Annotated in this window: 51 protein-coding genes and 1 other RNA gene (1 of these 52 running past the window's edge); 14 read left to right on the top strand and 38 right to left on the bottom strand. The window is 52.6% G+C overall.

Features of this window, described 5'->3' with window-relative positions; translation table 11 throughout:
* From pgsB to ACTRXI_RS13720, 4 genes are all read right to left on the bottom strand, one after another.
* A protein-coding gene (gene pgsB, locus ACTRXI_RS13735; RefSeq protein WP_474263441.1) for a poly-gamma-glutamate synthase PgsB crosses the window boundary here: on the bottom strand, positions 1-199 show its beginning. Its footprint begins 1,001 nt before the window's first position; only the first 199 of its 1,200 coding nucleotides appear in the window; the start codon lies at positions 197-199; its stop codon lies beyond the left edge, outside the window.
* Between the two features lie 185 nt (positions 200-384).
* On the bottom strand, positions 385-555 hold the full coding sequence (locus ACTRXI_RS13730) for a hypothetical protein (RefSeq protein ID WP_474263439.1): 171 nt from the start codon (positions 553-555) through the stop codon (positions 385-387).
* Positions 556-568: 13 nt separating this feature from the next.
* Positions 569-2,317 carry a gamma-glutamyltransferase gene (locus tag ACTRXI_RS13725; RefSeq protein ID WP_474263437.1) on the bottom strand — a complete coding sequence of 583 codons (1,749 nt, stop codon included), beginning with the start codon at positions 2,315-2,317 and terminating at the stop codon, positions 569-571.
* A 157-nt stretch (positions 2,318-2,474) separates the two neighbouring features.
* A complete protein-coding gene (locus ACTRXI_RS13720; protein ID WP_474263435.1) occupies positions 2,475-2,792 on the bottom strand; it encodes a CHY zinc finger protein in 318 nt (105 codons plus the stop codon).
* A gap of 280 nt (positions 2,793-3,072) precedes the next feature.
* Between ACTRXI_RS13720 and ACTRXI_RS13715 the strand changes: the two genes are divergently transcribed.
* From ACTRXI_RS13715 to ACTRXI_RS13695, 5 genes are all read left to right on the top strand, one after another.
* Complete coding sequence (locus ACTRXI_RS13715) at positions 3,073-3,507, top strand: hypothetical protein (RefSeq protein ID WP_474263433.1); 435 nt, start codon at positions 3,073-3,075, stop codon at positions 3,505-3,507.
* Between the two features lie 136 nt (positions 3,508-3,643).
* The gene (locus ACTRXI_RS13710) at positions 3,644-4,696 is read left to right on the top strand and encodes a C45 family autoproteolytic acyltransferase/hydolase (RefSeq protein WP_474263431.1); all 1,053 of its coding nucleotides are present in this window, start codon (positions 3,644-3,646) and stop codon (positions 4,694-4,696) included.
* A gap of 171 nt (positions 4,697-4,867) precedes the next feature.
* Positions 4,868-5,296 (top strand): hypothetical protein, encoded by a 429-nt coding sequence (locus ACTRXI_RS13705; protein WP_091610979.1) that lies wholly within the window; start codon positions 4,868-4,870, stop codon positions 5,294-5,296.
* A gap of 237 nt (positions 5,297-5,533) precedes the next feature.
* Positions 5,534-6,742: a NupC/NupG family nucleoside CNT transporter gene (locus ACTRXI_RS13700; RefSeq protein WP_474263429.1), complete on the top strand. Its 1,209-nt coding sequence runs from the start codon at positions 5,534-5,536 to the stop codon at positions 6,740-6,742.
* Between the two features lie 116 nt (positions 6,743-6,858).
* Complete coding sequence (locus ACTRXI_RS13695) at positions 6,859-7,062, top strand: DUF6501 family protein (protein WP_322525057.1); 204 nt, start codon at positions 6,859-6,861, stop codon at positions 7,060-7,062.
* Between the two features lie 33 nt (positions 7,063-7,095).
* Here the strand turns inward: ACTRXI_RS13695 and ACTRXI_RS13690 are convergent, their stop codons facing one another.
* Positions 7,096-7,875: an alpha/beta hydrolase gene (locus ACTRXI_RS13690; protein WP_474263427.1), complete on the bottom strand. Its 780-nt coding sequence runs from the start codon at positions 7,873-7,875 to the stop codon at positions 7,096-7,098.
* A gap of 95 nt (positions 7,876-7,970) precedes the next feature.
* Here ACTRXI_RS13690 and ACTRXI_RS13685 point away from each other — a divergent pair, with 95 nt between their 5' ends.
* Complete coding sequence (locus ACTRXI_RS13685; protein ID WP_474263425.1) at positions 7,971-8,366, top strand: gamma-glutamylcyclotransferase family protein; 396 nt, start codon at positions 7,971-7,973, stop codon at positions 8,364-8,366.
* Between the two features lie 12 nt (positions 8,367-8,378).
* Here the strand turns inward: ACTRXI_RS13685 and ACTRXI_RS13680 are convergent, their stop codons facing one another.
* Positions 8,379-9,185, bottom strand: coding sequence for a YihY/virulence factor BrkB family protein (locus tag ACTRXI_RS13680; RefSeq protein WP_474263423.1), 807 nt, complete (start codon positions 9,183-9,185; stop codon positions 8,379-8,381).
* A gap of 86 nt (positions 9,186-9,271) precedes the next feature.
* Between ACTRXI_RS13680 and ACTRXI_RS13675 the strand changes: the two genes are divergently transcribed.
* Positions 9,272-10,042, top strand: coding sequence for a S1 family peptidase (locus ACTRXI_RS13675; protein WP_474263421.1), 771 nt, complete (start codon positions 9,272-9,274; stop codon positions 10,040-10,042).
* A gap of 181 nt (positions 10,043-10,223) precedes the next feature.
* Here ACTRXI_RS13675 and ACTRXI_RS13670 read toward each other — a convergent pair whose 3' ends face one another.
* Entirely contained in the window at positions 10,224-11,822 is a 1,599-nt protein-coding gene (locus tag ACTRXI_RS13670) for an ABC-F family ATP-binding cassette domain-containing protein (protein ID WP_474263419.1), read from the bottom strand.
* 174 nt (positions 11,823-11,996) lie between these two features.
* Between ACTRXI_RS13670 and ACTRXI_RS13665 the strand changes: the two genes are divergently transcribed.
* The 5 genes from ACTRXI_RS13665 to ACTRXI_RS13645 all read left to right on the top strand — a co-directional run bounded on the left by ACTRXI_RS13665 (position 11,997) and on the right by ACTRXI_RS13645 (position 17,149).
* Positions 11,997-12,812: a uroporphyrinogen-III synthase gene (locus tag ACTRXI_RS13665; protein ID WP_474263416.1), complete on the top strand. Its 816-nt coding sequence runs from the start codon at positions 11,997-11,999 to the stop codon at positions 12,810-12,812.
* Positions 12,813-12,816: 4 nt separating this feature from the next.
* Positions 12,817-13,686 carry a S1 RNA-binding domain-containing protein gene (locus ACTRXI_RS13660; RefSeq protein ID WP_474263414.1) on the top strand — a complete coding sequence of 290 codons (870 nt, stop codon included), beginning with the start codon at positions 12,817-12,819 and terminating at the stop codon, positions 13,684-13,686.
* A 239-nt stretch (positions 13,687-13,925) separates the two neighbouring features.
* Positions 13,926-14,522 (top strand): hypothetical protein, encoded by a 597-nt coding sequence (locus ACTRXI_RS13655; RefSeq protein WP_474263412.1) that lies wholly within the window; start codon positions 13,926-13,928, stop codon positions 14,520-14,522.
* 33 nt (positions 14,523-14,555) lie between these two features.
* Complete coding sequence (locus ACTRXI_RS13650; RefSeq protein ID WP_022792168.1) at positions 14,556-14,897, top strand: YflT domain-containing protein; 342 nt, start codon at positions 14,556-14,558, stop codon at positions 14,895-14,897.
* A gap of 551 nt (positions 14,898-15,448) precedes the next feature.
* Entirely contained in the window at positions 15,449-17,149 is a 1,701-nt protein-coding gene (locus ACTRXI_RS13645; protein ID WP_474263408.1) for a DNA-binding protein, read from the top strand.
* Between the two features lie 900 nt (positions 17,150-18,049).
* Here ACTRXI_RS13645 and ACTRXI_RS13640 read toward each other — a convergent pair.
* From ACTRXI_RS13640 to ACTRXI_RS13610, 7 genes are all read right to left on the bottom strand, one after another.
* Positions 18,050-18,565 (bottom strand): metal-dependent hydrolase, encoded by a 516-nt coding sequence (locus ACTRXI_RS13640; RefSeq protein WP_474263406.1) that lies wholly within the window; start codon positions 18,563-18,565, stop codon positions 18,050-18,052.
* A 40-nt stretch (positions 18,566-18,605) separates the two neighbouring features.
* Positions 18,606-21,032: a DNA topoisomerase IV subunit A gene (parC, locus tag ACTRXI_RS13635; protein ID WP_474263404.1), complete on the bottom strand. Its 2,427-nt coding sequence runs from the start codon at positions 21,030-21,032 to the stop codon at positions 18,606-18,608.
* The gene (parE, locus tag ACTRXI_RS13630; RefSeq protein ID WP_474263402.1) at positions 21,033-23,009 is read right to left on the bottom strand and encodes a DNA topoisomerase IV subunit B; all 1,977 of its coding nucleotides are present in this window, start codon (positions 23,007-23,009) and stop codon (positions 21,033-21,035) included. It abuts the gene before it with no gap.
* Positions 23,010-23,177: 168 nt separating this feature from the next.
* The gene (locus ACTRXI_RS13625; protein WP_322525042.1) at positions 23,178-23,582 is read right to left on the bottom strand and encodes a CoA-binding protein; all 405 of its coding nucleotides are present in this window, start codon (positions 23,580-23,582) and stop codon (positions 23,178-23,180) included.
* A gap of 36 nt (positions 23,583-23,618) precedes the next feature.
* Positions 23,619-25,157, bottom strand: coding sequence for an ABC transporter permease/substrate-binding protein (locus tag ACTRXI_RS13620; RefSeq protein ID WP_474263400.1), 1,539 nt, complete (start codon positions 25,155-25,157; stop codon positions 23,619-23,621).
* On the bottom strand, positions 25,154-26,230 hold the full coding sequence (locus ACTRXI_RS13615) for an ABC transporter ATP-binding protein (RefSeq protein ID WP_474263398.1): 1,077 nt from the start codon (positions 26,228-26,230) through the stop codon (positions 25,154-25,156). Before ACTRXI_RS13615 ends, ACTRXI_RS13620 begins: the two co-directional genes overlap by 4 nt.
* A gap of 125 nt (positions 26,231-26,355) precedes the next feature.
* A complete protein-coding gene (locus ACTRXI_RS13610; RefSeq protein WP_474263396.1) occupies positions 26,356-27,873 on the bottom strand; it encodes a carboxypeptidase M32 in 1,518 nt (505 codons plus the stop codon).
* A gap of 86 nt (positions 27,874-27,959) precedes the next feature.
* Here ACTRXI_RS13610 and ACTRXI_RS13605 point away from each other — a divergent pair, with 86 nt between their 5' ends.
* On the top strand, positions 27,960-28,265 hold the full coding sequence (locus ACTRXI_RS13605) for a HesB/YadR/YfhF family protein (protein WP_474263394.1): 306 nt from the start codon (positions 27,960-27,962) through the stop codon (positions 28,263-28,265).
* Here ACTRXI_RS13605 and ACTRXI_RS13600 read toward each other — a convergent pair.
* The 8 genes from ACTRXI_RS13600 to ACTRXI_RS13565 all read right to left on the bottom strand — a co-directional run bounded on the left by ACTRXI_RS13600 (position 28,262) and on the right by ACTRXI_RS13565 (position 36,305).
* The gene (locus ACTRXI_RS13600; RefSeq protein WP_474263392.1) at positions 28,262-29,407 is read right to left on the bottom strand and encodes a THUMP domain-containing class I SAM-dependent RNA methyltransferase; all 1,146 of its coding nucleotides are present in this window, start codon (positions 29,405-29,407) and stop codon (positions 28,262-28,264) included. The genes ACTRXI_RS13605 and ACTRXI_RS13600 overlap by 4 nt on opposite strands.
* A gap of 93 nt (positions 29,408-29,500) precedes the next feature.
* Positions 29,501-29,884: RNase P RNA component class B (gene rnpB, locus ACTRXI_RS13595), an RNA gene on the bottom strand.
* Between the two features lie 71 nt (positions 29,885-29,955).
* A complete protein-coding gene (locus ACTRXI_RS13590) occupies positions 29,956-30,363 on the bottom strand; it encodes a ribonuclease HI family protein (RefSeq protein ID WP_474263390.1) in 408 nt (135 codons plus the stop codon).
* Between the two features lie 18 nt (positions 30,364-30,381).
* The gene (gpsB, locus tag ACTRXI_RS13585) at positions 30,382-30,774 is read right to left on the bottom strand and encodes a cell division regulator GpsB (protein ID WP_474263388.1); all 393 of its coding nucleotides are present in this window, start codon (positions 30,772-30,774) and stop codon (positions 30,382-30,384) included.
* 125 nt (positions 30,775-30,899) lie between these two features.
* Positions 30,900-31,457 carry an SLOG family protein gene (locus tag ACTRXI_RS13580; RefSeq protein WP_474263386.1) on the bottom strand — a complete coding sequence of 186 codons (558 nt, stop codon included), beginning with the start codon at positions 31,455-31,457 and terminating at the stop codon, positions 30,900-30,902.
* Complete coding sequence (locus tag ACTRXI_RS13575) at positions 31,454-32,701, bottom strand: ribonuclease H-like domain-containing protein (protein ID WP_474263469.1); 1,248 nt, start codon at positions 32,699-32,701, stop codon at positions 31,454-31,456. Before ACTRXI_RS13575 ends, ACTRXI_RS13580 begins: the two co-directional genes overlap by 4 nt.
* A complete protein-coding gene (locus tag ACTRXI_RS13570) occupies positions 32,691-35,003 on the bottom strand; it encodes a DEAD/DEAH box helicase (protein ID WP_474263384.1) in 2,313 nt (770 codons plus the stop codon). Before ACTRXI_RS13570 ends, ACTRXI_RS13575 begins: the two co-directional genes overlap by 11 nt.
* Positions 35,004-35,387: 384 nt before the next feature.
* On the bottom strand, positions 35,388-36,305 hold the full coding sequence (locus ACTRXI_RS13565) for a chemotaxis protein (RefSeq protein WP_474263382.1): 918 nt from the start codon (positions 36,303-36,305) through the stop codon (positions 35,388-35,390).
* A gap of 139 nt (positions 36,306-36,444) precedes the next feature.
* On the opposite strand from ACTRXI_RS13565, the gene ACTRXI_RS13560 reads away from it, so the two are divergent.
* A complete protein-coding gene (locus ACTRXI_RS13560; RefSeq protein WP_474263380.1) occupies positions 36,445-37,428 on the top strand; it encodes a zinc-binding dehydrogenase in 984 nt (327 codons plus the stop codon).
* 139 nt (positions 37,429-37,567) lie between these two features.
* Here the strand turns inward: ACTRXI_RS13560 and ACTRXI_RS13555 are convergent, their stop codons facing one another.
* From ACTRXI_RS13555 to ACTRXI_RS13480, 16 genes are all read right to left on the bottom strand, one after another.
* On the bottom strand, positions 37,568-38,371 hold the full coding sequence (locus ACTRXI_RS13555) for an ABC transporter ATP-binding protein (RefSeq protein WP_474263378.1): 804 nt from the start codon (positions 38,369-38,371) through the stop codon (positions 37,568-37,570).
* A 12-nt stretch (positions 38,372-38,383) separates the two neighbouring features.
* Entirely contained in the window at positions 38,384-38,674 is a 291-nt protein-coding gene (locus tag ACTRXI_RS13550) for an iron-sulfur cluster assembly accessory protein (RefSeq protein ID WP_474263376.1), read from the bottom strand.
* Between the two features lie 80 nt (positions 38,675-38,754).
* Positions 38,755-39,090: a cyclic-phosphate processing receiver domain-containing protein gene (locus ACTRXI_RS13545; protein ID WP_079476470.1), complete on the bottom strand. Its 336-nt coding sequence runs from the start codon at positions 39,088-39,090 to the stop codon at positions 38,755-38,757.
* 43 nt (positions 39,091-39,133) lie between these two features.
* On the bottom strand, positions 39,134-42,835 hold the full coding sequence (locus ACTRXI_RS13540) for a dynamin family protein (RefSeq protein ID WP_474263374.1): 3,702 nt from the start codon (positions 42,833-42,835) through the stop codon (positions 39,134-39,136).
* Positions 42,836-42,898: 63 nt separating this feature from the next.
* A complete protein-coding gene (locus ACTRXI_RS13535; protein ID WP_474263467.1) occupies positions 42,899-44,125 on the bottom strand; it encodes an EAL domain-containing protein in 1,227 nt (408 codons plus the stop codon).
* 129 nt (positions 44,126-44,254) lie between these two features.
* Positions 44,255-45,163 carry a homoserine O-acetyltransferase MetA gene (gene metA / locus ACTRXI_RS13530; protein ID WP_474263372.1) on the bottom strand — a complete coding sequence of 303 codons (909 nt, stop codon included), beginning with the start codon at positions 45,161-45,163 and terminating at the stop codon, positions 44,255-44,257.
* 139 nt (positions 45,164-45,302) lie between these two features.
* Entirely contained in the window at positions 45,303-46,130 is an 828-nt protein-coding gene (gene nadE / locus ACTRXI_RS13525; RefSeq protein ID WP_474263370.1) for an ammonia-dependent NAD(+) synthetase, read from the bottom strand.
* A gap of 21 nt (positions 46,131-46,151) precedes the next feature.
* Complete coding sequence (locus tag ACTRXI_RS13520) at positions 46,152-46,472, bottom strand: hypothetical protein (RefSeq protein ID WP_474263368.1); 321 nt, start codon at positions 46,470-46,472, stop codon at positions 46,152-46,154.
* Positions 46,456-46,923: an acyl-CoA thioesterase gene (locus ACTRXI_RS13515; protein ID WP_474263366.1), complete on the bottom strand. Its 468-nt coding sequence runs from the start codon at positions 46,921-46,923 to the stop codon at positions 46,456-46,458. The genes ACTRXI_RS13520 and ACTRXI_RS13515 overlap by 17 nt, the downstream gene beginning before the upstream one ends.
* A complete protein-coding gene (locus ACTRXI_RS13510) occupies positions 46,898-49,261 on the bottom strand; it encodes an AAA family ATPase (RefSeq protein ID WP_474263364.1) in 2,364 nt (787 codons plus the stop codon). Before ACTRXI_RS13510 ends, ACTRXI_RS13515 begins: the two co-directional genes overlap by 26 nt.
* 195 nt (positions 49,262-49,456) lie before the next feature.
* The gene (gene acnA / locus ACTRXI_RS13505) at positions 49,457-52,195 is read right to left on the bottom strand and encodes an aconitate hydratase AcnA (RefSeq protein WP_474263362.1); all 2,739 of its coding nucleotides are present in this window, start codon (positions 52,193-52,195) and stop codon (positions 49,457-49,459) included.
* 214 nt (positions 52,196-52,409) lie between these two features.
* Entirely contained in the window at positions 52,410-52,847 is a 438-nt protein-coding gene (locus tag ACTRXI_RS13500; protein ID WP_474263360.1) for a DUF1694 domain-containing protein, read from the bottom strand.
* Between the two features lie 18 nt (positions 52,848-52,865).
* Entirely contained in the window at positions 52,866-53,378 is a 513-nt protein-coding gene (locus tag ACTRXI_RS13495; protein ID WP_462867003.1) for a CcdC family protein, read from the bottom strand.
* A 100-nt stretch (positions 53,379-53,478) separates the two neighbouring features.
* Positions 53,479-55,266 (bottom strand): ABC transporter ATP-binding protein, encoded by a 1,788-nt coding sequence (locus ACTRXI_RS13490; RefSeq protein WP_474263358.1) that lies wholly within the window; start codon positions 55,264-55,266, stop codon positions 53,479-53,481.
* Complete coding sequence (locus ACTRXI_RS13485) at positions 55,266-57,017, bottom strand: ABC transporter transmembrane domain-containing protein (RefSeq protein ID WP_474263356.1); 1,752 nt, start codon at positions 57,015-57,017, stop codon at positions 55,266-55,268. Before ACTRXI_RS13485 ends, ACTRXI_RS13490 begins: the two co-directional genes overlap by 1 nt.
* A gap of 60 nt (positions 57,018-57,077) precedes the next feature.
* Positions 57,078-57,302: a YneF family protein gene (locus ACTRXI_RS13480; protein ID WP_022792130.1), complete on the bottom strand. Its 225-nt coding sequence runs from the start codon at positions 57,300-57,302 to the stop codon at positions 57,078-57,080.
* Between the last annotated feature and the right edge of the window lie 369 nt (positions 57,303-57,671).

The following is a 57,671-nucleotide window of genomic DNA, read 5'->3' as shown; positions in this document are numbered from 1 at the left end:
GTGTTCCTGTCGTTTTTCCAACTACTTTGTAATCAGCCTCGCTCAGCATCCCCGTAATCAGGCGGGTTACTGTTGATTTGCCGCGAATGCCGTTCACATTAACGCGGAGCGGAATCTGCTCGACCCTTTTCTGGTGCCGGCGCAGTTCAAAAATGCCTACTGCCGCGATCGCTATACATGAACCGTATAATAATAACATCCGACGCTTTACCTCCTTGGTACTCTCTAATATTGTCTCCCTTTGAATGTCAAATAACACCAACAGTATTCCATACCCGCTTCTGTCCAGAGTAATCGTCTCATTGCAAGCGTAGAGTGTCTCTCGCGTTCAAGAGACACTCCTGCAAACAATGCCTTTACTAAGACGCTAATTTAAGAAAATAGTTACTGTGTATCTGAACTTTCCTGTAATTCTTCTTCTGGTGGGGTATTCAATGCATTGTTGATTTCAAGTTCTTCGGTCGTAGACAACTCAGCATCCACCTTAAAGAAATACATAAACAGTACTAAAGCAAACAAAAAGAGGTAAGGGCCGATTTTCTTTAAAATGTTCACATTCACTTCTCCTTTATTGAGTCTGAGCAGAGCCTCCACGGCGCTGGTCAATGATACCCTGCATCTCTTCATCGTCGTAATCTTTAATCAGTGCCGTGACGTTTCCGAAATAGGAAGGGCCTTTGTCCGGGGCTATAAAGTAGCGGTCCCCGTATTTGTTATTGATTTCTTCAATAAGCTCAGCATTTTCTGCCTGATCGCCATTTTCTACTGCCAGTGTTGCCTGACCTTCCACAACGTCCACAAAGGAACGGTTTGCTGCGAAAGCTTCTTCGTAGCTCTGGTCAAGGTATTCCATGCGGAAGATAACTTCTGCCATAACTACTGGGATTCGTGATCCGCCCGGGGACCCAACACCCATTACTGTACCTTCCTCAGGGTCCTGAATGATGGTCGGAGCAATAAAGCTTCTCGGACGCTTGCCAACTTCGATATTGTTCGGGGAAGCCTCAGTTTCGTTATAGTTGTTCAGCTGGTTGTTTAAAAACATACCGCCGGACGTCTGTCCGCTGCCAAAGAAATTACCAAGCGTGTTTGTAAGAGCTACTGTGTTTCCGTCTTCATCCATCACATTCACGTGGGTGGTACTGGAGTGGGTGATCGTATTTTGCCCGTCGGAAGACTCGTACCCTACCTCGGTTTCAAGTTCTTCGGTATCAAGGCGCTCTTCCCGGACATTTTGTGCCAGGTCGTCGATAGTACCCTCACTCACGTATTCCTCAGTGGAGATTTCGTTAAACGCCGGATCCCCTAAGTTTTCAAGGCGCTGATAATAAGCTTCCCGGGTAATGGCGCTCATCGTGTGAATATAATCCGCTTCATTTCCCTGCAGCGCTTCGCCGATATTCAGGCGTTCGCCCATGCCAAGCATTTGGATTAAAGTCACACCGGACAGAGGGGAAGGAGCGCTGTAAACGTTTTGCCCTTCAAATGTTCCCTGAGCCACATCCGGCGTCTGTACGTCATACTGCTCGAGGCTCTCCGGGGTTATGTGTGAATAATCCGTGGTCAGCTGCTGAGAAATAGCTCCATCTGCACTGTAAAAGCTCTCCGGTCCCTGCTCCTGAAGCGTACGGAGCGTCTGGGCGTATTCTTCCTGGACGAGTGTATCACCTTCAGTAAGAATATTTCCATTCTCATCGAAGAAGTCAGGAGAGTTTTGTTGATTTAACCTCGGTTGAGCATAATACATGCGGCTGGCAAGATAGCTATTAATCTCATAGCCATTCTCAGCATAATCAATAGCCGGTTCCATCAATTCAGCGAGCGTAAATTGACCGCTTCCCTGGTCTTCGTGCAGAGCAGCCATGCCTTTGACAAAGCCAGGTACTGCTGCGTTCAAAGCCCGGTTAGTGGTGGAAGCTTCCTCACGGTAATCATATACTGAAGGGTCGGCGTTCGGTCCATTCATCACAAGAGCTGAACCGCCGCCACCAATGCCGGAACCGTATGGTTCAGTTACCGTTAGGGCGAAGGAGGTGGCAACTGCAGCATCCGCTGCGTTTCCTCCCTGTTCAAGGATTTCCATGCCGGCATCTGTGGCGAGTTCGTTATCCGTACTGACTCCGTATCCTTCATAGTCGGATCCGGAGGCTATGTCACTCGAAGCGCCTGAGCTGGAGTTGGAATCGTTTTGAGCGCTTTCTTCTTCTGAACCGGAGCCGCTTTGGTCGCTTCCTCCAAAATTTGTTACTCCTACGTAAATGAGTAGTCCTGCAACGACTACCGCAGCAAGTATGTACGTTATTTTTTGTGCATTCACGGGTCGGGTCAAACTCCTTTCTGGATGATCTAAGTAGTTTTTGAACGTCATTTGACTCCGCCAGCGTCTCATCTATTGACGACTAATCTATAATAAAGGCATTTATACTGAAAAGAAAGGTTAGGAAGACCTAATGGTTTTCAAAAATTTCTCAGCCCTATGACAGCGAAAAATAGATGGAAGCATGGCGCTGGCATCCTGGGTTGAATGCCGCCTGACAATTCGGGCATCGATGATCAGCATGAAGATAAGCAGACACGCTCATAGTGTGCCGGCACCTTCCGCACAAAACTGCCTCTTCGGCAAACAATGAAGAGGGCCATGGTTTAATGGGGTGGCTCTCACTTTCTTCATGGCAGGCGTGGCAGCTGTACCAGCGGCCGCAGCAGTAAAACTTCATGGCAACAATATCGACAGATGTATGATAATGGGCGCATCTTGTTTCTTCATCTAAAGAAACGCCTCGAACTTTCACCTTTGAACAGCTCAAAAACTCATCTCCTTATATTAACACTCTCTATCGTATTCTAACAGTAAAAGTACGATTTTTACGAGATGTTTTAAAAGTATGAAAATAAGGTATAAATAAAAGCATTCTCATTGAATGCATTAAAGAACATTGTTTGAATTTTCTTTCATTTTATCGACAACCGCTTTCGATTATGATATATTTATTTACACACATGGACGAATGTATATCGTGGGGAGTGGTAGGCGAACCAAACGGTGAAACGAGATTCTAAGGAGGCTATAAAATGGAAGTACAGGAAAATCAAATGACATTCGTTCAGGAAAAGGCGAAAGAATTGTCAAATGCGATGGAATTAAGAGGATGGGCCAGTACAAAACTCGTCCCAACTCCTCCGTATGGATATACGTTAGTAAGTATGACCGGCTGCCGGGCCTGGTTCGGAAAACGCTGGGGCATGATTAATGATGATAGGGAAAACTTCCTGAAAGTGGTACTTGATATTCCTAAAGGAAGAACTTCCATTGAAGATGTAAGTAAACGCCTGGATCTCGATATTGTGCACGGTAACGAAGGGAAAACCGGCGTAGAAATGATTGACAACCGGGACCGCCATACAATTGTCATCTATCTGTTTAAAGAAACGCTAGAGCAGACTTCCTTCCGCGACAGCGAAACCCTTGAACTTATCAGTGACGTACGACGCTGGTCCTGCCTGTAAAATTTAAAAATTTCTTTTAAACGCCCGTATTTTGGGCGTTTTTTTATGCTGATGTGCATATGATTCGATAATTGGGTCTGTTTTTTCTATACTTAAAAGCGTACAGAAAAGCAGGACAAAGGAGTCCACAAGATCGATGAAAAATATTCATGTTGACGTAAAAGCGTACAAAGGAACCTACGCAGACATCGGTTATCAGCAGGGCCGCTACTTAAAACATACACCGCTTGTTCGCTACCATTATAATGAACGTTTGAAGCGTTCACTCGCAAAATTTGAGGTGCCGGTGGAAGACGTAAAAAAACTTTATCAGCTGTATGTACCCGGTTTGTGGGAAGAATTAAAGGGGCTGGCCGAAGGGCTTGAATGGTCGTTTCATGATGTGCTCCATGAGTTCAGCGGTTATCAGGCATCGAAGGTGCGCTCCGGCTGCAGCGGACTAATGGCAAACGGCATGTACATTCGAAATTATGACTACCTGCCGAGTACGTATGAAGGGCGGTTTTTGTTCACAAAGCCAGTCAATGGACCAGCTACAGCGGGGTTTGCCCAGCGGATTATCGGCCGATCGGATGCAATGAATGAATACGGCCTTTCTATCGGGTATCATTTCGTCCACCGCATTAAGCCAAAACCCGGAATTGTCTGCTCCAACCTGCTCAGGATTGTACTTGAAACGTGCCGCACTACAGGAGAGGCGGTGCGGCTTCTGCAGGAGCTTCCGCACCGGCACTCGTTCAACTACTCCATGATGGATGCCTCCGGAGAGAGCGCAGTAGTGGAAGCGTCTCCCCGGGGTACAGCTGTGCGTCCTGGAGGGGAAGTAGCGTGCACCAATCATTTTAACGTGCCGTCCATGCAGGAGGAAAATCGCCACTTGATGGGCAATTCCCGGGAACGTGAAGCCCGCATCCGCTCCATTGACTGGGAGCATGAAACAGCTTACAGCGCATTCGCCCGCTTTAATCATGATACCGACTCCATTTATTCGAATGACTACGAGCATTGGTCCGGCACTATTCATACAGCCCAGTACATTCCCGCGGAAAAAAAGATATACGTTGGAATCGGCGGAAACCGGTATCCGGTGCTTCTGCCGTTTGCAGGATGGCTGAACGAAGAGCCGCTGCGGATCACGAAAATCCGGGGGGCTGTGGATACGGACATGCCTTTTTCCTTCGAATGGTAAATAAGCCACGGCGAATCTGAAAAAAGTAAGGGAAAACAGTAGGAAACACTGGAGCAAGATGTTATAATATTTTAAAATATGCTCGAAAATAGTAGAAAGACGGGGTGCAGCATGAAAGCGTATCGTCGCAAATTCTTTTATCTGCCTTTACACCAGGAGAAGATGGAACCAATGAGTATGGATCGTGTCCGCCAGGCAGGCTTTGATATCGTTATTACGCGGGACGATCTTCCATACATGATCAGCTTCTGCCGCGAATGGCGCTCGTATTTTGAAGAAAAAGCAAAAAGTGTTCAATCCGTGTACCGTCCGTACGTGGAGGACGCAGCTGCTTTTTTTGACGATCAGGTAGAGCAGATGACACTGTGCACATCTCCGCATCACGGCACTGATAAATATATTTTACCGCTTACAGAGATGGTCAGTTCATTAATGCTTGCCTATGACGCATTTGACCGCGTTATGGATGAATATCATCATATGCCTGCACATTTTGAAACAGCATTGAAATATTACCGCCAGTTTAAAATGAAGGTAGACACAAATAAAGCTCAGTTTATTTTAAATCACTTACCGGATCTCCGCTTAAGTGTAGAGTAAATTTGATGCTATGTAGAAAACCCTGGCGAATGCACCAGGGTTTTCTACTTTTAGTGCTTTCGAATTTCGTAACCGCTTTCTTATTGCGGGCGGACTAACCTGACTGACAATTGAGAAATTACACAATTTTTAAGCATAAAAGGAGATAGTTATTTACTTCATGCCCTCCTTTTGATACATTAACTTTGATCTATTCTTTATGGATTAGATCAATCTTACATACATGGTGGTGGGTATATGAACATATTATGGGGATTGATGGGAATTGTTTTTGTTTTGTTTTTAGCTTTTTTACTATCTTCCCGCAAAAAATCAATCCGTTTTCGTCCTGTACTCGTGGGGCTTTTGTTCCAGCTCGTATTTGCGTTTTTAGTGCTGGGATCCACGTGGGGAAGCACTGCGTTTGAGTGGCTGGTCGTCCGCGTGCAGAACGTGATCGACTCTGCCCAGGAAGGGTACATATTCCTGTTCGGGGAAGACATTACGGAGACCGGCGCGTTTGCGTTTACCGTGCTTCCGGTTATTATCTTTTTCTCCTCGCTGATCGGCATTTTGTACTACATCGGTGTCATGCAGATAATTATTAAATTTATCGGCGGTATACTTTCCGCACTGCTGAAAACGAGTAAAGCAGAATCCATGTCTGCAGCAGCCAACGTATTCGTTGGACAGACGGAAGCACCGCTTGTTGTCCGTCCGTTTCTGCCGAATATGACAAAGTCCGAGCTGTTCGCTGTTATGACCGGGGGGCTCGGGTCGGTAGCCGGCTCGGTACTGTTCGGTTATGCAGGACTGGGTATTCCATTGGATTATCTGCTTGCAGCAAGCTTTATGGCTGCGCCGGGCGGTCTGATTATCGCAAAGGTGATTTTCCCGGAACCGGATCTCAGCCTCACCACGGATGAAATTAAAGTGGAAAAGGATACTGAGTCCCACAACGTGATCGACGCAGCAGCGCGTGGAGCTTCTACCGGCCTGCAGCTTGCCTTGAACGTCGGGGCGATGCTGATTGCGTTTGTCGCTTTGATTGCTCTTGCAAACCTTCTGCTGGGAGGCTTTTTCGGACTCTTTGGAGCAGAAGGTATTACAATTGAACTGCTTCTTGGATATGTATTCGCCCCAATCGCCTTTATGATTGGTGTTCCATGGAGTGAAGCTCTCCAGGCGGGCGGATTTATCGGCCAGAAGCTGATCCTGAATGAATTTGTCGCCTATGCGAACTTTGCACCGGAGATTGATTCCTTCAGCGAAAAATCCCAGGCGATCATTACCTTTGCGCTTTGTGGATTTGCGAACCTTTCATCCCTTGCCATCATTTTAGGCGGCTTCGCTTCGCTGGCGCCGACGCGCCGCAACGATATTGCCCAAATGGGACTGAAAGCAGTAGCAGCCGGGGCTTTAGTATCGCTCCTGAGTGCATCGATTGCCGGCATGTTCGTACTGTAAATTCAGAACCATCGCAGGCGCTCCTTTTCGAAGGGGCGCTTTTTTGTATCAATTACGGCGTCGCAGCAGGTGATATGCTACAATAAAAAAATACTCAAATGATTAGGAGGCCTACCATGATCCATGAGCAGTGGAAAAACAGTGAAACCCTAAAATATGTGACATGCCGGCATGCTGAAGCCGCCAAATACAAGGTCGACAGCGTGCTGACCCCGGGGAAGCAGTACCCGGTGAAAAACGAAACGGATGAATTCATTTTCATTATCGATAATACCGGGCGTATCGGCGGGTTTTATAAAGACTACTTTGAAGAAGCGTAAAAAGGAGCTGCAATCGCTGCAGCTCCTTTTGGTTTACATAATGTAATTATGAGAATTAGAAGAATCAGCAGCAACGACCGAAGACACCCAGGAGGATAATCGTTCGGAGAGGAAATCCCGGTCAGCATCAAGCGTCGCTACGTGATAGGAATGCTCAAGCCATTCAAATGACTTGGAAGAAGAAGAAAGATTTTCATGTATAGCGACTGCATTTGCCGGAGGCACAACATGATCAATCCGTGAGGCTGCGACAAACGCCGGGCATGAAATAGAAGGCACCTGAGGGCGCACGGCGGCAGTTAACTTAAGAAGCGAATATACCGACGCTGTCGGCACATACGAATACGTAATTTCTTCTTCCTGAGGAGTCCGGATATCAGGTCGCTCTTCTTCAATGAAAGCAGAGGACGTCTGCGTAACTGCACGCTCCATTTCCGGAACGTCTATGGCTGGGTTTATTAAAGCAATCCCGGCAGCATCCTGAAAAAAAGCAGCGGTGTGAAGGGCGAGAGTTCCTCCCATGGACTGCCCTGCAATGAAAACCCGACTGTGTTTAGCGCGAAGCGACCGGTACGCGGTATGAATGTCTTTGATCCAGTCCTGGTGCGTAAAGCGTCCAAGATCTTGATAGGAGGTGCCATGGCCCTGTAGTCTGGGAGCATAAACAGTAAAGCCGTTTTGGGCCAGCTGGCGGCATACATACTGTACGCTCTGCGGGGTGCCTAAAAAACCGTGACAGACCAGTACAGCCGTTTCACCACCAGGAAAATAAAGTGATTCAGCGCCAGGAAGCACCCGGGGAACCTGAGGCATGAACATTTCCTCCTTTAAAGTTAACTATTCTGATTAATTTACTAAGGATTATTATAGCTTTAGACATGAAGTTTGTCAATTTGAGGAGGTCCAGAATGCAGACAGTATTTGTATATGGTACTCTGTTGCGAAAATTAAACAATTATCACTACATTCAAAACAGTGTATATGAAACGAAACAAGGAATAGTGAAGGGGTTTTTATACAATACAGGCCCGTATCCTGCAATTGTTGTCGATGGAAACGGAATGAATATTGTAGGAGAATGGATACAAATAGATGATGAGGCTATGAGCGTACTGGATTGGCTCGAGCAGTATGAACAGCCGGGACAGGCGAACGAATATGAAAGGGTGTGGGTGAAAGACGCTGGGGGAGAAAAAGAAGGGTGGATTTACACGTACACCCTTTCCCAGGCAGAACGTTACCCACTTATTCCTTCAGGATCCTGGCGTGAACATTTGCTGTCCACCGGAGGGAAACAGGATTGAAAAAAGTTATACTCAAATAGCTTTTTTGTCTCTTTCATGAAGACAGGCATTCCATTCTCCACCAAGAAGAATTGCAAACCCTGTAAGGTAAAACCAGAGCATGAGTACGATTAGATTGCCTAAATTGCCATATATCATAGAATAATCACTGATACTGACATAAAATGAAAATCCAAAAGAAGCTGCCTGCCAGGTGAACAGGGCAAGAGTAGCCCCGGGAAGGGATTCCTTCCAGGTGGTTTTACGATTCGGTACTACTTTGTAAATCATGGCAAGAATCGCACCTATGACTAAAAAACTGATGATCCAGCGAATCCAGCTCCAAAGCTGCAGGAAATAATCATCTAGGCCGATAAAGCGAAAAAGAAAAGCACCGAGCGGTTCACCATAAATAGGAAGCAGGAGGGATAAAATGATAGCGAGCAGCAGAGATAAAACGATAATGATGCCTTTTCCCAACATGGATACAAAGGAAGGAAGCTTTAGCCGGTAGGCAGCATTAATTGCACGGATAATGGCAAGTGTGCCCATAAGGCTCAGCCAGAGTGTAGCGGCTGTACTGAGTGACAGCAGTCCTACGGACTGGGAATTTAAAATGGCATTTAGGTTGTTTTGAATAATCGTAAAGGCGCCCCCCGGAACATAGGTGCTTATAAGCGAAAGGATATCGTCTGTATTGATGGAAAAAAATCCGATAATACTGATCATCAGCATTAACAGAGGGAGCATAGCGAGAAGAAAGTAATAAGCCAGCTGAGCCGCGATGTCATAGATTTTATCTTCAATGCTTTTTTTAAAGAAAGATTGGAGAAAATGCATAAGATAATCCTCCTTTTTGCGGAAGTCCCTTTTTCTCATTATAATACAGAAGTAGAGAATGAGAAGAGGCGGAAAAGGAGAGGTGTATGAGAAGAGACGAAGAAGGGGAAGAACGCCTCGAAGGTGAACCGGATCCGGAAGACTTTGAGCCGGGTCCGGCGCGAAAGCCGAAAAATAAGCGCCGTGGTTTGTTCAGGGTAGTAGCATTGCTGATGGCAGGGATGCTGGTTTTTCAATCCGCCTATTATTTAATTGATACCTTCCGTTTGGATGCGTGGTCTTTTTTAACCGCTTCTTATCAGCTTTCCAAGCAGGAGGATGTTCAGCAGTGGCAGGAGGCAGTCACGAAAATACAGGCAATAGAAAACGGGGAAACGTCTTTTGGGACTGGTTTTTTCGTTGAAGACGCCAGCGTTTTCATTACAAATTATCACGTAGTCGAAGGAGCGGACAGTGTAGCGGTCGAAACCAGGGAGGGCGACCTTGCAGAAGCAGCAGTGGAAGCTGTAGATAAGCAGGCTGACCTTGCCGTTGTGACAATGAATGAGCAGTGGGAAGGGGGCGGCGTTACACTTGCGGACACGAGTGCACCTGCCGGTTCGGACGTTATCGTGATCGGGAATCCGCTCGGCTTTTCAGATGTCGCCAACCGGGGAGAGATCATTGAGAGGGAGAAAGATCAGCTGGTGCTTGAAGCTCCCGTGTTCAACGGAAGCAGCGGCAGCCCGGTGCTGACAGAAGCAGGAGAGGTGGCCGGGGTCGTGTTTGCGAGCAGAGAATATCAGGGGGAACGATACGGACTCGCGGTACCTGTGGAACATGTGCACGAGGCAATCGCTCGAACAGAAGACAATTAAAAGCAGCATATTACCGCGGATGGGGCAGGTTCGTGGTAATTATTCTAAATAAATAAAAATTTCATTTACCATATTTAAATCAAAAAATTAATTTCATAATTAAGAAATACAAAATTATAAATGAACATTAAAAAGCACCAGGGGACAAACACCCTGATGCTTGATAGATTACATAAAAACGTTACGCGCGAGCATACTGCTCTTCAATATACTCATCGTAGCTCATTTCTTTGTCGATCATACCATCCGGAGTGAATTCAATAATCCGGTTGGCAATCGTCTGAACAAATTCATGGTCATGAGAAGTGAAGAGGACCGAACCGTTAAAGGACTTCAGGCCATTGTTCAATGCCTGGATAGCTTCGAGGTCGAGGTGGTTGGTCGGCTCATCCATAATAAGAACGTTCGCACCGCTTAACATCATTTTGGAAAGCATGCAGCGGACCTTTTCGCCACCGGAAAGCACATCCGCTTTTTTAAATACTTCTTCGCCGGAAAAGAGCATACGTCCAAGGAAGCCACGAATAAATGTTTCGCTCTGATCGTCCGGGGAGTACTGGCGCAGCCAGTCCACCAGATTAATGTTCAGGCCTTCAAAGTAAGCAGAATTGTCTTTTGGGAAGTAGGAGCGGCTGGTGGTCAGTCCCCATTTGTAGTCGCCGCTGTCCGGCTCCATTTCGCCGGCTAAAATCTGCAGCAGAACGGTTTTTTTCGTTTCCTCTTCGCCTACAAACGCTACTTTGTCCCCGCTGTTAAGGGTGAAATTGACGTTATCAAGCACTTTGACACCATCAATAGTTTTCGACAGATTTTCGACAGTCAGCAGGTCCTTGCCAAGCTCCCGGTTCGGCTTAAATTGCACGAATGGATACTTTCTCGAGGACGGCTTGATGTCATCAAGAGAAATTTTATCCAGCGTTTTTTTCCGGGAGGTGGCCTGCTTGGACTTGGAGGCGTTCGCGCTGAAACGGGCAATGAAGTCTTTCAGTTCCTTAATTTGTTCCTCTTTTTTCTTGTTCTGCTCGCGGGCCATCTTCTGGGCGAGCTGGCTGGATTCGTACCAGAAGTCATAATTGCCGACGTACAGTTCAATTTTGTTAAAGTCGAGGTCCGCAATATGCGTGCATACCTGGTTCAGAAAGTGACGGTCGTGGGAAACGACAATGACCGTGTTTTCAAAGTTGATCAGAAACTCTTCAAGCCAGTGAACCGCCTGCACGTCCAGGTTGTTGGTCGGCTCGTCGAGAAGCAGAACGTCCGGATCGCCGAACAATGCCTGCGCGAGCAGTACTTTCACTTTCTGGGAACCGCTTAACGAAGACATCGGCTTCTGATGCAGATTCTCTGTAATGCCGAGGCCCTGCAGCAGCTGGGCAGCTTCTGTTTCCGCTTCGTACCCGTTCATTTCCGCAAATTCCGCCTCAAGCTCTGCAGCTTTCATGCCGTCTTCGTCGGAAAAGTCGGGTTTCATATAAATTTCGTTTTTTTCGTTCATCACTTCATACAGGCGGCTGTGGCCCATAATGACCACATCGATAACCGTGTATTCCTCATACGCGAAGTGATCCTGCTTCAGCACGGCAAGCCGCGAATCTTTATCCATGATTACATTTCCGCTCTGGGAATCAATTTCCCCGGAAAGAATTTTTAAGAACGTGGATTTGCCGGCCCCGTTCGCCCCGATCAAGCCGTAGCAGTTGCCGGGAGTAAACTTTATATTAACGTCTTCAAATAAAATTTGATCCCCGAACCGGAGCCCAACGTTTTGTACATCAATCATGTTCATATCTCCTTTATAAATAACAGTCTTTTTCATACTAACACGCAGCAGTTCAAAATGAACAGGGGAAGGGACGGTTTTCCGCAGAAAAGAAGATCGGCACTGCTGTCAGATACAGAAAAAGCATGATATAGTAAATGCAGAAAACGGTTAGAGACCAAAGGAGGCATTTCGGTGGCCAAAGGATTAAGCGGACGGCAGGTGATTCTTGCCGCATCCCGGAAAACAGAGGAAATGGAAGAGTTGATTCGGCGGCAGGGAGGAGAGCCGCTTAACTACCCGCTCCAGGGCACCTCATTTTTAAATGAAGAACAGCTTCGGGCTCCGATGCGGGCCTATCTGGAGCAGCCGGTGGACTGGAGCATATTCATGACGGGCATGGGACTGAACGCAATGCTTGATATTGCAGAGGAGGAAGGACTCCGGGAAGCTTTTGTGCAAAAAATCCAGCAGACAAAGGTGGCGGCCCGGGGATACAAGACCGCTAATGTCCTAAAAGGCCTGGACTGCGCTATCGCGGCCCGTGATGATGACGGGACGACCGAAGGCATGATCCGTGCTCTTGACGGCCACGATTTCCGGCAGAAGCAGGTGATGGTGCAGCTGCACGGGATTGAAAACCCGAGGCTCCGCCGGTACCTTGAAGATCACGGAGCCGACGTGTATGACATTCTGCCGTATCAGCATACGCCTCCGGAAGAAGCTGTGGCGTCCGCATGCCTCGAAGACCTTTTGAATGCAGAAAGTGACGCTATCTGCTTTACAACCGCCATTCAGGTGCACGCTCTCTTTCAGCATGCCGCAAAGGCAGGACGCACCGAAGAGCTGCAGGAAGCGCTCAGCCGCCAGGTGGTTCCGACGGCGGTCGGGAAAGTAACGGCGGAAGCGTTAAAAGAAAGAGGCATTGAAGACTACGTGGTGCCGGAAAACGAACGGATGGGCGCCATGATTGTCGCTTTATCCAAACATTTTGAACAACGAAAGGACTAATCCATTGAAACAACTATTCTCACGCATGCAGCGATGGAACGTATTGAATGATAAAGGCGAGTACTATGTTCTCGCTTCGGGAGCCCAAATTGCCCGACTGTATAAAGAAGATACTGACGAAGAGCTTTCCTCCGGGGACCAGGTGGAGGCGATCAGCTGGTTTGACGAAGAAGGAAACAAGCGGCTGGATGTGCATCTGCCGGAAGTAGAAGAGGAAGGCTTTGCCTGGCGGGCAGTCGTGACAAGCGACGCAAGCCATGGCATCGAAGTAGCGGTCGACGAACGGTGGAAGGCGCCGGTGGAACGGCATGATTACCTGCAGGATGAAGCGTACTGGCCCGCTCCGGGAGAGTTTCTGTTTGTGCACCTGGAGTACACAGCCAGCGGCCTGAGAGCCTTTCCGGCAAATGAAGACGATGTGCAGCAGCTGATGGCACCTGCCCCCGCAGAGCTGCACCATACGTGGCTCGATGCTACGGTTTACAGTTCACCGCCGTTCGGGGCCTTTTTATTAACCGCAGACCGTTATAAAATCTTCATCCATGAATCGGACTGGACCCACCGGCCGCGCGTAGGGGAAGAACTGAAGGCGCGTATTACCCACCGCCAGGAGGACGGGTCGCTAAACGCCTCGATGTATCCGCCAAAGGAAATAGCGATCGGCGAAGACGCCCGGCTGCTTCTGGATCGGATGCAGCGGGAGGGCGGCACGCTCCCATTCGGGGACCGGAGCAGTCCGGAAACCATCCGGAGGGAATTTGGTCTCAGCAAGGCAGCGTTCAAGCGGGCGGTTGGTTCGCTGTTGAAGGAAAAGCACATCCGCCAGGAAAACAACACGCTGATCCTCGAGCATTCGGAGGGGCACAAAGAGTAATGGCTTCAGGTTTTACGAAACCGGGCGGCATATCATGACAGAAGAGCGGACCCTCCCAGGGCCGCTTTTTTTATGGGATGAATACATTAACCGCCGGGCGCCTCTTTAGTTTGAGCTTGAGCGGGAGCGTGTTCCCGCGGGCTCTGGACCTAAAGTATGTTTATGAAACGAGTGTGGCTTAAGAACAAACAGATACGGGTATGGTACATGCAATCATACTTTTGAATGGCGGTGGGACAGTGAGCAGCAAGAAGAAAAGCTCCAAAAGCAATGACAACCTTACCTACGCGTTCATGGCTGCCGGCAGTTTAATCGGCGGGGCGCTGCCATTGCTGCGCAAAGATATTGGTAAAAAAACAGAAAAAAACGTCAACCAGACCGCAAAAAAAGCCCGGAAGCTGAGTCCGGAACCGCTGAGCCAGGCCATTAAATCCGGGCAGGGTATGGAGAAAAAAGCCAAGGGGACGGTGAAAACCGTCAAGCGGGCCGCCAAAGTATCAGCGGCTGCCTTTGCAATGGCCAAGGTGCCGAAAAAGATTAAAAAGAAAATTTACACTCTGCGCTACCATGTGGGTGAAGCCGTCATTCATACCGGCGAAAAAATTCAGGGCCCTGCGTATGACCCTGAGCGGACCCCTGCTGATCGTGAGAACAGCAGGGGGCAGCCTTCGTCTGAAACCGGGGAAAGTGCTACAGAAGCTTCTGACAGCAGCGGAACCGAAGACGCCTGGGAGCAGGAAGAAGAGTACGAGGAAGAAAAATTTGAAGGCACGAAAGCCTCGACGCAACAACCGGCAAAAGCAATCAAAAAATTAAAAAAAGCATCCAATGCCTAAGTGAACTTATACTAATTTAATGAGGTGAAGCGAATGGAACCTAAGTTCAAGATTTTTCATAACGACGAAACATTGAGTGAAACGATTGATAAACTTCGCAATGACGGGATCCGGGACGAGGATATGTACATCCTGGCGTACGATAATGATCACGACCGCCGGGCGAGAAAAGATACCGACGCTAAAAAAGTGGGAATGAAGGTGGTCGGATTCGGCACAAGCCTGAAAAACGTATTCCGGGGGAAAACGAAAACCATTTTAACTAAGCTGCAGAAGCTCGGTTTTGATTCAGAAAAGTCCGAGCGCCTCGAAGAAGAACTGCAAAAAGGCAAAACGCTGCTTGTGGTTACCAATCAGGATCAAGTTGAATTTTAAGCCCTGGCGTCAGGGCTTTTTTATTTTACATAGACAACCATTTTTTTACAGTGATATGGCTGATACAATAAAACTTATGCTTTGCTTCTATATCTTCGTCATTTCTTTTTTGCCTGAATGCCGCTCTGCAGGGAGAAAGATTATTTATTTCCATTTTAAGCAGGGTACGAATATCTCATCCCATAGACAGCAGCCATCGGAGAAAAGGGCACATACCTCTGCTGCTTACAGGGGATTTTGGTGTGCGTTTCGTAATTTATCTCAAAAGTGATCATAATCCCCGAAGAGTGATTGGATGCTTCTGCGGTTGAAAAATACGAGTGGCACGATGGACGCTCATGCTATGGTGGAGCGGGAGCATTTTTTATCACCTATGAGGAAGGAGACGATAATCTGTCAGGTACTAAGGCGGGAATTCCCCTATAAGACAAGTGCCCGTTGCTGCTTTACAATGAAAGTACATATAAACGGTTAAGACCGCTGGTTAAACAGGCGGATCATGCCGCTCAGATGCCAACCGAACCTAATTCTATGACGCTTGGAGTGTTTTTTTGACTATTTTACTGACTGCTTTACTTGTAATGATTTTTTCTTTTATTGCCGCTCTGGTTATTGCTATTCTCCGCCCGCGTTTATTGGTTAAATCCGTTTTGCCTGCGCTTGGGCTGACATTTGTTTTAGCCGCGATTGCCAGCTATTTTTTCCTTCCGGCCTGGACGATGCTTTCACTGGCTGGGCCCAACCTCGTCGCCCTGCTGGTGTTCAGCGCCATCTTTTACGCCCTGGCCAGGACTTCAGGAGAAGGAGTGCCTGATAAAAGCATCAATATCTCCGCTCTTGGCGGTGCGGTGATCCTTCTCTTTCTGATTGTGCTTCTGGTACGGAGCCTGTTTGGCTACGGGGAGACGCACGAAGCGATCGACAACAACAGCCAGGTAGCGGACAATCCCCCTTCGTTTTCCGAGGAGGAGACGCCTGTGCAGGTGGCGCCTGAATCCGCCCGTAATAAAATGCAAAAAGCAATGTCGGAAGTAGAGAACGCGCAGTTTTATGACTTTGGAGACATTCAGGCCCAGGTGATCGATGGGGAGCCGATGTATGTCGCCAATGTGGATTACACGAACCTGTTCCGCTGGTTTCGTGGTGATGGAACGCCGGGATATTTCCAGATTTCTGCGGTCGACCCGAACGACAATCCGACCTTTGTGGAATCGTCCATGCAGTACACCAACAGCAGCTTTTTTAACGAGAAGCTGAACCGGGTGATTTACAGCGCCTTTCCATCCTGGTACCAGAGCGGGAGCACCTATCTGGAGGTGGATGAGGAAGGGAAACCCTGGTACGTTCAAACGGTCTATCAGAACCGCACCTTAACGTGGCACACGGATCATACCAACGCGCAGGTGGTGATCGTTGATCCTGAAACAGGGGACGCGTCCAAGTACAAACCTGATGACGCTCCGTCGTTTGTGGAAAGTGTGTACAGCCCGGCGATGGCGAGTGACATGAACGACAAGTACGGAAAATACGGGCAGGGGCTTTTTAATTACATGTTTGGAAAAGAGGATGTGCTGATTCCAAATGAAAACGGAACCGAGAATAAGGTCACACCGGTTTTTGATGCAGAGGGAAATATGAGCTACTTTACCGACTTTACCAGCCCGAATGAAGACTCGGACTCTACGCTCGGCGTATCCTTTATTGACGCCCGCACCGGAGAGCTTCGTCTGTACAACGGCGAGGAATATACAGGTGCGATGGACACCCAGGGAGCGCGCGGCATCGTGAACCGACAGTTCCCGGAGAAAGAATGGACCGGCAGCATGCCAATCATGTACAACATTAACGGCAATGCGACGTGGGTGGTTAATACGCTCGATCCGGCAGGTTTGTTCCGGCAGTACGCCTACATTAAAGCGAATGATGCCGACGTATACGCGTTTGGCGACACCGCGCAGGGAGCGCTGGAAAATTACCGCTCCGCGCTTGCCTCTACCGATGAAGGCGTGCAAGCGAGCGAAGCCGACCGGGAAGAAGCGGAAGGAACGGTCGACCGGGTCGTCATCACGTCCGGCGCCGAGGACGCCAATCTTGTCCAGTTTAAGCTTGAGGGCGATGAAACCCTTTATGTCTACAACACCTCCAGTGATGCTGACGCTGTGCTGATGCAGGAAGGCGACGAGATCAGCTTTACGGTCAACCGCAGCGAAGACATTGGCACGGTCCAGGAAATCACCGACCAGCCGTGGTAGGGATTAGCGGCTGGCACGATTCTTTATAATATAAGCAGCGCGCTCTCAGCAATTTAACTGCCCGCAGAGACATGTACGTGTCTTTGAAACGGCCCGGAGCGGGAGCGGTGTCTCAGGGCAATTAAAACAGCACTTACCCGCGGTTTTACAGAGCGGGAACGTCATTTTTCCGGCGATATGTCGGAAATGGCCTGGAAAGACTCCTTCGGGGGTCTTTTTTATTGCTCATGGACCCAGAAAACACTTCGAGTTTCAAATGGCACCAGGAAATGAATGGAAGCAAGAATCGTCTCAGTTGATTTTGAGACAAATAAAAAGCGGAAAACGGGCTTGTGTTGATTAAATAGCAAGGGATATAAACGGCTATTAGGAGCGGGTTAAAAAATGCTTGTAAAGGAACCGAATCTGAAACTGAAGGACACGCATCAAGAGTATCTGAACAGCCGCTGAAAATGGCTGGTATCATAGCAGCATCATTCTTTTCATCAGCTGCCGGAAACCGTCATTACAATTAAAAAGTTTGTTTTGGATGCGGACAGGAATGCACGCAGTGTAAAATAATGAGCCCGGCGGGGAACGCTTAGCATGAAGGGTATCAGTTATCGCAGTTGAAACGACCCGCATAGAATTTATCAAACCTGTCGGAGTGACAGTACAGACGATTCAAGGCAAAGCCTGAATAGGAAAGTTGATTCCTGAAAGGGAAGGCGGAGATATAAAGCTAAAATGACAGCCTGACGTAATTCATTTATTTCTAGTTAACATAATATATATTATCGGAAGTTAATGATATGTTGTTTCAATACTAAAGATAACTTCGTGTTTTGAGACAAAACAAATAAAAAGCACCAGTATCATTCTGTACTGATGCTTCCTTCATTGGTTTTTTGGCATGTTTGTTTACAGCGTGACATCAATCGAAAACAGCTGAAAGCTCACGTAAAATAAACCGGCGATGAGCAAGGCGTTGATCAGCCCTTCGCCAAAGGTGGATCCGGTTTTTGTCGTAAATGGGAACCGAAAGGCATAGTGCAGCGGAAACAGCACATGGACGCCTTTGGTGGTCATCATGTCGAGCACAATATGGCTTAAAATTCCGAGGCTGATGCCCCACTGCAGTGCGAGTCCCCATCCTTCCTGCCACTGGGCAAGGGCCATGAAGACAAGCAGCACGAGCAGAAGGCTGTGGGTAAAGGTGCGGTGCCCCACCAGCTTCGAAATCAGATGGGAAACGCCCGGCACCCGCCTCCCCATCCATGAGTTTGGCTGGCAAATGTCCGGGGCCAGGCCCCCGAAAACCAGGCTTGCGACATAAATACTGGTCTCCCATTCAAAAAAGGCAAAAGGCACCGGCGTCAGCCACTGGACGGCCAGGCCGCCGGTGACTGCTCCGATCACATGTGTTCCTGCTTTCATGATTGTTCAGCGTCCTTTTTGAAAGTGATCGGAGTGGGATTTACTGGTACGGAATATCCTTCCATACGGCTTCAATCACTCCGTGCTTTTTCGTATCAATAACATAGGAACCATTGCTGTAACGGTCCACCCGCCGATATTTTGCCGGGTCAATCGTGACCGTCATATTTTTCGTCCGGGCCTGCAGCACAAATGGCTCGCCATTTAGAATATAGCTCGCGATGATCCGGTGCGGCCTGGATTTAACTTCCTTCCAGAGAACGACCCCCCGCTTGGCCCGGTTCGTTATTGGAATATCATCCAGACTCATGCGTTTAACGCCGCCGCGCTGGGTGACCATGACCGCATCCTCGGTTTTATAGGCCGAGGTTACATGCGCCCCGGTGACCACATCCCCGTCTTTTAAATCAATCGCTTTGACACCGGCCGCGCGGACACCGACGGGAGAAACCTCCTGTTCATGGAAGCGGAGACCGTAGTTTTGATGGGTCGTGAGAAACAACTCCTGCTCCCCGTTTGTCTGGTACACGGAAAGCACTTCGTCCCCGTCCTTTACATTTACTCCAATCATGGAGCGTCCGTAGCGCGATGCCTGATAGGCGTTCATTGCCGTTTTTTTGATCATGCCCTGGCGGGTGATAAACACAAAATAATCCTCTTCGGTGAACTCCTGCACCGGCACGACGGCCACCAGCGCATCCCCCGGGTCAAGCGGGGAAATGTTGCCGATATGCTGGCCATTATCCTTCCAGCGAATTTCGGAAAGCATATGTACCGGCAGGTAGATAAACTGTCCTTTTTTCGTAAACAACAGCAGCATATCTGTTGTATTCATGTCGCGGAAAAACAACAGGGCGTCTTCCTCTTTCATCCCTGGCGGTTCGGTGTTTGAAGCCGCGTAGGAGCGCTGGCTCGTTCGTTTAATGTAGCCCTCTGCTGTGGCGGTCACAATAACATCCTCGGACGGAATCATCACTTCGCGGTCGATCTTAAGCTCTTCGATTTCCGCTTCAATCACGGTGCGGCGGGTGTCGTCATACTGCTTTTTGACTTCCTGCAGCTCCTTTTTCACGACCTGCTGCAGTTTCTTTTCGCTCGAGAGGATGCCGCGGAGCCGCTTGATTTCTTTTTCGAGCTCTCCGGCTTCTTTTTCGAGCTGGGTAACATCAGTATTGGTTAAGCGGTACAGCTGCAGGTTCACGATGGCCTCGGCCTGGGCATCGGTGAAGACAAACTGCTCCACCAGGTTTCCCTTCGCGTTTTTCTTGTTTTCCGACTGGCGGATCGTATCAATCACCTGGTCGAGTACGCTGATCGCCTTAATCAGGCCTTCCACGATATGCTGGCGCTGCTCCGCTTTGTTGAGGTCAAACTGGGAGCGATTGGTGACGACACTCCGCCGGTGGCTGATGTAGGCATCAAGCAGCTGCTTTAAATTCATCAGCTGCGGGGTCCGGTCATTAATGGCAACCATATTGAAATTGTACGACACCTGAAGGTCCGTCATTTTGTAATAAAAGTTCAGCACGCTCTGGGCGTCGGCATCTTTTTTGAGTTCAATGACGACCCGGAGGCCGGTCCGGTCCGTGTCATCACGCACTTCGGCGACCCCGTCGACTTTACGGTCAAACCGGAGTTCATCCATCTTCTTTACGAGCGTGGACTTGTTTACTTCATACGGCAGCTCGGTAATCAGAATCTGTTCCCGTCCGCCCCGCACCTGCTCGATGCTCGTTTTGGCCCGGACGACGACTTTCCCCCGGCCGGTCTCATACGCCTGGCGGATGCCGTCCTTGCCCTGAATGACACCGCCGGTCGGAAAATCGGGTCCCTGCACGTACTGCATCAGTTCGTCGGTTGATACCGACGGCTTTTCGAGCTGCGCGACCGCGGCATCAATAATTTCCCCCAGCTGATGCGGCGGAATATCGGTCGCATAGCCGGAGGAAATGCCGGTGGATCCGTTGATCAGCAGGTTCGGGAATTTCGCCGGCAGAACCGTCGGCTCCTCCTGCGTGTCATCAAAGTTGGTTACGTGCTCCACCGTCTGTTTTTCGATATCTTTCAGCAGTTCGGACGAGACGCTCGCGAGACGCGCTTCCGTGTAACGCATCGCCGCCGGCGGGTCGCCGTCGACAGAGCCGTTGTTGCCGTGCATTTCGACGAGCGGGGCGCGCACCTTCCATTCCTGGCTCATCCGCACCATGGCCTCATACACGGAGGAATCCCCGTGCGGATGATAGTTCCCGATGACGTTCCCGACTGTTTTTGCTGCTTTGCGGAATGGTTTATCCGCAGTGTTGCCGTCCTGAAGCATTGCAAACAGAATCCGGCGCTGAACGGGTTTTAATCCGTCGCGTGCGTCCGGGAGGGCACGTTCCTGAATAATGTATTTGCTGTAGCGCCCGAAGCGTTCGCCGAGAACGTCTTCGAGGCGAAGATCCAAGTATTGTTCTGCATCAGCCACTTACGGTTCCTCCTTAATAATCTGCAAATCAGTGTTATCCAAAATATTCAAGTCCTCTTCCATGCCGAACGCCACGTTGGATTCAATCCACTTGCGCCGGGGCTCTACTTTATTGCCCATCAGCGTGGATACGCGGCGGTCTGCACGGGCGCCGTCCTCCACGGTCACCCGGATAAGGGTCCGGCTGTCCGGATTCATGGTCGTCTCCCACAGCTGGGAGGCGTCCATTTCCCCGAGGCCCTTGTAGCGCTGGATGGCGTAGCCTTTACCAATGCGCTGAATAGCTTCCTGGAGGCCATTCTCCTCCCAGGCATATTCGGATTTTTGCTTGGGGCCGCTTCCTTTGCTGACCTTATAGAGCGGCGGCAGGGCAATATAGACTTTCCCCGATTCCACGAGCTCCCGCATGTAGCGGTAGAAAAACGTCAGCAAAAGCACCTGAATATGAGCACCATCGGTATCAGCGTCTGTCATAATCACAACCTTGTCGTAGTTCCGGTCTTCGAGGGTGAAGTCCGTGCCGACCCCGGCGCCGAGGGCATAGATGATGGTGCGGATTTCTTCGTTTTTCATAATATCATCGAGCTTCGCTTTTTCCGTGTTAATGACCTTGCCGCGCAGCGGGAGCACAGCCTGAAATTTACGGTCGCGCCCCTGCTTGGCCGAGCCGCCGGCCGAATCCCCTTCGACGAGATACAGCTCATTGCGGTCCGGGTTTTTGGACTGCGCGGGGGTGAGCTTGCCGCTCAAGAGCGCGTCTTTTTTCCGGTTCTTTTTACCATTTCGGGCTTCCTCCCGGGCTTTGCGCGCGGCTTCCCGCACCTGGGCGGCTTTGATGGCTTTTTTGATCAGCATTGTGCTGACCGTCGAGTTTTCCTCCAGAAAATACGTCAGGCGGTCCGTAATGTACTGATCCACCGCGGAGCGGGCCTCCGGCGTACCGAGCTTGCTTTTCGTCTGCCCTTCAAACTGCAGCAGATGCTCCGGAATCCGGATGGAGACCACGGCGGTCAGCCCTTCACGGATGTCACTGCCGTCGAGGTTTTTATCCTTCTCCTTTAACAGCTGCAGCTTGCGGGCGTGTTCGTTGAGCACCCGGGTAAACGCCGAACGGGCGCCGGACTCATGCGTACCGCCGTCGCGGGTACGAACGTTGTTCACAAACGACAGCATGTTCTCCGTATAGCCGTCGGTAAACTGAAACGCAAAGTCCACCTCGATATCCTGGGCCTTCCCTTCAAAGGACACGACCGGATGCAGGGTTTCCTTGTCTTCGTTTAAATACTCCACAAACGCCTGAATGCCGGTGTCAAACTGAAATTCTTCGGTCACCGGTTCTTTGTCACGCTTATCATGCAGACGGATGCTTGTGCCCTTCAACAGAAACGCAGCTTCGCGCAGACGTTCTGCCAGCACATCAAACTGGTAGTGCACCGCATTGAACATGGAAGCGTCCGGCTTGAACCGGATCGTCGTCCCGGTTTTTTTGGTGTTTCCCTTCTGTTCAAGGGTCGTCACCGGACGGCCGCCGTTTTCAAAGCGCTGCTCGAAAATCTGGTTGTCCCGGTAAATAGTGACTTCAAGCCATTCCGACAGAGCGTTGACCACCGAGGCACCGACGCCGTGCAGCCCGCCGCTTGTAGCATAGCCGCCCTGGCCGAATTTCCCGCCGGCATGAAGCACGGTCAAAATCACTTCTGGAGTTGGCTTGCCGGAGCTGTGGGTGCCGGTCGGCATGCCCCGGCCGTGGTCGGATACAGAGACGCTCCCGTCCTTGTGCAGCGTCACTTCGATCACGCTGCCGTAGCCGGCGATCGCTTCATCGACCGAATTATCAAGAATTTCAAAAACAAGATGGTGAAGCCCGCGGCTGTCCGTGCTGCCGATGTACATGCCCGGACGTTTCCGGACCGCTTCGAGCCCCTCCAGTACTTGAATGGATTCATCGTTATATTGATAGGATTTATCTGCTGCCACTCCTGTCTCTCCCTTCTTCGTTCTCCGTTCTAGTTATATTTCATACTAACACAGTTTGTCAATGAACGGGAACATATGTTTCAATTTCGGGGCCATCCCTTCTGCAGACAGGAAAACCTTGGCAGGAAAGTCCCGCCAAGGTTGGATGCTGTTCGGTATAATCGGTGCTTACGCGATCGCATGCTCCACTTTAATGCAGCGGTCCATGATCACCGTCATGCCTGCATTGGCCGCAATATCGTACGCTTCCTCGCTCACCAGGCCGAGCTGGGCCCAGAATACGTCTGCGTCCACCTGGGCTGCTTCCTCGGCCACGCCTTTGAGGAACTCGCTGCGGCGGAACACATTGACGATATCAATGTGGCCCTCAATGTCTTTCAGCGAGTCGACGGCCGGAATGTCAAAGACTTTTTCCACCGTCGGATTGACCGGAATAATCTCGTAGCCCGCTTCAAGCATGACTTTGCTGATCTGGTAGGACGTCCGGTACGGGTTATCCGACAGGCCGACGACCGCGATGCGTTTGCTTCGGTCGAGAATGGCCCGTATTTCTTGTCGTTCAGGGTTTTTCATTGGTTGTCCCTCCTTGAGATACGAATCTACTGCCTGTTAGTTGCTGCCAAGCAGGTTATTTTCTTCGAGGTAGTCCCGGGCTACTTCCCGGTGGTCGGCGCCTTCGTAGTCCACCTCGTAGTTCATTTCCTGCATTTCTTCATTGGTAATCTGGCCGCCGAGGCGGTTTAATGCTTCTTCGAGACCAGGGTTGTCATCCAGGGTTTCCTGCTTTAAAAGCGGAGCCCCCTGGTACGGCGGAAATACATTTTCATCGTCTTCGAGTACGGTAAGCCCGTACTCTATGATATACGCATCGGTGGAGTAGGCGTCAATCAAATCGATCTGGCCTTCCTGCAGAGCATTGGAACGAAGGCCGGCATCAAGGGTTTCCACTTCGTCAAACTCGAAGCCGTAGGTGTCGACAATCGCGGGATAGCCGTCGGTCTGACGGTCGGCAAATTCAAAGGTAAACCCGGGTACAAGCTCATCGGTATGCGGCTCGAGATCGGAAATGGTTTCAACGCCAAGGTTGTCGGCTTCCTCTTCGCGGAGCGCCAGAGCATACGTATTGTTGTACTCCATTGGCTCGAGATAGGCGAGATCGTCATCGGCAAGCAGGGTGCGCGCTTCCTCGTATACTTCTTCCCGGGTGCTTCCGGCCGGCACGCCCTGGTCATACAGGTTGGCGGTAACGGTGCCGGTGAACTCCGGATAAATATCAATATCGTCGGACTCCAGGGCGTTAAACGCAATGCTTGTGCTCCCTAGCCCGGCGTCAACGCTCGTATCAAGGTCGGTGTTTTCCTCAATGAGCAGCGAGTACATGTTGGCAAGAATTTCAGGCTCGGCCCCTTCCTTCCCGCCGATGACGAGCTCTTCCTGCTGGTTGGAGGCAAGCGCTGGCGTGATCACGACTAACAGCGCCACGCCGAGAACAATAGCCACGGGAGCAAGTGCCTTGCCCTGGGACGTGCGTTCCGTGATCCGCAGCACCAGGTCAAAAAACAGAGCCAGAAGGGCTGCTGGAATGGCGCCGAGCAGGATGTAGGCGTTGTCCGCCCGGTCGATGCCCGTCATGATGAAATCGCCGAGGCCCCCTGCGCTGATCAGAGCTGCCAGAGTGGCGGTCCCGACGATCAGCACCATCGAGGTCCGGATGCCGGCCATGATCACCGGCATGGCCATCGGCAGCTCAATTTTACGCAGGCGCCGGAAGGAATTCATCCCCATGCCGGTGGCCGCTTCCACGAGGGCCGGGTCCACGCCGGCGATGCCGGTGTAGGTGTTGCGCAGAATCGGAAGCAGCGCGTAGGCGGTCAAAGCGACCACAGCCGGCACGGTGCCGATCTGGTTCAGAATGAGAATCATGAACCCGAGCAGGGCGAGACTCGGAATCGTCTGCAGCACCGCGGCGATCCCGATGATCGGCTCGGCAATCGACCGCCGACGGGTCAGGAGCACCCCGACCGGAACCGCAATAAAGGAGGCGCACAGAAGCGAAATCAGGCTCATGTTGACGTGCTCCCAGACGAGGGTCCAGAACTGTCCCTGCTCGTCGGTGAACAGCTGATACGTATTTTCGAGTAAGTTCATGCCTCTGTGTCACCTCCTGCAGATGCGAGTTTCGCTTTTTGCAGAAACTGCATCACGTCCTTATAGCTGAGCGCTCCGACGAGCCGTCCTTCTTCGAGTACCGGCAGCGCTTCGGCATCAGTGTCATTAAAGGTCCTGAGGGCGTCATACAGTACATGATCCGGGGAAATCACGGTTTTCTGGGACGCAATGGAGTCGCCGTCCCGGCGGCCGAGAAACGTATCGTTCTGGTCGAAAATATACAGTGGAGCCGGATACAGCGGCATTTCGGGCATGTCATGGACACTTGCAATGTACTGGCTGTCGCGGCCGCTCATGACCGAACGGACCGGGGTGTCCCATTCGTCCCGGCGGTCTCCGATAAAGTCTCGCACAAAATCATTGGCCGGCTCATTTTTCAGCTCACGCGGCGTGCCAATCTGGACGATGTCACCGTCTTTCATGAGGCAGATCCGGTCGCCGAGGGCAAGCGCCTCGTCCATGTCGTGGGTGACGAAAACAATCGTTTTTTGAATGTTCTGCTGCAGGGCGCGGATGTCCTCCTGCAGCTGTTCCCGGCTCAGCGGGTCGAGGGCACTGAACGGCTCATCCATCAGGATAATATCCGGATCCGCGGCGAGGGCCCGTATCACCCCGATTCGCTGCTGCTGGCCGCCGGAGAGCTCCGACGGCTTCCGGTTGCGGTATGTATCCGGGTCGAGGCCGACCATCTGCAGCAGTTCATCGACGCGTTCCTTGATCTCGTTTTTCTTCCAGCGCCGCATTTCCGGAACGACCGCAATGTTTTCGGCAATGGTCATCGTCGGAAACAGAGCAATCTGCTGCAGCACGTACCCGACGTTCCACCTCAGTTCATGGCGGTCCCAGTCCCGGATGTCCTTGTCCTGAATCCGGATCGTGCCGGTGCTTGGTTCGATCAGCCGGTTGATCATTTTCAGCGTGGTCGTCTTGCCGCACCCGCTCGGGCCGATCAAGACGAAAAATTCCCCCTGCTCGACCGTGGCGTTAAAGTTTTGAACGGCCGGGTCGTCGGCACCGGGAAACGTCTTTGCAATGTCAGTGAATGTAATCATGCCAATCCCCCTATTATGGTTCTGTTGCAAGGGACATCTAAATTATTAGAGTCTCTACTTTATTTCACAAAAGTGCATCCTTCAAACGTCCCGGGGCGGAACCCCCGCTGCATAGGGCAGCGGGATTAGGACCAGCGGTACAGGCTCTGGTATTTATGAGACAGGTGGGCAAGCAGCGGCTCCGGGTTGGTCCCTTCCCCGGTAGCGGCTGCAATGATGTCGGCCGGCCGTTTCATCCGGCCGTGCTGGTGCACGTGCTCGGTCAGCCAGTGCCGGATTGGTGCGAGGTCACCGCTTGTGATCAGATCATCGAATGCCGGCAGGTCACGCATCATGGCCTGCTGGAGCTGGGCCGCATAGATATAGCCGAGCGCATAGGACGGGAAGTAGCCGAAGGCGCCGTCCGCCCAGTGCACGTCCTGCAGTACCCCCTCTGAGTGGTTCGTCGGCACAACGCCGAGGTACTGCTTCATTTTTTCGTTCCAGGCTTCCGGCAGGTCCTTCACCTGCAGGCTGCCTTCGATCAGGGCTTTTTCCAGCTCGTAGCGGAGAATGATATGCAGGGAATAGGTCATTTCATCGGCTTCAATCCGGATCAGGGACGGTTCGACGCTGTTGACGGCAAAGTAGAAATCGTCGAGGGGCACGTGCTGAAACTGGCCGCCGCTGAGCTCCTGGAGCCTGCCGTAGTTGTTTTCCCAGAACGAGCGGGTCCGCGCCACGAAATTTTCCCAGAACAGCGACTGCGATTCATGGATGCCCATCGACGCGCCGTCCGCCAGAATCGTTCCGGCCAGATCTGCACCGAGGTTTTGCTCATAAAGCGCATGGCCGCCCTCGTGGATCGTGCCGAAGACGGCGGTGCGGAAGTCGGATTCGTCGTATTTGGTGGTGACCCGCACGTCGTTTTGGTTCAGGCCGACGGCAAACGGGTGCACGGTTTCATCAAGCCGGCCGGCATCAAAATCGTACGTCATCTGCCGGAGCACATGCTCGCTGAAGGCCCGCTGCCGGTCCTTCGGAAAATGGGCATGCAGAAACGATGTGTCCGGCCCCACCGATGCTGCTTTTACTTGTTCCACAAGCGGCATCAGGCCGTCGCGGAGCCTGGAAAAGGTCGTATCCAGGGTAGAGACCGTCATGCCGGGCTCAAAGTCATGCAGAAGCGCGTTGTACGGGTGTCCGTCGTAGCCGAGATAATCCGCGAACCGGCGCTGGTAGGCTACGATTTCTTCGAGGTACGGTCGGAACCCTTCGAAGTCCCCGGACGCTTTCGCCTCTTCCCAGTACGATTCCGTTTTGGATGTAAGTGTCGTAAACGCCTGATACTCGTCGCGGGGCAGACGCTCCATCCGTTCCACTTCCGTGAGCGTTTCCTCCGCGGCTCTCCTGGTGACCGCAGACACCTGCGAGGCTGCCTCCGGCTCAAGCAGATACTGGCTCATTTCCTTCAGGCGTCCGGAGGTTTTCCGGGCAAACAGCTCGGTGGCAAGCGCCCCCACTACTTCGGAGCGTTCCTCCACCCCTTTTTTGGGCGCTCCGGTCCGTGCGTCCCATCCGAGCAGGCTGAGCGCCTGATTGTAAGCGTCCAGGCTGCGCTGTTCGGTCAAAAAATCCCTTTCGATCTGTACATAATCTGGCATCGTGATTCCTCCTTGTTATGAACTCTGTTTGGTGTGACTCTCTCCTTCATGATATAACAAAGAGTGGAAGGGAGCGAAAGATACGTATGCAAATGACAATTACGGAAGAAGCAGGCCGCCACTACAAGCAGGAAATGGACCTGGCCGAAGGGGCGGCTGTACGCCTGTTTGTCCGCATCGGCGGTGTGGGTTCCGGCGGGTTTTCCATCGGGGTGGAGCCCGGGGACCCGTCCGCCACCAGTTACCAGACGGAAGCGGGCGGTCTGCGTTTTTTTGTGGAACCGCAGGACCAGTGGTACCTCGACGGCATGACCATCAGCTATCATCCGGCCATCGACTACCTCCATTTTGACAACCCCCGGCTCGGGGATACCGATCACCCGAACAATTAGGACGGGCGGGGCGGCCGTGGCCCCCAGTACTGGTAATAATCCGTTTTGATGTTGCCGTTGTAGAGCTTGCGCCGTTTGGTCGCCTGCCGGCCGAACAGGGATTCAAACCGTTCATGGGACGTGAGCACGTAGTAGGACCAGGTCGGTGTATCCCGGGCGATGCGGCCGAGCGCCCGGTACATTTCCTCCACCTCTTCCATTTCCCCGATTCTTTCCCCGTACGGCGGATTACTGATAACGGCGCCGTACTCGCTCTTTGGCTTAAAGTCCCGCGCCGCCATCTGCTTGAACGTGATCAGGCCGTACATGCCGGCTTCTTTGGCGTTTTCCTCCGCAACTTCGATGGCCTTCGGATTCAGATCGGTGCCGGTAATCATAAGCGGCTGGTTGTCGCGGATGAGGTCCTCGGCTTCCTGGCGCGCCGCCTCCCACTGCATGGCTTCGGCCCATGGCCACGTTTCGCTCGCAAACGAGCGGTTCACGCCGGGGGCCATGTTCTGGCCGATCATGGCAGCTTCAATGGGGATCGTGCCCGAGCCGCAGAATAAATCGACGAGCGGGCGGTCCGGATGCCAGTTGGCAAGCATAATCATGGCTGCTGCCAGCGTTTCCTTGAGCGGCGCCTGGGCATGCGTTTCCCGGTAGCCGCGCTGGTTCAGCCCGGCCCCGGACGTATCGAGCGACAGCACGGCTTCGTCCTTATGCAGCGCCACCTCGAGCTTAAAAAGCGATCCGTTTTCTGGAAACCATTCGCTCTCGTAGGACTGCTTGAGCCGTTCCACCACGGCTTTTTTGACGATCGCCTGACAGTCCGACACGCTGAACAGCGTGGATTTGACCGATCGGCCGCTGACGGGGAACTCGGCATTTTCGGGCAGGAACTGCTCCCACGGAAGGGCCTTCGTCTGTTCGAACAGCTCATCAAACGTTTCGGCGGTAAAAGCTCCAATCTTGATTTTCACCCGGCCGGCGGTCCTGAGCCACAGGTTGGCCCGGGCAATGCCTTCAGCGGGGGCTTCAAATTCCACCCGGCCGTTTTCGGTGCGCAGGTGCCGGTAGCCGAGCGCTTTGATTTCTTTGGCGACCAGGGCTTCAAGGCCCATCGTCGCCGTAGCGATTAATGTGTATGTTGGTTGGGTCATAGGTTCCTCCTTGGACGTAAAGGTCCGTTCATATCTACTAAAAAAACCCCTGAATTATACTCCAGGGGTTTTGCTTCAAGAAGCCGGGACCGTTCGTGTAAGCCATGTTCTGTTCCCTTGTGCTGCCAGCGGCTGTTCACCTTGCACTCGGGTGGTAATCATCTATCTGCAGAAAAAGTTCTGCCCTTTCGTTCCGTTGAATTTCTTCCGAAAGGCGCCCCTACCTAATTTTGGGTTTCTCGCTCGAGGGGTTTACCGCGTTCCACTCCGGCCGTTTCCAGCCGGACTACGTCACTGTGGCACTGTTCAGGGGACTCCAGCCATATCCCGACGGACACAGGCTGTTTCCCCGCCGTCAGCTCCGAAACGAAGCTGCTCTGACTTATGGTTTCGTCAGACACGAACACTACAGCCATCTCAGGCTGTGCGAGCATGGACTTTCCTCTGTATGGGTACATACAGCGATTACCTGAACGAATCCCGGCTCTTTATGGCCAGGTGCAATTATATCGGTTCCGGGCAGAAGAAGCAAGCAAAGAAACTGGGAATCAGCAGCGATCGGTCTTGCCCGAAGCGAGCACGGCCTGTCTGGCCAGCCGGTCAGCCGCGCGGTTGTCCCGGGAGGGCACCCATTTGAGAAAACAAAGGGGCAGCTCCTCTTCGGCACGGAGGATTTTGGATAAATACGGCTGATAAAGCTTTCGTTTCACAAACCGCTTTTCCACCGACGCATTCACAAGCTGCGAATCGGTCCGGATCGAGGCCGAATGCCAGCCGCGCTCGCGGCAGAGCTCATACGCCTGCACACACGCTTCAAATTCCGCTTCGTTGTTGGTGAGGCAGCCGAGCGGGCGGGAAAATTCCTCCACGCTGCCGTCATCGTGCTTCACAAATATGCCGATACCGGAAGGCCCGGGCTGTCCGGCGCTCGCTCCGTCAATATGAATCGTCCGCATATGCCCGCGTCCCCGCCTTTAATCGTATAGTTTCTTGCCGAATACTTCTTTTTCGAGGTTCGAGAGCCGTTTTAAAATATCGTAATTGGTTGTCCCGGCGGCCGGTTCGGCTGCGGTGGTGTTCGAAGCGGTGTCCGTACTGCCGGCGCCGCTTTCGGACCGGGTGGAGGTCGACGACGTCACGGTGCGTTGGTAGCGGGAATCCCCTTCCGGCGATGCGGCGGTCCGCTGCTCCGGCGAGCGGTTCAGCTGGTCTTCGAGCTCACGCACTTTCTGTTCGAACCGTTCATAATCCTGAATAATAATGTCCAAAAATTGGTCGACTTCGTCTTTGTTGTAGCCTTTGACACTGTTTTTAAAATCTTTGTCTAAAATGTCTTTGGCAGATAACTGTGTCTGTTCCATCAGCAAGGACCACCTCTGCTTTATTTGTATGATACATTCGCGGCCACCGGCACCTGCCGGGCGGATAACCGCGTATTTATCTGTTTATATTCTTTCAGAATACATAAAAAAAGTCAATTTCCTTCCCGGGACTATCCGTCCCACTCCCGTTCCGCTTCCTCGCGCACGGTTTCCTCAAGGTCCTCCGGCACGATGGTATAGACCGGGTAATGATCGCTCTCCTGCCGTCGTTCGGCGGAGGCAAGCATATACCTGGGCACGCCCTCCTGCTCCTCGTCATACAAAATCAGAAGAGCGTCCGTATGGGAAATAATAAAGTCGTTTTTGGCCTTCAGCTGCGACGGATTGACGTACGGGCGCTTGGAAATCGCGTCCACGTAGTCTGCGCTCTGCTTCAGCTCCGCGTAAGCGGTGCGGACGTGCTCCGGCCAGATGGAGTCCTGTTCAAGAAACGGCTCAAGCACGGCGAGCTGAATATGGTCATACTCCTCCCGTAAGCTGTTCCATGCTTCAGCCGCCCACCATTCCACGCCGGGCTGTCCGGAAATAATCAGCCATTCGCTTCCCTCTTCAATCAGCGCCCGCAGCCGCTTTTCGAGCGTTTTCCGAATGTAGGCAATCTCCGGGGCGTCGTCTTTGAAGATGCCGAGCTCTGCCGGCTTGTATCCGGTCGCTGCGAGCCGCCTCAAGACGTCCGCCCCCGTTTGTTCATCAGCCTCTCAAGCCGTTTGTGCAGGTCCGCCTGCTGCCCGGCCGGAAGCGTGATCCCTGCCCGTTCGGCCTTGCTCTGAACCCCTGCGGCGTACAACAGCGCCCGTTCGGGGTTTTTCGCCTGGTGCTCTTCCCATTTGGCAAGCTCCACGCCGGCCTCAAGCGTATACCGCGAATCCTCGTTGCGCTCCCAGACCTTTTCAAACCAGGGAATGGCTTCGGCCTGCCGCTGTTGTTTCTTTAAATTGACGCCGTAGCGGTGCATCGTTTCGCCGTCCTCTTCCCCGCTTTCGACCATTGCGGTGTAGTGCTGGGCGCTTTTCGTCCATTCCTTCTGCTGATCAAACCATTTGGCGACGGCAAGCGATTGTTTTTCACTTGTACCGTCAGCGAGAATTCGTTTGGAAATATCAATGTAAAGCGTGATCAATGACAAAATATCCTGCTCGTTATGCTCCATGATGCCGGTCACAAACTCGGGAAGCCCTTCGTTCACGTAGTCAAAGTACAGCATCGGCGCGAGGTAGCCCGGGGTGTCGTCGTGGCGGACAAACCCGAGAATATCCCGCTCCACCACGCTCAGCCGGCACGATTCCAGGCGTTCGGCAAACAGGCGCCGGCTCGCATGCAGAAGATCAAAGTGGCCGAAGGCCGGAAGCTTCGGCACCTGGTTGCGCACGAGGGTATGCCGGGTCTGCACCTGCGGCCAGTCAAACGATTTGCCGTTGTAGGTGACAAGGTTTTCGGCGGAATAGCACTCGGTTAAAAAATAATGATACAGCGCCACCTCGTGCTCCGGCCCGGGGAGAAAGTACTGCGACACCTCGACCCGGTCCGCGTACACCCGGGCGCCGCCAAGCAGGAAGATGGTGGTGCCGGCCCCCCCTTTCAGCCCGGTCGTCTCGGTATCAAAAAACAGCAGGTCCTCCGGCCTCCGGTTCTCCGGGTGCAGCGGATGAAACGCGGGCTCCTCCTTCCAGCGGTCAAACACGGTAAACAGCTCGCCAAACGAGGCGCTGCCGTGGATATAGTCAAGCGGATACGTCACGGTCCGTTTTAAAATCGTTTCCCCGTCGTAATGCTTCGGCACCGCGCCAAAAGCTTCCCATTCGTCGAGGTGCAAAATCCCTCCCTCCTCCCCCTTTTTTTCTTCGGTAGGAGCGGGAGCAGAAGGGGCTTCCTCCTGCAAATGCGTTTTCATTCGTTTGAGTTTATTTTTCATGCTCACGGTCGGTACTCACCTCCTGTTCGGCCTGAAGCCGGTGAATGAATGCGAGCACGGTCGCTTTCGTGTTTCCGCTCAGCATAATATCCGACCCGATGCAGGACGGGCAGCCGTCCTGGCACGGACAGGCCTCAATCAACGAGGCGCAGTCGCCCAGCACGTCGGGCAGGTCGGTGAAAATGGTGGAAGACAGCCCGACGCCCCCGGGATAGCGGTCGTATAAAAAGATAGTCGGCTGCTCCGAATGGGTCGCCTTCATCTGTGGTACCACGTGAATGTCGGACGGGTCGCACATGACCCGGACGGGCGCCGTGTGCCGGAGCACATTCGCAAGCCCCATCATCGCCTGCTCCAGCGTGTCGCGCCCAAACTCCTGGACGGTATCTTCGGGAAAATGGAGCCAGCAGGCATTTGTATGCAGCTCCTCCTCCGGCAGGTGCACGGTTCCGGAGCCGATGTTTTCAAACGTCGCCAGCTTGATTTTTTTAAAGATGGTCACCTTGGCGTGTACCATCACATCCCCGAAGCCGGCGTGGTACGACGGATAGTCGGACGTTTTATCCTCTTCGAGCACCTTCAGCTCGACGGCCATGTTGGCATCGGTGTAGTAGTCGACCCGTACCTCCTCCACATACGCTTTTTTTTCGTCCCAGTCCAGATAAATGACCTGGTACTGCACGCCCTGGTGAATGTAAATGGCTTCGTCATGCAGCAGAGTCATGGCGCTGAAGCGGTCCATCTGTCCGATCACCTTGGACGCGGACGGCACCGTCTGGTCGATGATGACGACGTTTTCCTGCGAAGCTGAGCGCAGGCTGATGCCGTGCGCCGGAAACGCATCGCTCATCCAGTACCATTTGGAGCCCCGGTGGTGCACGACGTTTTCCTCCGACAGGTACTCAAGTACATCGTTTACCTCAACGCCGCCGAATGTGTCGTCGTCCCGGAACGGGAGCTCAAAGGCGGCACATTTCACATGGTCGACGAGAATGATCAGATTATCGGGATGGATGCGCGCGGTTTCCGGGTTTTTCTCCAAAAAGTAATCGGAATGCTGGATCATGTACTGGTCGATCGGGTTGGAGCTTGCGATCATGACGATCAGCGACTCCGACTGGCGCCGTCCCGCACGCCCGGCCTGCTGCCAGGCACTTGCAATCGAGCCCGGATAGCCGGACATGATGCACACCTGCAGCTGCCCGATGTCGACGCCAAGCTCGAGGGCGTTGGTGGAAATCACGCCCATAATATCGCCGGAACGCAGCCCTTCCTCAATAGCCCGCCGCTGGTTGGGCAGGTAGCCGCCGCGGTAGCCGGTCACGAGGCTCTGCTGGCCGGTCTGCCTGCTGTTCAAATGCTGCAGATGACTTAAAATGACCTCCACCATTACCCGGCTCTTCGTAAATACAATGGTCTGGACGTGCTGCTCGAGAAACGTATTGGCTAGCCGATTAACTTCCGAAAGGACCCCTTTTCGGATATTCATCGCTTCGTTAATGACCGGCGGGTTATAAAACACGAAATGCTTTTTCCCCTGCGGTGCTCCGTTGTTGTCCACAAGCTCAAAGGGCTGTTCGGTAAGGGTCTCGGCGAGCTCACGGGGATTGGCGATCGTTGCGGAGGTCGTGATAAAGGTCGGCTCTGCCCCGTAGTAGCGGGCAATGCGCAGCAGCCGGCGCAGGACGTTCGCCACGTGGCTCCCGAATACGCCGCGGTACGTATGAATCTCGTCAATCACGATATAGCGCAGGTGCTCAAACAGCGACACCCATTTGGTATGATGCGGAAGAATGGCTGAGTGCAGCATGTCCGGGTTGGTCATGACGATATGGCCGGCGCGCCGGATTGACTGCCGGATGGTCGGCGGCGTATCTCCGTCATACGTGTAGCTGTTGATGGAGGCCCCGATCTCCTCGATAAATTCATTGATTTCGCTTTTCTGGTCCTGGGCGAGCGCCTTGGTCGGAAACAGATACAGAGCGCGTGCTTCCGGCTCGTCCATGATCGTCTGCAGCACCGGGAGGTTATAGCACAGGGTTTTCCCGGAGGCGGTCGGCGTAATGGTGACGACATTGGCCTTGCGTCCGTAAGCTGCTTCAAACGCGGAATGCTGATGGGTATATAGCGAGTCGATGCCGCGGGCGGCAAGACCGGCGCGCAGGCGCTCATGCAGCTGTTCCGGGAAGGCCGCTGTTTTGGGCGGCCGTGCCTCCACGGTATGCCAGAATTCTATATTGGGCGCAATGGACGTGTCAGTTTTCATCCACTGCATTAATTCCTGTAGGGATTGTTTTTTCATGGTTGCTCACCTCAGCATATTCCCATTATAGCGAATGTATGTTTGTTTTTCTATCCCGGCTGTTTTTGTTGTTATAACACAGAAAAGGCTTCCCGCAGCGGTATGCGGGAAGCCTTTTCGGGACGTGAGCGTTATTTAGTGTTGGTGTGATAGTCATTAATCATGTCGAGAATCGTCTGATTTTCCTCTTCCGGGGTATAACGGTCTTCTTTCGATCTTGTGAAATGACGCATCCTAAAATCGCTCCTTTTCGTTAATGTTGTTATAATGTAATTCAAATTATATACCGTTGTTATAATACAGTCAACGGTTATTTATTAATTTTTTCGAATTTTTTATAAAAAAAGCCCCTCTGCTTGATCGCAGAGAGGCTTTATCGACGGTTCAGCGGGCGGCAGCAGCGCGGATGCAGCTGTCGATTGTTTTTACCAGTGTATTAATTTCGGGCTTGCTCACCTGGGCATCGGCTCCGACTTTTTCCCCTTTGTGAAACAAATCCGCGGTAATCAGAGAGGAAAAGATAATGACCGGAAGGCTGCGGAGGCTTTCATGGTCCTTGATTTTTTTTGTCAGATGATGGCCGTCCATCTGCGGCATTTCAATGTCTGTAATGACGAGATCCGGCAGGTTTGCCGCGGCACCTTCTGCCAGTAATTCCTCCAGATACTCGTACGCTTCCCGTCCGTTTTCAAAGGAGCGGTGCTGTTTGTAGCCGGCTTCTGCGAGTGTATCTACAATCAGATGCTTGAGCACCGGCGAGTCCTCCGCAATTAATACGGTCGTGTTTTCCCGGTCCGGCCTGTACGACGGCAGGTGCTGGTCAAACAGGGTGTCCGGGGAAATGTCGCTGATGATTTTTTCGTAATCAAGCAGAAAAACCATGGCGTGCTCCATTTTTACAATACCGATGGAGCGTGCTTCGAGTCCCTGGGACAGAGCATTGGGCTTTTCAATATCCTCCCAGCTGATACGGTGAATACGGGATACTTCTTCGACATGAAACGCTACCTTCACCTGATTCAGCTCGGCGATAATGTATTTGTCATGCCGGACGTCGTCCGCCCCGTCGTGATGGAGCACTTTTTTTAAGTCGATCACCGGAATCACTTCATTGCGCAGCCGGACAATTCCTTTGACGTGCTCGTGATGGTTGGGCACGGGAGTAACCTCCACCTGATGAATGATTTCGCGCACCTTTAACACATTGATGCCGAATTGACTGCTTCCGACGGAAAAAAGAACGATTTCGAGCTCATTCGTCCCGGATTCTAATAAAATGTTTTTTTCGCTTGCTAAGGACATGCCATTTCCCCTCCTGGTCTCTTTACTTTATATATCGGCCCCTCCCATCAGGTATTAAAGGCATCCAGTCAGGAGTTTTTATTTTTAGATGTTTTTGGCTCGTACGCGGAAGGTATAGGAGTGACAGGAGGCTGATAGAATGAAAGCACTTGTGATAAATGAAGCCGGAGACCCCGGCCAGTTAAAGGAAGCAGACATCGACATGCCGGAGCCGGAAGCTCATGAGCTCCGCATTAAAGTACATGCTGTGGGCTTAAACCCGGTCGATTATAAATTAATGGCGTCCCCTCTACCGGAATGGTCTTTTCCCCATGTTTCGGGACTGGACGTGTCCGGGGTGATCGATGAAGTCGGCGCGGACGTAACCGATTGGTCAGTCGGAGATGAGGTGTATTATCACGGAAATATGACGAAAGACGGCGGATTTGCTGAATTTACCACCACCCGGGCGGATGTGGTTTCATCTGTGCCGAAAGGCCTGACGCATGTGGAGGCCGCGTCAATGCCAACGGCCGGCTTTACGGCCTACCAGTCACTGTACCGGAAGGCCCCGCTCCGTCCCGGACAGACGATCATGATTCAGGCCGGGGCCGGCGGTGTCGGCAGCTTTGCAGGCCAGCTTGCCAAGCATCTCGGCCTTACGGTCATTTCCACCTGCTCGAGCGAAAATGCGGACTATGTTAAAGATCTGGGCGCCGATCATGTGGTGGACTACCGCAGTGAAAATGTGGTGGAGGAAGTACACAAATGGACGGACGGCCGCGGCGTCGATGTGGTACTTGATCTGGTCGGACAACAAACAGCTACCGAAGCACTGGATTATCTTGCCTTCAACGGTCATTTGATTGCTGTTGTGGCATGGCCGGATCTTTCCCACTACGTAGCGAAAACGCTCGCCCCTTCGATTCATGAAGTGGCGCTTGGATTTGTGTACCGTTCCGATGACGAAGCGCAAATTAAAGATCTCGGTTTTATCGCCCGGGAGCTGGGAGAACTGGCTTCCCAGGGAAAGGTGAAGCCTTCCGTAAGCCGGACCGTCAGCTTCAGTGAGATTCCGGATGCGTTAAAAGATATGCAGGATGGTCACACACGAGGAAAAATCGTGGCATCGTTCGAGGCATAAAATGTTCCAGGGCCCTTTCTCTTATCAGAAAGGGCTTCTTTTTTAGTGATTTTTCTGCTCTTTATAATTATGTGTTTTTATTTTAATAATAAATACGGTAATTGAAATTTTTTATTATTAGCCGAACAGCTATGTCCGGTTACCGGCGTGTTGTCGCTCCACCGGTAATAAACCATGGCCGCTGCTCATGCCATTGAATACTTCCGTTCACGTCAAATGCAGTTGAAACCTCCCGATCCGTCAGGACGTCCTGTTTCTTTCCATCTGCCTGCACCCGGCCGTTTTTCATAATTGTTGCGGCTTCCACAGCTCCCGGTAGTTCTTCGAGATGATGAGTTACATACAGCACGGTCGGCGCATCGGGATGCTTCAGCGACGCTTCAAGCCCTTCGATCAGTTCTTCTCTTCCCTTTACATCAAGCCCGGTGCACGGCTCGTCAAGAAGCAGCAGCTTCGCTCCTGTTGTCCAGGCCCGCGCAAGCATCACCCGGCGCTTCTCCCCCTGCGAGAGCGCTGCATACGGCACGTCCCTGTACTGTGAAACCCCAAACGTGTGCAGCGCATTCTCTGCCCGTGCTGTGATTTCTTCCGGTGCCTGCTCATAAATACCGATGCTCGCAAAATAACCGCTTAACGCGACATTAAAGGCGGTTTCCCCAGCACGGTGCTGGTACTGATCATCCAGGGCGTTGCTGACGATGCCAATTTCCCGGCGGAGGTTCTGCATGTTCACCCTGCCGTGACGGCCAAACCAGGTGTGCACTTCTCCTTCAGTTGCCCACACCTGTCCTAAAATTGCCTGCAGGAGTGTGGTTTTGCCGGAGCCGTTTAAGCCGAGAAGCGCCCGGTGCTCGCCTTGATTGACCGTAAACGAGACGTCGTCAAGCCGGACCCGGCCATTGGTTCGTATGCTGACATTTTTCATCTCCACTAAACGCTCCATCGTCTGGCCTCCTTAAGCTTCGGTGTGTTCATACAAATGAATATTGTTTGCGATTGTTTGATTTTTGTTTTTCAGCATCCATTTAAGCGTGGGATGATAGTCGAGCACCGGCGATGGCTCGATCAGGTGCAGGGTATCTTCATCGGCTGCCCGGACTTCCGGCGAGGTTCCAGGTGAAGCGTGCAGCTGGAATTCCTGAAGCCCCTGGCACCCGCCCGTGAATTCATAGGCAATCGTAATTGTCTGGTTGTCCCCGAGGAGGCGGATCGCTTCCGCCGCCCGGTCCGTTACGTTTATCTGCATAGCTTGTGCCTCCTTTGATTCTGTCCATTATAGCAAAGCTTTTCCCAGTATAAAAAAAAGAAGCCCTGAAAGGCTCCTTTTTAGGCATTCAATGGAAGCGGCCGGTGCAGAATCTTCACTCGTTCAGGAAGTTCCCCGGACTTGCGTGCTTCCATCAGTCTCCGGTACATCCGTTTACCGCCGACTGCATTGGCTGAGTGTATAGTAATCTTTGAAGGTATAATTTGTTTTTCAAGTAAATACAGCACGACGGAAAAACCATTAAAATACTTTGTTCCCAAATCGTGGTCAAGCGACAGATGGCTCACATCAGCCGTGTTTTGCAGTAATCGCATACATTCTTCAGCTGTTTTCACTAATACGTGATTATCCGGAGACTGTCGGACGTCGTCTAAAAAAATATTTGTTCCGTTCATGTCCCCATCCTTTATCTTACAGAGTAATTGTAGTATAACACACTTACTCTTTCTGTCCAACCAGCCTCCGGACCTCTGCTTCAAGCTGGGCCCATTCCCGTTCGGTTTCTCCCGTTTTTTCCTGTCTGAGCCACTCCGCCTGCCGTCGGGAAGCCGCCTCCCACTCAGCGGTGCGCTGCTCCCACCGGTCCCGTGCGGCCGCCTCAGCCCATGCATAGACGTCTTTTTTTACGGTCTGCAGCTCTTGTTCCACCAAGGGACGCAGCTGTTGCTCCAGCACTTCACGGTACACCTTGTTCTGCCCCTTCATGAAAAAATCATAGTGGGTCAGCGTCTTCCACTCGCCTTCAACTGCTTCTGCGATCGCCGGCACCTCCGGCGGGGGGAATTCGATTGATGGAAAAGCCGTCTGCTCCCCCGAAAATACGTAACGGAAAAAATCCGGAAGCTGCTTTCTCCAATACTGCTCTTCTTCATTCATGGTACGGTGCATCCACTGCTCAATCCGGGCGGAGGTAATCCTTGTTTCCTGTATGAAGCGCTGCAGCACCTGCTGGACCGCCTCTGTCGTTTTCCGGCGAAGCTGGGAGCGAAACGACGACTGCTCATGAAAGTACGCCCGCGAAAACCAAAACTGAAATTCCTCCCGGTAATAATAAAACAGGCGCTGGCGCACGTAAAAAAACAACTCCTCCGTTTCCTCCGAAAGCCGCTTTTCGATGCGCTTCCATGATTCCGTCCATTTGTCCTGCGCGATGAACTGCTCCAGCCGCGCGATGTCGCTTTGCCTTTCCTGCTCCTGTTCGGCATCCGTCCGCCCTGCCTCCGCCCGTGTCCGTTCCACATAGTCCAGGACCTCCGCAGCTTCCCGGCTGCCCTCTTTCATCACGGTCGTTTCAAGCGTAGCGGAAAGAAACTGCTCAAATACGGCCTCGAATCCTTCCAGGCCGCCAGCCATTTTGTCCTGAAGCGATACTTTCCCGGAAATGGGCAAAACAAGTGGGTCGTGAATGCCAATCGCGGCCAGCTCCTCCCGGACGTACCGGAGAACCTCCTCGAGCTCCCGCCTGCCGGCAGCCAGATCCGCTGCATTAACTAAAAAAATGAGCTTATCATAGGAAAATGTCTGGTTCACCGCAGCCAGCTGTTCCAAAAACGCTTTGTCCCCGCGGGAAAACGCATGGTTGTAATACGATAAAAACAAAATAGCGTCCGCCCGCTTCATTTCCTGAAACGAAATGTCCGCGTGCCGCTGATACACAGAATGTATACCGGGCGTATCGACGACCTCCATCCCTCTGCCGGTCCACCTCGTAGAAAGATAAACATCCGCCCGCTCGATCATCATGGCGGCCTCTTCGGCACCCGCGGCCTGCTGAAAAGCTTCCAGGGAAACCGTTTCCGGTCGGCCGGCACTGCTCTCTTGCTTTTTATAGGACGACACGTACTGATCAAGCATCCTTTTTTCTTCCTCCCGCATGGCGTCGAACGCAAGCGGCTCCAGATGCTGCTGCTCGAGTTCCGTCCGTTTCTGCTTTTCTGCTTTCTCCGAACGCTCCTGCAGCTCTTCTTCATAGGCGGCGTACCGGCTGCTCCATTCCGTCACATGCGAAAGGCGCACCTCGAACGGAGCGAGCAGGTCATTCATGTCCTGCAGGACGTCGGCCTGCTGTTTATAGTAAATCACCGCGCTCCGGTCCGGGTGCCGGCTGTCCGGCGCTTTGATATGAGTAATGGCTGCTGTGGTCGGATTTGCCGACACCGGCAGTACTGTTTCTCCGGCCATGGCATTGGCCACGGTGGATTTCCCGGCGCTGAACCCGCCGAAAAAAGAAACGCGGAACGCCTGCTCCCGAAGCCGCTGGGCCCGGGCATCAAGCCGCCGGGCAAACCCTTCAAGTGGTGCATACGGCTGTATGAGCCGGGCCAGCTTCTGCCACTTATCTGCCGCTTCCTCCGGGTCCGGGCGGGTTTCCCGCTCCCCACCGGCACTGTCCAGGTAATCCCGGTACCATTCCTGCACCGAATAGACTTCTTCCCCCGTCGAAGAAGCCACAGCCTGCGTGACTGGCTCCCGCTCTGACGGCTGCGCCAGTGGAACGGCCTCCTGGGCCCACCGCTGCTGCAAGGCCTCCAGCAGTTCTTTCACCCGGTAAAATTCTTTTCGCCACGCTTCATAAGCCTCCCATGCCTTTCGATGGGCTGCCGTTTTTGTTTCCTGCCGATGAGCTTCCGTCTCCTTATGGGCACGGACCTTCTCCAAAAACAGCGGCATCCAGTCTGCGAGCTGCCGGCGGTAGGCCGTCTGCATTTTTTCCTCCAGCGTGCGACAGTAGGTTCTCGCATAGGCCTCGGTGAGACGTGCCCCTTTGTTTTCCGCTTCCTCGAGCATCGCGGCGTCTGCGCGCACCTCCATGGCCTCAATAGCAGCTTCCACTTCCGGATCTCTGCCGGCGTATTGTTCGGCCGTCTGCTTCATATCACGTTTTAAATGATTTTCGAGTTCATTTTTAATGTTTTCATTCAGCTCTTCCATCACCCGTGCTTCGCGTTCCTTACGCACCCTTGCTGTTTTTTGCGTCCCCAGCCAGCTTTTCACACGAAAGGTGACAAGACGGGATTCCAGATACGCATGCACGGCTGCCCGGGTGTGATAAGGCATCAGCTTGGCCCGGGCAAAGGCATCAAGAATGGTCCGGCGCATCGCTTTTTCCGCCTTCGTTTCCCAGTGCCTGAACTGTCCGGCAGCTTCCTGATCGGCCTCGAGTGCGTCATACAGGAATCCCGGTGTGGAAAACATCTCCCAGATATGCTGCACGTCCCCGTCCGGCTCTGCGGCGGCAAGACGACTCCGCAAATGGGACACAGTGATATAATAAGTCCTCGAGGCGCATGTCTGACGGATGCGCTCCTTCCGCTCCCCGGAATCTTCCGGCAGCATTTTTTCCCGCAGGGCTTTCCAGGAATCAGCGGTCCGTTCCGGATAAAGAGCAGACACAAAGAAAATAGCCCCGTATTCGATCTGCCTCCGGTCCAGGCTCTGACGGATCCTGTCCTGATACGCCTGAAATGAAAGCTCCTCCTCTTCATGCTTATCCACCTGGTTGACGATCAGCGACGGGCGGACGTACTGCTCGTTCAACTGCTGCAGAAATAAAAAATTTTCTTCCGACTCCACCTGCTGGTAATCGGTGACGTAAAACAGTTCATCCGCTATCATCCATTCCGACTCCGCCGCCCGCTGATGAGCGGCTTCGGTGGAATCGATACCCGGCGTGTCAAAAAGCGTCACTCCCGGCGGCAGCGGTAGATCCGGATGCTTCACCTCCACCCGCTCAGTCTCTCTGGCCATCATCCAGGTGTTCGTCCATTCCTCCGGCGGTACGGCGGCTGTCTGGCCGCCGGTGGTAACCTCGTAGGAGACAGTGCTGCCGGTTGTAAATGACACGATATTTGCACTCGTCGGTACCGGGTGGGCCGGCAGCCATTCTCCGTGCAGCAGCTGGTTGATCAGCGTGCTTTTGCCGGCAGAAAAATGGCCGCAGACGAGGACATGGTAAGCCGATGCGCTATTTTTCGCCTTCAGCCGCTGTAGGTCCTTCTGCTCCTCTTCGCCCAGCCCCGGCATGGCCCGCACCTCTTCCAGACCGCCGGCGACCGCTGCCTGCGAAAACGTATGCCGGGAGAAAAAGCTCCGGACCGTGTCGTTGTTCCATTGATACATGTCAAGACTTGGCCGCTGCACTGTTACCGCGCTCCTTTTTATGTAAAAACGCCGCTCCCCCACAGCAGGAGAAGCCGGCGCTGTTTACAGCAGATAATCTTTTTCATACAAAAACGCGTAAGGAATGTCCACAAACACGTACAGATCCTCCGTAATCGGATGGGAATACGTACGGATCATTTCATCGCTGTGAAAATCCGTATACATATCGGACAGAATTCCCCGCTGTTCAAAATTCATGCGTACAATGTTTTCAAGGAAATACGGGCGCCAGCTCCAGTTGCGGTTGCGCTCCTCGGTCCGGTATTCCCACGCCTCGCCGTTCTGGCGCGAGGCGTTTCCGGAAAGCTGATATCCTTCCCCGTCGCACACATACACCCGAAAGCTCATTTCCTCGAGCGACTCGGCGGTTTTCAGCGTCCATCCGTCAATGTCTTCCATCACATCCACGTGCTTGAGCCGGGCATTCAGCCGCTTGTTCAGCTCGGCGGTAAGCTGGATCTGGGCTTCAATTTTTTTGCGTTCCACATCAATGAAATGGTGAATATCTTTTTTCATCCGTTCCTGAAACTGATCCTTTTCAATGAACGTCTCTTTCGGCTTGTCGAGATAAAATCCCTGGTAGTACCGGGCGCCGTTGCGCCAGGCATAGTTCAGCTGATTAAACGACTCGATTTTTTCAAATAAAAGCGAAGCCCCAATCTTTCTCGACAGCGTCGATAACGAATGCAGCACGTCCCGGTAAATGCTCGGCACTGCAAAATTTTCAGAAAACGTCACATCCACCTTCAGCACATTAGGCTTTAAATAGGCAATCTGCTCCAGATGAATCGCTTCCTTGCCGAGATTGTCAATCGCAATCGACAGCCCGGCGCTCTGGGCATACTGCATAAAATGCTTCAGGCGGGAGAGGTCCTGCTGGAAATCCGTCGCCTTCAGCTCCAGGCAGATTGAGGTCGGGGCTATACCCCTTTCTTCGTACCCGAGCAGAAATTCGACCAGGCCGTCTCCCCCGTCACCCAGAATGGTGGCCGCATCCACGTTCAAAAAGATCATGTCTGTCCGCTCCCCGGCTACAAATGTCTCCAGGGCAGCCTGGTGCACGGCACGGTCGATTTCCTGCTTATATTCCCACGGCACGTTCGGGTCCCGAAAGCAGTCTTCCAGCGTTTCGGCACTCCCGTTATCGTTCCCGAAGCGGCCGAGTACTTCATACGCAGAAATTTCCAGCTTATCTGCACTCAGTATCGGCTGAAAGTATACCATGATCCGTTCTTTGTTCATCAATACGTCTAGCGCATCCAACTCCATCACCCAATCTTCCGCTCTCAGTCTTCGGCGGCTCTGCCAGTTTGTCACTTCTTACTGTTCGCATACGCGTCTATTATATCATCTTTTTTCCGCCGACTGAAAAAACTGTTTCCAAAATTGGAAACAGTTTTAGGCAAAATCGAACGGCGTTTCCTGATAGACATAGTAGTTCAGCCAGTTCGTAAACAGCAGCGTCGCATGGGCGCGCCACATTTTCAGCGGGGAATACAGATGATTGTCCTCCGGAAAGTAGTTTTCCGGCACCTCTGTCCCGAGACCGCGCCGCATATCACGTTCAAATTCATCGCGCAGGGTTTCTGCATCGTATTCGCTGTGGCCGGTGACATAAATCCGTTTGCGGTCCTTCGTCGCTACAATATACAGCCCGGCTTCGTCGGATTCCGACAGAATGTCAAGGTCCGGACAGGCCTCCACGTCCTCCCGTCTTGTTTTCGTGTACCGGGAATGCGGCACATAAAACTGATCGTCGAACCCGCTCAGAAGCTTTTCGTTACCGCCGTTAATGTAGTGCGGATACACGCCGAACTGCTTTTTCGGGAGCGGATGCTTATCGATGCCGTGGTGGTGATACAGGGCGGCCTGGGCGCCCCAGCAGATGTGCAGCGTGTTCGTGACGTTCTGGTCGCTCCAGTCGAGAATACTCTGCAGCTCTTCCCAGTAGTCCACTTCTTCAAATGGGATCTTTTCAAGCGGTGCTCCGGTGATAATCATGCCGTCGAATTTTCTGCTCCGCACTTCATCGATCGTTTTATAGAACGACGACAGGTGCTCACGCGGTGTATTTTTGGAGCGGTGGGTGTCCGGGTGCAGAAAGGATACATCCACCTGCAGCGGCGTATTACTGAGCATCCGGAGAATCTGGGTCTCCGTGCGTTCCTTTAAGGGCATCAGGTTCAGAATGACGATTTTCAGCGGGCGGATATCCTGCAGATAGGCCCGGCTTTCGTTCATGATGAAAATATTTTCTTTTTCCAGCGTATCTTTGGCCGGTAAATAGTCAGGCACTTTTATAGGCATGCACTATCGTACTCCTTTAGCGTATTTCGGTGTTCTCTCCTTTTCTTTCTGTTATCTGTATATCAAACATTGCGCCCGGCGTCCAGTCATTCCGTATTGGTAAAAACGGATGGCCGCAAGGGACCATCCGCAGACGCTTTTATTCTTTCCACCACGTATCGTATAACGTTGCCGGCAATTCCCGTTTATGGGCTGTCCTGTTATACATGCCCACCAGCCGCTCGTGGGCTTCGGTATCGATGGCGCGGCCCTCGAGAAAGTCGTCAATCTGATCGTACGTCAGCCCGAGTGCTTCCTCATCCGGAAGGCCCGGCCGGTCGCTTTCAAGATCGGCGGTCGGCACTTTTTCAAACGTCGATGCCGGTGCTTCAAGCTCGCGCAGCAGCATTTTGCCCTGGCGCTTGTTCAGTCCAAACAGCGGTGCCACGTCGCAGGCGCCGTCCCCGTGCTTCGTATAAAAGCCGGTGACCGCTTCTGCCGCATGGTCGGTGCCGAGCACCAGCAGCCCTTCAGCTCCCGCAACATCATATTGGGCCTTCATCCGCTCCCGGGCCTTTGTGTTGCCTTTGATAAAGTCGGACATAGTCGTTCCGAGGGCCTGTTCAAACGCCTGCACGGACGCGTCCACGCCCGGCTGCACGTCGATCGTATACGTTTCCTGCGGCTCGATGTATTCGAGTGCTTTCGATGCATCGTCTTCATCATGCTGTTTGCCGTACGGCAGACGGAGCGCGACGAATTTAAACGGCACGGCCTGCTCGGTTTCAAGCTCGTCCACAGCCATCTGGGCGAGCTTGCCGGCGAGCGTCGAATCCTGGCCGCCGGAAATGCCGAGAACAAAGCCTTTGGCTCCGGCCTGCTTCGCGTATTCTTTTAAAAAGTGCACCCGGCGTTCGATTTCCTGCTTCGGATCAATCTCCGGCGTCGTCTGCAGTGCTTCAATAATTTCATTCTGCGTTGCATTCATAGTTCCTGCCTCCAGATTAAATTATTTGTTTGAACGGGGAGCCTGGATACCAAACCGCTGCATCTGCGTCCACTGCTTTTCCTCGGACAGAATATGCGCTTCATAGTCCCCCAGCAGGTCAAAATGCGGATAGTCTTCGCGGTAATGGATCCATCCGGCCTTCAGCCCGTACTGTCTGCCCCAGCGCGCAAGTGTTTCCACATCCCGGCAGGAGGCTTTTGTGACCGTATCACAGTCGGGAAAGCGCGGGTCATACCAGTAATGCGTCAGCAGGGCTACTTCGCCTGCCGCAGCCTTTCGTTTCCAGGCTTTCAGCTCATGGGCTTTAATGCCAAACGCCATCGTCTCCACCACCTTTGGCAGATCCGGCGGGTGTTTGCCCCGCCAGCCGGTTGTAGGCCTCATGCCAGTCCGGCAGCGCCTTGCGGATGGCCACCGGCTTAAACGTTTCTTTACGGACGCACACGTGGCTTGAAAACGCCCGGATGCACGTCTCTCCTTTAGCGTTAGTCACAATATACCCATATTTTACACGTACTCCGTCATAAGAATCAATCCACGTTTCAATTTCTACATCCTCGCCATAGACGGCCGGCGTTTCGTAATCGATATCAATGTGAAGCACCGGGAACAAATAGCCGGCTTTTTCGATATCCGGATAATGAAAACCCATCTCCTTCATATGATGCGTACGCCCAATTTCGCACCAGACCACATAGGAGCCGTGGTGGACGATGCCCATCTGGTCCGTCTCAGCATATCGTACTTCAATTGGTGTATGAACGCTCTTCATGTCCTTCTTCTCCTTCGGATTTCACTCGTACTTCAAGCGCATGCTTTACGTCTTCGGCCGTCAGTTCGTGCAGATTTTCATCGTTCTGCTCCGACTGAAACAGCCGGAAGGCCTGCTGCTGAAAGATTTCTTCAGCCACGTCTTCGGCGAGCCGGGCGTTGCCATCCGTGTTGGAAATGGCGTACCTGCTTTCAAGCAGCTCGCGCGCTTCCGGCTCAAAATGATAGCCGAACCGCTCGACCGAGCGCTCTGTAATCTCGGCCAGATCCTCGGGCGTATACGGCGGGAAGTAAAAGGTTTTTTTGAAGCGGGATTCAAGCCCTGGATTCATTTCAAGCAGCTGCTGCATCGGCTCCGGATAGCCGGAAAGAACAACCACCAGATTTTCGTCGTGCTTGGTCATTTCTTCGACGAGCGTATCAAGCGCCTCCCGGCCGAAGTCGCTCCGCGAGCTCGACATCAGGGCATACGCTTCGTCAATAAACAGGACCCCGCCGAGGGCTTCACGAACCTTCCGCTTCGTTTTCGCGGCTGTCTGGCCGACGTACTCGGCGACGAGGTCGCTTCGGCCCGCGACGATGCAGTGACCGCGCTTTAAAAACCCGTATTCCTTCAGGATGCCGGCATACACCTGGGCGAGCGTCGTCTTGCCCGTGCCCGGCGGTCCGGAAAAGACGGTATGAAGCTGGATCGGCACAGTCGGCGCCCCTTCTTCGCGGCGCTGCTGCTGCACCCGGATAAAGGAGGCAAGCTTTTTCATTTCCTGTTTGACGTGGTCGAGGCCGATGAAGTCATCGAGCTGCTGCACGGCGGAGCGTTTGTCCTTCGGCTGTTCGCCTTCCGGCTCCTGGATGTCCTCAGCGGTCAACAGCGAAAAGTCGTCGATGCCGATATAGTCCTGGTTGCCGATCGCCGCCCCCTTCTGGAAAATGCTGTCGAGTACGATGTTTTTTACGGTCCGGCCGTTGCCGAACGTTTCGTCCACCTGTTCCTTTTCGATCCGTTCTTCTAGCACCCGTTTGCTTTCCTCGCTCAGGAAAAAGTCGTTTTCAAGTGCGACCTTTTCCCCGATTTCCATCAGCTCATCCATGCTGTAGTCGGGCAGATGGATATGGTTGCTTTCCGGAAACCGGCTGCGAAGACCCGGATTCGCGTGCAGAAACTGCCGCATTTCTTCCGGGTAGCCGGCGAGAATAACGGCAAACGTACCGGCGTACTCCCCGCTCGTCATCGCCGAGACCAGGGTATCAATCGCCGTCTGTCCGAAGTCGTTTCCGGCCATTCCTTCGCGTTTTAAGCTGTAGGCCTCATCAATGAACAGCACACCGCCGACCGCTTCCTTGATCAGCGCCATGGTTTTTTCCTCGGTTTGACCGACGTATGAGCCGACGAGGCGGGAACGGTCGGTTTCAAGCACTTCATCACGCTGCAGCAGTCCGAGCTGATGATAAATTTTAGCGAGCAGGCGGGCGAGCATCGTTTTGCCCGTGCCGGGGTTGCCCGTCAGAATCATATGAAGGCTCCGTTCATCCTTCCACTGGTACCCCTGCTCCTTCCGCCGCTTCTGGTACTGCAGATAATGATACATATTATGGACGCGGGCCTTCACACCGTGCAGGCCGATCATGTCATTCAGCTCTTCAAGCGGGTCGGCATACTCCTCGCCCACCTTCGTGAGTGAGCTCGACGCTTCGTTCCACTTTTCCTTCAGCTGCTCTACATGGCTGATCGCTTCTTTAATCTCGCGCACAGCTTCGGGCGAATAAAACGATCCCGACGCGGTATCCATATAGGCCTGGGCGCTCGACGCCAGCCGTTCGCACGCCTGTTTGATGTTTTCAAGCAGAAACGGAAGCTCCCGCAGGTGTTCATTTTCCACCACGTTTAAAAAGTCCACGGTCAATTCTTCCGGATTCCACGTGTCCAGCGTATCATCAAGATACTGAATCATTTGACGGCACTGCTCGCGCAGCTGTTCAGCAACGCGGTAGCGGGCCGATGCCGGATCCGTTTCGCGGAGCGGCGTCAGCTGGGTATCCAGAATATTTTCCTGAATGCTGTCGATCCGCTCCATCGGCCGGAGCTGTTGCAGAAGCGGCACCGAATCGTCAAGCTCCTCTGCTTTTTGCAGCCAGTTGCGGATCATCGGGTCAAACCGGCGCTGGTGCTTCCATCGGTCTCTGGCCATGAGCGCGTACACACGCGCGCAGCCGGAGGGCTGTTCGTTTTCCTCCAGTGTCCGGATGCACTCGTAGGCCCGTTTGACTGTGATATTATTTTCTTCTTTTTCCCATCTATCGATTATATCGTAAATGTTATTTTGCTCGTTAATTTGCAATAAAGGCACCCCCTATCGGGAAAAGGACGAAAATGAGTAGTCATCTTTATCGTATTCCCTGGTTGAACACGCATTAGTCCTTATTTTTATTATAAGAGGTTGATGAAGGTGTGACAAATTTTATCATTACGGTATGTGAAATTTTAAACCTCTTTCAAAAGAAAACCCCGGGGAACCGGGGCCTTCTTCTAAACATTATTGATTGCGTTTTGCTTCTGCCGCTTCAAGGTTGTTGCGGAGAACCATCTGCAAAATACCACCGTGACGATAGTAATCCATCTCAACGTCACTGTCGAAACGGGCAACTACCTGGAAGGTAGTCGTTTTGCCGTCCTGATCAGTGGCAACGACGTCTATCATGTCATGCGGCTTTACGGTATTATCAATTTTTACATCGAATTGCTCTTCTCCGGTCAGACCGAGAGAATCAGCGTTTTCGCCTTCCTGGAACTGCAGCGGGAGCACGCCCATCAGCACAAGGTTACTGCGGTGAATACGCTCGAAGCTTTCCGCAATAACGGTCTTAATGCCAAGCAGGTTCGTCCCTTTCGCTGCCCAGTCACGGGAGCTTCCCATGCCGTAATCCTTGCCGGCCATTACAAGCAGGCCAGTGTTTTCCTCTTTATATTTCATCGCTGCATCATAGATGGACAGCACTTCACCGTTTGGCCAGTAGGTCGTATATCCACCCTCTGTGCCAGGCGCCAGCTGGTTTTTAATCCGGATGTTGGCGAACGTTCCGCGCATCATCACTTCGTGGTTACCGCGGCGGGAACCGTACGAGTTAAACTGTGCGGGCTTCAGTCCTTTTTCCATCAGGTAGCGGCCAGCCGGGCTGTCCTTTGCGATGGACCCTGCCGGAGAAATGTGGTCGGTCGTAACCGAGTCGCCGAATTTAGCGACAGCCCGCAGAGCGCTCAACGGTTTAATGTCTTCCGGCTCCTTGGACATTTCTTCAAAGAACGGCGGATTCTGAATGTACGTGGAATCATCGTCAAAGTCGTACAGCTGCGCATTTTCGTCCGATTGCAGCTCGTTCCAGCGCTCGTTGTTGTCAAAGACATTCTCGTACTCTTCTTTAAAGAGGTCCGGAGACACGTTTTGCGTGATAAAGTCTTTGATTTCCGTCGCGGACGGCCACAGGTCGTTAAAGTATACGTCATTTCCGTCTTTATCCTTGCCGAACGAATCACGGTACATATCAAAGTCAACTGTGCCGGCCAGCGCGTACGCTACAACAAGTGGCGGCGATGCCAGGTAGTTGGCTTTGACGAGCGGGTGAATCCGTCCTTCAAAGTTACGGTTACCGCTCAGTACGGATGATACGAGCAGATCGCTGTCTGTAATCCCTTTTTCGATCTCTTCGAGCAGCGGTCCGCTGTTGCCGATACACGTGGTACAGCCGTAGCCGACCAGGTTAAACCCGAGATCGTTCAGATACGGCATCAGGCCGGAATCATCAAGATAGCGGGTAACAACTTTGGAACCTGGAGCGAGAGATGTTTTGACGTATTCCGGTACTTCAAGCCCTTTCTCCACCGCGTTACGGGCGACAAGGCCTGCACCGATCATCACGTATGGGTTGGACGTGTTCGTACAGCTTGTGATAGCTGCGATGGCAAGCGCCCCGGTTTTCATCGTCGACGTTTTGCCGTTTGGATGTTCGATAGTCGCTTCGTTGTCGATCTCCTCCGGAGACAGGCCGAATCCCTGGTTGCCGGCTGGAGCCGTAAGCGCATCATTGAACTGTTTTTTCATGTCGGATAAAGTAATCAGGTCCTGCGGGCGCTTCGGTCCGCTCAGGCTTGGTTCAATAGCCGCCAGGTCAATTTCAATCACCTGGGTGAACTGCGGTTCTTTTTCGGATGGATCAAAGAAGATGTGGTTGTGCTTGCAGTAGTCTTTTACAAGCTGCACATGCTCTTCATCGCGGCCGGTCAGGCGCAGATAGTTGAGCGCTTCTTCGTCAACCGGGAAGAACCCACAGGTCGCGCCGTATTCCGGTGCCATGTTGGAAATCGTCGCCCGGTCAGCAAGCGGCATTTCCGCCAGGCCTTCGCCGAAGAATTCCACAAATTTGCCGACAACGTTCGTTTCCCGGAGCTTTTGGGTAACGCGCAGCGCCAGGTCTGTCGCTGTCGAACCATTCGGCAGGGAGTTTACGAGACGAACGCCGACCACTTCCGGTGCCGGGAAGTAGGATGGCTGCTGCAGCATGCCCGCTTCCGCTTCGATACCGCCAACACCCCAGCCAAGGACGCCAAGGCCGTTGATCATAGTCGTGTGGGAGTCCGTACCAACGAGTGTATCCGGATACGTGTCCACTTCGCCGTTTTCTGTTTCTTTTGTGTGTACGACGGAAGCAAGGTACTCCAGGTTCACCTGGTGCACAATGCCTGTAGCCGGCGGTACAGCGCTGTAGTTGTTAAACGCTTTGGTTGCCCAGCTGAGGAGCTTGTAGCGCTCTTCGTTTCTCGAAAATTCAAAGTTCATGTTCTGGTTTAACGAGTCATCAGTACCGTAACGGTCCACCTGTACTGAGTGGTCCACCACAAGATCAACCGGAATTGCCGGGTCGATGACATCCGGGTCTCCACCGAAATCATTCATTGCTTTTCGAAGCGATGCAAGGTCCACGACTGCCGGAACCCCGGTAAAGTCCTGAAGAATAACGCGGGATGGTTTGAATGGCACGTCATACTTGGAGCCTTCTTCCGATCCCCATTTTGCTAAGCTTTCTACGTGTTCCTGTTTAATTACGTGTCCGTCCAACTGTCTTAGTACAGATTCGAGCAGCACACGAATGGAATATGGCAGCTTCGACACATCGCCGACTCCTGCATCCTGAATGGCTTTAATGTCGTAATAATAATACGTTTTGCCATTCGATTCAAAAGCCTTGCGAGCATTGAATACGTCTTGATTTTGAGCCATATGTACCCCTCCTTCTTGATCTATTATACAACAATCCAATAACGTTGTCGAAAAAGTAGATGAGGATAAGCAGAAAGGCCTGCAGCTGTATTACTTCACTGCCGCCTTTCCTGATCTGTTTCTCGACCCACTTTCATAGAATAGCAAAACTTTCCTCAAAGATAAATATTTTCGGATAAAAATTCGGAAAACGCTTGCCTCTTTTTTTCGTTTGTCAGATTCCGAGCAGCTTTTTCCACCACGGTTTTTTCTCTCCCGCGTCCGGATTTCCGGCATCTGCTTCCGGTTCATCCTCGGCAAATACGTCCTCGCGGTTAATCGCGGTGTCGGACGTGACGACCAGTCCGTACGTGCCCTCCGGATCGTCGTGCGTGACGCGCCGGTAGGGAACGCGCCGGGTTTCGGCTGCTTTCCGGTACGGCCGCAGCGCCTCAAGGCTCAGATGGCCGTCGACGAGTACTTCCTTCGCCTTACGGTCGTGCATTGCATTCAGCACTTCCTGGCGTATTCCTTTTTCCATCACCTGTTTTTTTGTCAGCGCCAGAATGACGCGTTCGCGGTACGTATCAAGATACAGACGACGCTCCGCTTCATTGGGCAGTTTCTTTCCGTGTATTTCATTTTGAAGGTGTTCGTTTACATCATTGGACATGGGCACTTCTCCCTTTCATTAGGATGAATGACGGGAGGGTACGGAGCTGTCAGGCTCCGGCTCCCGCTGAAGAACCTTTTCGAGCTGTTTGTATTTCACGGCCATGTAGACGCGCCACGGCACGAGCATGGCAAATGCCAGCAGAAAGAACATTCCGGCAAGCACTGCGGGCTCAATCGCATCGCCGATGATCAGCTTAATGATCGTCCGCACAATTAAGAGGCCGACCAGAATGAATGAAAAAGCTTTGGACCGTCGAACAAAAATCCGGCGTTCCCTTATTTCAAAAGACGTGGTGGCCATCAGCAGAAAGGAGAAAACAAACCCGACGAGAAGCGCCTCGCCGACCTCAAGCCCGGTCGGACGGGCCGGCGGGTAAACAAACATCAGCGCTCCCGTCGCCATGAAAAACGGCGGCAGCACGATTTTTTTGAATGTCGCCGGCTGCTTAATGGCTTTCATACGGATGACGATCACGACAGAAGCCATAAAAAAGGCCGTGAGGGTCGTAATAATCAGCAGTGTACTCACTTCGGCCGCCTTCCTTTCTATAAAAATAGGGTGTATCACATGAAGGCTTTCCTGCCTTTATGATACACCCCGAAGCGGCGGCCCGCAATTGTTCCCTCTTTTACAGCACTTCTTCATTTTCATGCTGAAGCCGGTACATTTTTTCATACAGCCCCCCGGAGGCAAGCAGCTCCTGGTGCGTCCCGCGTTCAGCAATTTCACCCTGATGCAGGACGATAATCTGATCGGCGTGCCGGATCGTGGAGAGCCGGTGGGCAATCATGATGGTCGTCCGGTTTTCCAGGAGGCTTGCAAGCGCCCGCTGGATAACTGCTTCACTTTCGCTGTCGATATTTGCCGTTGCCTCATCGAGTACGAGCACCTTCGGGTCATGGGCGACGGTCCGGGCAAACGTGATCAGCTGTTTTTCCCCATTCGAAAACGAGCTCCCCCGCTCTCCCACCTGTTCATCGTACTGGTCCGGGAGTGCTTCGATAAACTGATCCGCCCCGACGAAAGCAGCCGCCTGCCGCACTTCTTCATCGCTCAGCCGGTGGTTGTGCATCGCAATGTTTTCCCGCACCGTGCCGGTAAACAAAAACGGATCCTGAAGCACGAGCCCGACGTGCCGGCGCAGCGCCTCTTCCGGCCAGCGCTGCAGGTCCTTGCCGCCGAGAAAGATGGCGCCGGCATCGTGTTCATAAAACCGGAGCAGCAGGTTAATGATGGAGCTTTTACCGCTGCCGGTATGGCCGACAATCGCAATCGTCTCGCCTTCTTTTACCGACAGATTAATATCCCGGAGGACCGGGTGCTCGCCGTCATAGCTGAACGTCACGTGATCAAATTCGATCTCTCCGCTACGTGAGGCTTCTCCAGTCTGCCGTCCCCTGGTCACTGCTGCCTCCTGACCGGTCACATCCATTAAATGAAATACCCGGCCGGCGGAAACAATCGACTGCTGATACAGCGACATCTGCTGCATGATTTCATTCACCGGTTCAAAGAAACGCTCAAAATAGTTGACGAAGGCATAAATCACTCCGACCTGTACGGCCCCTTCCATGGATAAAATGCCAAAATACGACAGCACGCCGACGAGAGCAAGCACCGACACGAGGTCGATCGCCGGGCGAAGCAGCAGGCCGTCAATTTTCATGCTTTTCAGCCCGGCTTCGTAGTGGGCATCATTGATCCCGGAGAATTCCCGTTTCATCCGGTTTTCCTGCCTGAACAGCTGTATCACCGACATGCCCTGAAGGCTTTCATTAATTTTCGTGTTCAGCCGGCTCAGCTTGCCGCTCATTTCCCCGTAGTACCTGGCGCTGTAGCGGCGGTAGAGCATCATCAGCAGAAGCAGAAGCGGCATAATCAGTATCGCGGCTGCCGCGAGGCGGACATCCAGGAAGAACATGGCGATAAGCACCCCGACCAGAAACACCCCGTTCTGGATAAAGGTCGATAGCACTTCCATGTACAGCTCCCGGATCCGTTCGGTGTCGTTGGTTATCCGGCTCACGAGCGCCCCGGACGGTGTCTGGTCGTAAAAACGCATCGATGCGCCCTCGACGCTCGAAAATACGTCTACACGAATCTGCTGGATGCTTTTCAGCGCAATGCGCTGAAACCAGTACGTATGAAAATACACCATCACCGCGGAAAGAACGGTGGCCGCTGCGAAAATGGCCGCGAGCCACGCCAATTCATCCACCGGAAATACTCCCGGCGTCACGTAGCTGTCAATAAAGACCTTTACGAGATACGGACTGAGAAGCTCCGCGCCGACGCCGATCACAAGAAACGTACAGGCAAACGCCAGCAGCTGTTTGTGGACACCCGCGTACTTTAACAGCCGCTTCACGATCGCCCGCTGCTCCTGTTTGGTTAACACTTTATCCTCGTGCAGCATCAGCGGTCCCCCCTTTCCACCTGGGCCTTCAGTTCTTCGCGCTCCACCATTTCTGCATAGATGCCTCCGGCTTCCATTAAAGCACGGTGGGATCCGTTTTCGATGATCGTGCCGTGCTCCATCACCCATACCGCATCCGCTTCTTTTACCGTGCTCATGCGGTGCGTAACGATAAAGGTCGTTTTCCCCTTCCACTCCTGCTTCAGCGCTTCGAGGATCTGCTGCTCGGTGTTTGCGTCCACAGCGGACAGGGCATCATCGAGGATGAGAATTTCCGGATTCTGCAGAAGAGCCCTCGCAATCGAAATCCGCTGCTTCTGGCCTCCGGAAAGAGTGACACCGCGCTCCCCGACAGCTGTCGCGTATCCGTAGGGAAGCGCCACAATATCGTCATGAATGGCTGCGAGTCCGGCCGCACGCTGAATGTCCTGCTGGGTGGCCTCCGGGTTGGAGAAAGCGATATTGTCTGCCAGCGTCATCGAAAACAGGAAATGCTCCTGCGGCACATTTCCGAATGCGAGGCGGTACGTATCCAGATAATAGGCCTCCGCCGGCGTTCCGCCAATCGTAATGGCTCCGTCTCCGCTTTTCAGCTCCCGGAGAAGCAGCCGCAAAAGCGTTGTTTTCCCGCTCCCGGTCCGCCCGACGATCCCGATGGTCTGTCCCGGCTGCACGGACGCGTGAATATCGTGCAGCGCGCTCGTTTCCGAACGCGGGTAATAAAATTCATCTATATCTATCTGCACCGCCCCGGCCGGCACGTCCTGCACTCCGGCTTTCTGGTCGGTAATGTCAGTCCGCTCGGCCATCAGGCTACGAATGCGGTCATACGACGCGTGCCCGCGTTCAATAATGTTAAAAAACCATCCAAACGCAAGCATCGGCCAGATCAGCATACCCAGATAAACGCTGAACGTCGTTAACTGCCCGATGGTAATCGTTCCCTCGTTCACATATCCGGCGCCAAAGCCAATCGCGAGCAGATAGCATACGCCGATGATAAGGGTGATTGTCGGATCAAACAGGGCGTCAATGCGGGCGACCCGCTCGTTTTTGTCCACAACGTCCCGGGACTGCTCATCAAACGCTTCGATGTCTTCCTGTTCGTACCCGAACGTTTTTGTTACCTTCACGCCGGAAATGCTTTCCTGCGTCCGGTTGTTCAGCTGCGAAAAGGACTGCTGGGCAGCGCCAAACCGCTGATGAAGCAGATGGCCGTACCAGCTTGTTAACAGAGCCATCAGCGGCATCGGCAGAAGCGTAATCAGCGTCAGCTGCCAGCTGATGCCGATCGCCATGGCCAAAACGACGAATCCCCCCATGACGAGCGAATCCACAATCGTTAAGACGCCCTGCCCGGCCATCATCTGCACCGCGGTAATATCGTTGGTGGCGTGTGCCATCAAATCCCCCGTCCGCTTCCGCCCGAAAAAATCGCTGCTCATCCGCGTGAAGTGCTGATACAAATTGTAGCGGAGCGTACGGCCGAGATGAAGCGAGGAACCGAAAATCATAATACGCCAGACATACCGGAGCACGTACATACATATCCCTGCCGCAACCATTGCACCCATCCAGCCGGTCAGCATGCCGGTCGTCAGGCGGTTTTGTTCGATCGCATCGACCACCACCCCGACCACATACGGCGGCAGAAGGGAAAGCAGGGCCACAATAATGAGCAGCAGGATCCCGAAGCTGTACTTGAACCGTTCCTGCCAGAAAAACCAGCGCAAATCCCAAAAAGCGCGCATCCGTCTCACCCTCTCTATGGATAAAAAAGCACCCTCTAGAAGCTAGAAGGGTGCTGATCGTTATTTCTTATCTTGTTGTCGCTGCATTGCTTTCATCATTTGGTTGATCTTCTTCTGGGATGGGTTCTGCCCCATCTGCATCATCATAACGCGCAGCATTTGTTCATTAATAGGAGGATTCTTTTTCAAATAGTTCATCATCGTTTTTCTTGCGATAAAGAAACCGATGGCTATACCAACTAGTAAAATGACAATGCCGATAATTGTTAACCATAGCCAGCCCATGTGTCTTACCCCTTTCCCGAATACCTAACATATATGTGTGTGTTGTTAGCGTCTCTAAACAGACCTTGTTTATTATAACGCATTCTTTTATGTAAAGAAAGCACCGATTCGAAAGATTCAGCACCGGTGCTTAATTTTTCACCCGGATGAAAATAAGAGAAAGCAGCCGGCCGGCTGCTTTCTCACAGACTGTCGACAATGGCTCTAATTTTAGAGCGTGTCGGCAGTTTTTTATGCTATGATAAAAAGAAATAGCCTGAAAAGGGGTTATGGCGCATGATGAAGCGGAATGCGGAAGAAGCTCGTTACCGGGAAGCGACCATTCAGTTGGATCAGTTAGTGCCCGCGGACCACCTGGTCCGCCAGATC

Source organism: Marinococcus sp. LNHM4E3-1 (assembly GCF_056034405.1).
Note: the sequence above shows the minus strand (reverse complement) of the source record. Positions and strands in the feature narration are given on the sequence as shown.

Bases quoted from the DNA above. Each gene is read 5' to 3' on its own strand.
- ACTRXI_RS13610 (WP_474263396.1), bottom strand. From the start codon at position 27,873: ATGCCAGATTATGTACAGATCGAAAGGGATTTTTTGACCGAACAGCGC.
- ACTRXI_RS13700 (WP_474263429.1), top strand. From the start codon at position 5,534: ATGAACATATTATGGGGATTGATGGGAATTGTTTTTGTTTTGTTTTTA.
- ACTRXI_RS13575 (WP_474263469.1), bottom strand. From the start codon at position 32,701: ATGAAAAATAAACTCAAACGAATGAAAACGCATTTGCAGGAGGAAGCC.
- ACTRXI_RS13615 (WP_474263398.1), bottom strand. From the start codon at position 26,230: ATGATTACATTCACTGACATTGCAAAGACGTTTCCCGGTGCCGACGAC.
- ACTRXI_RS13710 (WP_474263431.1), top strand. From the start codon at position 3,644: ATGAAAAATATTCATGTTGACGTAAAAGCGTACAAAGGAACCTACGCA.
- acnA (WP_474263362.1), bottom strand. From the start codon at position 52,195: ATGGCTCAAAATCAAGACGTATTCAATGCTCGCAAGGCTTTTGAATCG.
- ACTRXI_RS13650 (WP_022792168.1), top strand. From the start codon at position 14,556: ATGGAACCTAAGTTCAAGATTTTTCATAACGACGAAACATTGAGTGAA.
- ACTRXI_RS13690 (WP_474263427.1), bottom strand. From the start codon at position 7,875: ATGCCTCAGGTTCCCCGGGTGCTTCCTGGCGCTGAATCACTTTATTTT.
- ACTRXI_RS13555 (WP_474263378.1), bottom strand. From the start codon at position 38,371: ATGGAGCGTTTAGTGGAGATGAAAAATGTCAGCATACGAACCAATGGC.
- ACTRXI_RS13670 (WP_474263419.1), bottom strand. From the start codon at position 11,822: ATGATTGATGTACAAAACGTTGGGCTCCGGTTCGGGGATCAAATTTTA.
- ACTRXI_RS13570 (WP_474263384.1), bottom strand. From the start codon at position 35,003: ATGAAAAAACAATCCCTACAGGAATTAATGCAGTGGATGAAAACTGAC.
- ACTRXI_RS13695 (WP_322525057.1), top strand. From the start codon at position 6,859: ATGATCCATGAGCAGTGGAAAAACAGTGAAACCCTAAAATATGTGACA.
- ACTRXI_RS13545 (WP_079476470.1), bottom strand. From the start codon at position 39,090: ATGAACGGAACAAATATTTTTTTAGACGACGTCCGACAGTCTCCGGAT.
- ACTRXI_RS13490 (WP_474263358.1), bottom strand. From the start codon at position 55,266: ATGCTGCACGAGGATAAAGTGTTAACCAAACAGGAGCAGCGGGCGATC.
- ACTRXI_RS13675 (WP_474263421.1), top strand. From the start codon at position 9,272: ATGAGAAGAGACGAAGAAGGGGAAGAACGCCTCGAAGGTGAACCGGAT.
- ACTRXI_RS13680 (WP_474263423.1), bottom strand. From the start codon at position 9,185: ATGCATTTTCTCCAATCTTTCTTTAAAAAAAGCATTGAAGATAAAATC.
- ACTRXI_RS13485 (WP_474263356.1), bottom strand. From the start codon at position 57,017: ATGCGCGCTTTTTGGGATTTGCGCTGGTTTTTCTGGCAGGAACGGTTC.
- ACTRXI_RS13625 (WP_322525042.1), bottom strand. From the start codon at position 23,582: ATGAAAAACCCTGAACGACAAGAAATACGGGCCATTCTCGACCGAAGC.
- ACTRXI_RS13640 (WP_474263406.1), bottom strand. From the start codon at position 18,565: ATGAAAGCAGGAACACATGTGATCGGAGCAGTCACCGGCGGCCTGGCC.
- nadE (WP_474263370.1), bottom strand. From the start codon at position 46,130: ATGAATGCAACGCAGAATGAAATTATTGAAGCACTGCAGACGACGCCG.
- ACTRXI_RS13620 (WP_474263400.1), bottom strand. From the start codon at position 25,157: ATGAACTTACTCGAAAATACGTATCAGCTGTTCACCGACGAGCAGGGA.
- ACTRXI_RS13565 (WP_474263382.1), bottom strand. From the start codon at position 36,305: ATGTCCTTAGCAAGCGAAAAAAACATTTTATTAGAATCCGGGACGAAT.
- ACTRXI_RS13600 (WP_474263392.1), bottom strand. From the start codon at position 29,407: ATGACCCAACCAACATACACATTAATCGCTACGGCGACGATGGGCCTT.
- ACTRXI_RS13515 (WP_474263366.1), bottom strand. From the start codon at position 46,923: ATGAAGAGCGTTCATACACCAATTGAAGTACGATATGCTGAGACGGAC.
- ACTRXI_RS13715 (WP_474263433.1), top strand. From the start codon at position 3,073: ATGGAAGTACAGGAAAATCAAATGACATTCGTTCAGGAAAAGGCGAAA.
- ACTRXI_RS13705 (WP_091610979.1), top strand. From the start codon at position 4,868: ATGAGTATGGATCGTGTCCGCCAGGCAGGCTTTGATATCGTTATTACG.
- ACTRXI_RS13685 (WP_474263425.1), top strand. From the start codon at position 7,971: ATGCAGACAGTATTTGTATATGGTACTCTGTTGCGAAAATTAAACAAT.
- ACTRXI_RS13500 (WP_474263360.1), bottom strand. From the start codon at position 52,847: ATGTCCAATGATGTAAACGAACACCTTCAAAATGAAATACACGGAAAG.
- metA (WP_474263372.1), bottom strand. From the start codon at position 45,163: ATGCCTATAAAAGTGCCTGACTATTTACCGGCCAAAGATACGCTGGAA.
- ACTRXI_RS13605 (WP_474263394.1), top strand. From the start codon at position 27,960: ATGCAAATGACAATTACGGAAGAAGCAGGCCGCCACTACAAGCAGGAA.
- ACTRXI_RS13590 (WP_474263390.1), bottom strand. From the start codon at position 30,363: ATGCGGACGATTCATATTGACGGAGCGAGCGCCGGACAGCCCGGGCCT.
- ACTRXI_RS13520 (WP_474263368.1), bottom strand. From the start codon at position 46,472: ATGGCGTTTGGCATTAAAGCCCATGAGCTGAAAGCCTGGAAACGAAAG.
- ACTRXI_RS13550 (WP_474263376.1), bottom strand. From the start codon at position 38,674: ATGCAGATAAACGTAACGGACCGGGCGGCGGAAGCGATCCGCCTCCTC.
- ACTRXI_RS13560 (WP_474263380.1), top strand. From the start codon at position 36,445: ATGAAAGCACTTGTGATAAATGAAGCCGGAGACCCCGGCCAGTTAAAG.
- ACTRXI_RS13480 (WP_022792130.1), bottom strand. From the start codon at position 57,302: ATGGGCTGGCTATGGTTAACAATTATCGGCATTGTCATTTTACTAGTT.
- ACTRXI_RS13535 (WP_474263467.1), bottom strand. From the start codon at position 44,125: ATGGAGTTGGATGCGCTAGACGTATTGATGAACAAAGAACGGATCATG.